57 protein-coding genes, 3 tRNA genes and 2 pseudogenes (2 of these 62 cut by a window edge) are annotated in these 55076 nt (G+C 58.2%); 24 read left to right on the top strand and 38 right to left on the bottom strand.

The genetic code is table 11. The annotated features are described in order from the left end of the window. On the bottom strand, positions 1-1116 hold the 5' portion of the coding sequence (gene ftsW / locus AC1DFB_RS03220) for a putative lipid II flippase FtsW (protein ID WP_480922108.1). It extends 48 nt beyond the left edge of the window; the window shows 1116 of its 1164 coding nt (coding positions 1-1116); it begins with the start codon at positions 1114-1116; its stop codon lies beyond the left edge, outside the window. Between the two features lie 252 nt (positions 1117-1368). Continuing rightward, a complete protein-coding gene (locus AC1DFB_RS03215; protein ID WP_170392042.1) occupies positions 1369-1704 on the bottom strand; it encodes a cupin domain-containing protein in 336 nt (111 codons plus the stop codon). Positions 1705-1898: 194 nt separating this feature from the next. On the opposite strand from AC1DFB_RS03215, the gene AC1DFB_RS03210 reads away from it, so the two are divergent. Beyond that, positions 1899-3077 (top strand): BaiN/RdsA family NAD(P)/FAD-dependent oxidoreductase, encoded by a 1179-nt coding sequence (locus AC1DFB_RS03210; RefSeq protein WP_480922107.1) that lies wholly within the window; start codon positions 1899-1901, stop codon positions 3075-3077. Here the strand turns inward: AC1DFB_RS03210 and AC1DFB_RS03205 are convergent. From AC1DFB_RS03205 to mraZ, 10 genes and pseudogenes are all read right to left on the bottom strand, one after another. Further along, the gene (locus AC1DFB_RS03205; protein WP_255611713.1) at positions 3074-3448 is read right to left on the bottom strand and encodes a glycine zipper family protein; all 375 of its coding nucleotides are present in this window, start codon (positions 3446-3448) and stop codon (positions 3074-3076) included. The two genes, AC1DFB_RS03210 and AC1DFB_RS03205, sit on opposite strands and share 4 nt — an antisense overlap. A gap of 112 nt (positions 3449-3560) precedes the next feature. Next, positions 3561-4955: a UDP-N-acetylmuramoyl-L-alanine--D-glutamate ligase gene (murD, locus tag AC1DFB_RS03200; RefSeq protein ID WP_480706981.1), complete on the bottom strand. Its 1395-nt coding sequence runs from the start codon at positions 4953-4955 to the stop codon at positions 3561-3563. Positions 4956-4968: 13 nt separating this feature from the next. Then, positions 4969-5499: an AAA family ATPase gene (locus AC1DFB_RS03195; protein ID WP_170512270.1), complete on the bottom strand. Its 531-nt coding sequence runs from the start codon at positions 5497-5499 to the stop codon at positions 4969-4971. Further along, positions 5496-6578: a phospho-N-acetylmuramoyl-pentapeptide-transferase gene (gene mraY, locus AC1DFB_RS03190; protein WP_170392049.1), complete on the bottom strand. Its 1083-nt coding sequence runs from the start codon at positions 6576-6578 to the stop codon at positions 5496-5498. The genes AC1DFB_RS03195 and mraY overlap by 4 nt, the downstream gene beginning before the upstream one ends. Then, positions 6578-7996, bottom strand: coding sequence for a UDP-N-acetylmuramoyl-tripeptide--D-alanyl-D-alanine ligase (locus AC1DFB_RS03185; protein WP_480922106.1), 1419 nt, complete (start codon positions 7994-7996; stop codon positions 6578-6580). Before AC1DFB_RS03185 ends, mraY begins: the two co-directional genes overlap by 1 nt. Then, positions 7993-9474, bottom strand: a complete 1482-nt coding sequence (locus tag AC1DFB_RS03180) for a UDP-N-acetylmuramoyl-L-alanyl-D-glutamate--2,6-diaminopimelate ligase (protein WP_480922105.1) — start codon at positions 9472-9474, stop codon at positions 7993-7995. Before AC1DFB_RS03180 ends, AC1DFB_RS03185 begins: the two co-directional genes overlap by 4 nt. 22 nt (positions 9475-9496) lie before the next feature. Then, positions 9497-11284 (bottom strand): peptidoglycan D,D-transpeptidase FtsI family protein, encoded by a 1788-nt coding sequence (locus tag AC1DFB_RS03175; RefSeq protein ID WP_170401397.1) that lies wholly within the window; start codon positions 11282-11284, stop codon positions 9497-9499. Next, positions 11281-11649, bottom strand: coding sequence for a cell division protein FtsL (gene ftsL, locus AC1DFB_RS03170; protein ID WP_170392057.1), 369 nt, complete (start codon positions 11647-11649; stop codon positions 11281-11283). The genes AC1DFB_RS03175 and ftsL overlap by 4 nt, the downstream gene beginning before the upstream one ends. Continuing rightward, positions 11646-12637: pseudogene (gene rsmH / locus AC1DFB_RS03165) on the bottom strand (16S rRNA (cytosine(1402)-N(4))-methyltransferase RsmH). The gene ftsL and the pseudogene rsmH overlap by 4 nt, the downstream one beginning before the upstream one ends. 4 nt (positions 12638-12641) lie before the next feature. Further along, entirely contained in the window at positions 12642-13145 is a 504-nt protein-coding gene (gene mraZ, locus AC1DFB_RS03160; protein WP_170401403.1) for a division/cell wall cluster transcriptional repressor MraZ, read from the bottom strand. An 899-nt stretch (positions 13146-14044) separates the two neighbouring features. Between mraZ and AC1DFB_RS03155 the strand changes: the two genes are divergently transcribed. After that, on the top strand, positions 14045-14269 hold the full coding sequence (locus AC1DFB_RS03155) for a DUF1127 domain-containing protein (protein WP_170392061.1): 225 nt from the start codon (positions 14045-14047) through the stop codon (positions 14267-14269). 374 nt (positions 14270-14643) lie between these two features. After that, positions 14644-14850, top strand: a pseudogene (locus AC1DFB_RS03150) (DUF1330 domain-containing protein); the annotation flags it as partial. An 88-nt stretch (positions 14851-14938) separates the two neighbouring features. On the opposite strand, the gene AC1DFB_RS03145 reads toward AC1DFB_RS03150, so the two are convergent. Continuing rightward, positions 14939-17335: a UvrD-helicase domain-containing protein gene (locus AC1DFB_RS03145; RefSeq protein ID WP_170609398.1), complete on the bottom strand. Its 2397-nt coding sequence runs from the start codon at positions 17333-17335 to the stop codon at positions 14939-14941. Between the two features lie 293 nt (positions 17336-17628). Between AC1DFB_RS03145 and AC1DFB_RS03140 the strand changes: the two genes are divergently transcribed. Together AC1DFB_RS03140 and AC1DFB_RS03135 are read left to right on the top strand one after the other, a co-directional pair. Continuing rightward, positions 17629-21066 (top strand): pyruvate carboxylase, encoded by a 3438-nt coding sequence (locus AC1DFB_RS03140; RefSeq protein ID WP_480922104.1) that lies wholly within the window; start codon positions 17629-17631, stop codon positions 21064-21066. Positions 21067-21137: 71 nt separating this feature from the next. Beyond that, positions 21138-21521: an MAPEG family protein gene (locus AC1DFB_RS03135; RefSeq protein WP_170563796.1), complete on the top strand. Its 384-nt coding sequence runs from the start codon at positions 21138-21140 to the stop codon at positions 21519-21521. Positions 21522-21527: 6 nt separating this feature from the next. Here AC1DFB_RS03135 and AC1DFB_RS03130 read toward each other — a convergent pair whose 3' ends face one another. Continuing rightward, a complete protein-coding gene (locus AC1DFB_RS03130) occupies positions 21528-21680 on the bottom strand; it encodes a hypothetical protein (protein WP_170609401.1) in 153 nt (50 codons plus the stop codon). 149 nt (positions 21681-21829) lie between these two features. On the opposite strand from AC1DFB_RS03130, the gene AC1DFB_RS03125 reads away from it, so the two are divergent. The 3 genes from AC1DFB_RS03125 to AC1DFB_RS03115 all read left to right on the top strand — a co-directional run bounded on the left by AC1DFB_RS03125 (position 21830) and on the right by AC1DFB_RS03115 (position 22964). Beyond that, positions 21830-21904: transfer RNA gene (locus AC1DFB_RS03125), tRNA-Gly, on the top strand. 33 nt (positions 21905-21937) lie between these two features. Beyond that, positions 21938-22012 (top strand) — tRNA-Gly (locus AC1DFB_RS03120). 85 nt (positions 22013-22097) lie between these two features. After that, positions 22098-22964 (top strand): GNAT family N-acetyltransferase, encoded by an 867-nt coding sequence (locus AC1DFB_RS03115; RefSeq protein WP_170801896.1) that lies wholly within the window; start codon positions 22098-22100, stop codon positions 22962-22964. Here the strand turns inward: AC1DFB_RS03115 and AC1DFB_RS03110 are convergent. After that, positions 22961-23200 (bottom strand): Lrp/AsnC ligand binding domain-containing protein, encoded by a 240-nt coding sequence (locus tag AC1DFB_RS03110; protein ID WP_170801897.1) that lies wholly within the window; start codon positions 23198-23200, stop codon positions 22961-22963. The genes AC1DFB_RS03115 and AC1DFB_RS03110 overlap by 4 nt on opposite strands. A 154-nt stretch (positions 23201-23354) precedes the next feature. Here AC1DFB_RS03110 and hisB point away from each other — a divergent pair, with 154 nt between their 5' ends. Beyond that, positions 23355-23942, top strand: coding sequence for an imidazoleglycerol-phosphate dehydratase HisB (gene hisB / locus AC1DFB_RS03105; protein WP_170801898.1), 588 nt, complete (start codon positions 23355-23357; stop codon positions 23940-23942). Next, complete coding sequence (hisH, locus tag AC1DFB_RS03100) at positions 23943-24581, top strand: imidazole glycerol phosphate synthase subunit HisH (protein WP_170401427.1); 639 nt, start codon at positions 23943-23945, stop codon at positions 24579-24581. Positions 24582-24584: 3 nt separating this feature from the next. Here hisH and AC1DFB_RS03095 read toward each other — a convergent pair whose 3' ends face one another. Then, entirely contained in the window at positions 24585-24986 is a 402-nt protein-coding gene (locus tag AC1DFB_RS03095) for a DUF2147 domain-containing protein (RefSeq protein WP_170392077.1), read from the bottom strand. 134 nt (positions 24987-25120) lie between these two features. Between AC1DFB_RS03095 and hisA the strand changes: the two genes are divergently transcribed. Continuing rightward, on the top strand, positions 25121-25840 hold the full coding sequence (gene hisA, locus AC1DFB_RS03090) for a 1-(5-phosphoribosyl)-5-[(5-phosphoribosylamino)methylideneamino]imidazole-4-carboxamide isomerase (protein ID WP_480922103.1): 720 nt from the start codon (positions 25121-25123) through the stop codon (positions 25838-25840). A gap of 1 nt (position 25841) precedes the next feature. Here the strand turns inward: hisA and AC1DFB_RS03085 are convergent, their stop codons facing one another. Next, positions 25842-26288, bottom strand: coding sequence for a DUF302 domain-containing protein (locus AC1DFB_RS03085; protein ID WP_480439179.1), 447 nt, complete (start codon positions 26286-26288; stop codon positions 25842-25844). Between the two features lie 120 nt (positions 26289-26408). Here AC1DFB_RS03085 and hisF point away from each other — a divergent pair, with 120 nt between their 5' ends. From hisF to AC1DFB_RS03070, 3 genes are all read left to right on the top strand, one after another. Next, on the top strand, positions 26409-27170 hold the full coding sequence (gene hisF, locus AC1DFB_RS03080) for an imidazole glycerol phosphate synthase subunit HisF (RefSeq protein WP_170563816.1): 762 nt from the start codon (positions 26409-26411) through the stop codon (positions 27168-27170). Beyond that, entirely contained in the window at positions 27167-27484 is a 318-nt protein-coding gene (locus AC1DFB_RS03075) for a phosphoribosyl-ATP diphosphatase (protein ID WP_170392083.1), read from the top strand. The genes hisF and AC1DFB_RS03075 overlap by 4 nt, the downstream gene beginning before the upstream one ends. Before the next feature lie 69 nt (positions 27485-27553). After that, a complete protein-coding gene (locus AC1DFB_RS03070) occupies positions 27554-28102 on the top strand; it encodes a hypothetical protein (protein WP_170661969.1) in 549 nt (182 codons plus the stop codon). A gap of 53 nt (positions 28103-28155) precedes the next feature. On the opposite strand, the gene AC1DFB_RS03065 is transcribed toward AC1DFB_RS03070, so the two are convergent. The 5 genes from AC1DFB_RS03065 to rlmB form a co-directional block, all read right to left on the bottom strand. Continuing rightward, on the bottom strand, positions 28156-28572 hold the full coding sequence (locus AC1DFB_RS03065) for a VOC family protein (RefSeq protein ID WP_170392087.1): 417 nt from the start codon (positions 28570-28572) through the stop codon (positions 28156-28158). A 120-nt stretch (positions 28573-28692) separates the two neighbouring features. After that, on the bottom strand, positions 28693-29163 hold the full coding sequence (locus tag AC1DFB_RS03060) for a CoA-binding protein (protein ID WP_170392089.1): 471 nt from the start codon (positions 29161-29163) through the stop codon (positions 28693-28695). 290 nt (positions 29164-29453) lie between these two features. After that, positions 29454-29825 carry a YHS domain-containing (seleno)protein gene (locus AC1DFB_RS03055; RefSeq protein ID WP_170735482.1) on the bottom strand — a complete coding sequence of 124 codons (372 nt, stop codon included), beginning with the start codon at positions 29823-29825 and terminating at the stop codon, positions 29454-29456. A 175-nt stretch (positions 29826-30000) separates the two neighbouring features. Beyond that, positions 30001-30276 (bottom strand): hypothetical protein, encoded by a 276-nt coding sequence (locus tag AC1DFB_RS03050; protein ID WP_255612144.1) that lies wholly within the window; start codon positions 30274-30276, stop codon positions 30001-30003. Positions 30277-30288: 12 nt separating this feature from the next. Further along, entirely contained in the window at positions 30289-31062 is a 774-nt protein-coding gene (rlmB, locus tag AC1DFB_RS03045; RefSeq protein ID WP_170392093.1) for a 23S rRNA (guanosine(2251)-2'-O)-methyltransferase RlmB, read from the bottom strand. Between the two features lie 116 nt (positions 31063-31178). Here rlmB and AC1DFB_RS03040 point away from each other — a divergent pair. Then, positions 31179-31262 (top strand) — tRNA-Tyr (locus tag AC1DFB_RS03040). Between the two features lie 86 nt (positions 31263-31348). Here AC1DFB_RS03040 and AC1DFB_RS03035 read toward each other — a convergent pair. The 6 genes from AC1DFB_RS03035 to AC1DFB_RS03010 form a co-directional block, all read right to left on the bottom strand. Then, positions 31349-32821, bottom strand: a complete 1473-nt coding sequence (locus tag AC1DFB_RS03035) for a glycosyltransferase family 39 protein (RefSeq protein ID WP_170732931.1) — start codon at positions 32819-32821, stop codon at positions 31349-31351. Between the two features lie 158 nt (positions 32822-32979). Next, on the bottom strand, positions 32980-33516 hold the full coding sequence (locus AC1DFB_RS03030; protein ID WP_170732932.1) for a DUF2478 domain-containing protein: 537 nt from the start codon (positions 33514-33516) through the stop codon (positions 32980-32982). A gap of 71 nt (positions 33517-33587) precedes the next feature. After that, complete coding sequence (locus tag AC1DFB_RS03025; protein WP_480922102.1) at positions 33588-34253, bottom strand: NnrU family protein; 666 nt, start codon at positions 34251-34253, stop codon at positions 33588-33590. Positions 34254-34358: 105 nt separating this feature from the next. Further along, complete coding sequence (locus AC1DFB_RS03020; RefSeq protein ID WP_480922101.1) at positions 34359-36422, bottom strand: ABC transporter permease; 2064 nt, start codon at positions 36420-36422, stop codon at positions 34359-34361. Further along, on the bottom strand, positions 36419-37468 hold the full coding sequence (locus AC1DFB_RS03015) for a betaine/proline/choline family ABC transporter ATP-binding protein (protein ID WP_170392104.1): 1050 nt from the start codon (positions 37466-37468) through the stop codon (positions 36419-36421). The genes AC1DFB_RS03020 and AC1DFB_RS03015 overlap by 4 nt, the downstream gene beginning before the upstream one ends. 10 nt (positions 37469-37478) lie before the next feature. Then, the gene (locus tag AC1DFB_RS03010; protein WP_170392106.1) at positions 37479-38429 is read right to left on the bottom strand and encodes an ABC transporter substrate-binding protein; all 951 of its coding nucleotides are present in this window, start codon (positions 38427-38429) and stop codon (positions 37479-37481) included. A gap of 334 nt (positions 38430-38763) precedes the next feature. Between AC1DFB_RS03010 and AC1DFB_RS03005 the strand changes: the two genes are divergently transcribed. Both AC1DFB_RS03005 and AC1DFB_RS03000 read left to right on the top strand, forming a co-directional pair. Then, positions 38764-39426 carry a DNA-3-methyladenine glycosylase I gene (locus tag AC1DFB_RS03005; protein WP_480922100.1) on the top strand — a complete coding sequence of 221 codons (663 nt, stop codon included), beginning with the start codon at positions 38764-38766 and terminating at the stop codon, positions 39424-39426. A gap of 42 nt (positions 39427-39468) precedes the next feature. Further along, positions 39469-40155, top strand: coding sequence for a hypothetical protein (locus AC1DFB_RS03000; protein ID WP_480922099.1), 687 nt, complete (start codon positions 39469-39471; stop codon positions 40153-40155). Between the two features lie 5 nt (positions 40156-40160). Here the strand turns inward: AC1DFB_RS03000 and AC1DFB_RS02995 are convergent, their stop codons facing one another. Then, positions 40161-40568: a c-type cytochrome gene (locus tag AC1DFB_RS02995; protein ID WP_480922098.1), complete on the bottom strand. Its 408-nt coding sequence runs from the start codon at positions 40566-40568 to the stop codon at positions 40161-40163. Positions 40569-40665: 97 nt separating this feature from the next. Between AC1DFB_RS02995 and AC1DFB_RS02990 the strand changes: the two genes are divergently transcribed. Then, complete coding sequence (locus AC1DFB_RS02990; protein WP_170401478.1) at positions 40666-41103, top strand: DMT family transporter; 438 nt, start codon at positions 40666-40668, stop codon at positions 41101-41103. Here AC1DFB_RS02990 and AC1DFB_RS02985 read toward each other — a convergent pair. Together AC1DFB_RS02985 and AC1DFB_RS02980 are read right to left on the bottom strand one after the other, a co-directional pair. Continuing rightward, a complete protein-coding gene (locus tag AC1DFB_RS02985) occupies positions 41087-41773 on the bottom strand; it encodes an ABC transporter ATP-binding protein (protein ID WP_170594719.1) in 687 nt (228 codons plus the stop codon). The two genes, AC1DFB_RS02990 and AC1DFB_RS02985, sit on opposite strands and share 17 nt — an antisense overlap. Further along, positions 41766-43052 (bottom strand): lipoprotein-releasing ABC transporter permease subunit, encoded by a 1287-nt coding sequence (locus tag AC1DFB_RS02980; protein ID WP_170401484.1) that lies wholly within the window; start codon positions 43050-43052, stop codon positions 41766-41768. The genes AC1DFB_RS02985 and AC1DFB_RS02980 overlap by 8 nt, the downstream gene beginning before the upstream one ends. 392 nt (positions 43053-43444) lie before the next feature. Here AC1DFB_RS02980 and AC1DFB_RS02975 point away from each other — a divergent pair, with 392 nt between their 5' ends. Further along, the gene (locus AC1DFB_RS02975; RefSeq protein WP_170401488.1) at positions 43445-43801 is read left to right on the top strand and encodes a hypothetical protein; all 357 of its coding nucleotides are present in this window, start codon (positions 43445-43447) and stop codon (positions 43799-43801) included. A 30-nt stretch (positions 43802-43831) separates the two neighbouring features. Here the strand turns inward: AC1DFB_RS02975 and proS are convergent, their stop codons facing one another. After that, positions 43832-45172, bottom strand: coding sequence for a proline--tRNA ligase (gene proS, locus AC1DFB_RS02970; protein ID WP_480922097.1), 1341 nt, complete (start codon positions 45170-45172; stop codon positions 43832-43834). 165 nt (positions 45173-45337) lie between these two features. On the opposite strand from proS, the gene AC1DFB_RS02965 reads away from it, so the two are divergent. The 5 genes from AC1DFB_RS02965 to AC1DFB_RS02945 all read left to right on the top strand — a co-directional run bounded on the left by AC1DFB_RS02965 (position 45338) and on the right by AC1DFB_RS02945 (position 51125). After that, the gene (locus AC1DFB_RS02965; protein ID WP_480922583.1) at positions 45338-46702 is read left to right on the top strand and encodes an FAD-dependent oxidoreductase; all 1365 of its coding nucleotides are present in this window, start codon (positions 45338-45340) and stop codon (positions 46700-46702) included. Continuing rightward, positions 46702-47676, top strand: a complete 975-nt coding sequence (locus AC1DFB_RS02960) for an isopenicillin N synthase family dioxygenase (RefSeq protein WP_480922096.1) — start codon at positions 46702-46704, stop codon at positions 47674-47676. Before AC1DFB_RS02965 ends, AC1DFB_RS02960 begins: the two co-directional genes overlap by 1 nt. A gap of 90 nt (positions 47677-47766) precedes the next feature. Beyond that, positions 47767-48840 carry an AI-2E family transporter gene (locus AC1DFB_RS02955; RefSeq protein WP_170392915.1) on the top strand — a complete coding sequence of 358 codons (1074 nt, stop codon included), beginning with the start codon at positions 47767-47769 and terminating at the stop codon, positions 48838-48840. After that, positions 48841-49530 (top strand): HdaA/DnaA family protein, encoded by a 690-nt coding sequence (locus AC1DFB_RS02950; RefSeq protein ID WP_170392125.1) that lies wholly within the window; start codon positions 48841-48843, stop codon positions 49528-49530. Positions 49531-49580: 50 nt separating this feature from the next. Further along, entirely contained in the window at positions 49581-51125 is a 1545-nt protein-coding gene (locus AC1DFB_RS02945; protein WP_170401504.1) for a Ppx/GppA family phosphatase, read from the top strand. Here the strand turns inward: AC1DFB_RS02945 and AC1DFB_RS02940 are convergent, their stop codons facing one another. The 6 genes from AC1DFB_RS02940 to scpA form a co-directional block, all read right to left on the bottom strand. After that, positions 51126-51485, bottom strand: a complete 360-nt coding sequence (locus tag AC1DFB_RS02940) for a hypothetical protein (protein WP_480436234.1) — start codon at positions 51483-51485, stop codon at positions 51126-51128. It abuts the gene before it with no gap. Positions 51486-51534: 49 nt separating this feature from the next. Further along, positions 51535-52527 (bottom strand): endonuclease/exonuclease/phosphatase family protein, encoded by a 993-nt coding sequence (locus AC1DFB_RS02935; RefSeq protein WP_480922095.1) that lies wholly within the window; start codon positions 52525-52527, stop codon positions 51535-51537. Positions 52528-52530: 3 nt separating this feature from the next. Next, positions 52531-53211, bottom strand: coding sequence for a molecular chaperone DjiA (locus AC1DFB_RS02930; RefSeq protein WP_170392133.1), 681 nt, complete (start codon positions 53209-53211; stop codon positions 52531-52533). Positions 53212-53220: 9 nt separating this feature from the next. Next, complete coding sequence (locus AC1DFB_RS02925; protein WP_480867076.1) at positions 53221-53745, bottom strand: N-acetyltransferase family protein; 525 nt, start codon at positions 53743-53745, stop codon at positions 53221-53223. After that, positions 53742-54344, bottom strand: coding sequence for a VOC family protein (locus tag AC1DFB_RS02920; protein WP_170401518.1), 603 nt, complete (start codon positions 54342-54344; stop codon positions 53742-53744). Before AC1DFB_RS02920 ends, AC1DFB_RS02925 begins: the two co-directional genes overlap by 4 nt. A 109-nt stretch (positions 54345-54453) precedes the next feature. Then, positions 54454-55076, bottom strand: partial view of a methylmalonyl-CoA mutase gene (gene scpA, locus AC1DFB_RS02915; RefSeq protein WP_170401522.1) — the end only. Its footprint extends 1504 nt past the window's final position; 623 of the gene's 2127 nt are visible here — the last part of the coding sequence; its start codon lies beyond the right edge, outside the window; it ends in the stop codon at positions 54454-54456.

The following is a 55076-nucleotide window of genomic DNA, read 5'->3' as shown; positions in this document are numbered from 1 at the left end:
TCGGGTGAAGGCCAGCAACATGCCAACCGCGATGCCGCCTGCAATCAGGGACGATCCGCCATAACTGACAAAGGGCAACGTCATGCCCTTGGCGGGCAGAAGCCTCACGGCGACGCCCATGTTGATCATAGCCTGCACACCAAACATGCAGGCCAGACCAGTGCCAGCCAGACGGATGAACATGTCGCGTTCGCGCATCAGCCGCAGCAGCGAACGCACAACGATCAGCGAGTACAGCACGATGATAATCAGCACCAGAATCAGCCCGTATTCTTCGGCCGCGACCGCGATGATGAAATCCGTATGCGCATCAGGCAGAGACCACTTGACCTGCCCCTCACCCACGCCGACGCCGAACAGACCGCCTTCGCGGATAGCATTGGTGGCATACCCAAGCTGGGTGGTCGGATCGAGTTCCTGATTAAGGAAACCATCGATACGACGGGCAAAGTGCTCGGAATTGGAATAGGCAAACATGCCGCCCAGAACGACCGCCCCGGCCATGCCGACCAGCAATAGCATCGGAGCTCCGGCGACAAAATACATCACACCCCAACCAAAAAGGATAAGGCAGGCCTGCCCGAAATCGGGCTGCATCACCAGCATTGCCACGATGGACATACACAGTGCAAAGGACCACAACCGCCCCGGCGGGCCGTTGATTTCCTGTGATGCGGCCAACAGCCATGCGGCCACCACGACAAAACCGGGCTTGAGGAACTCGGATGGCTGCAACGAGGCAAAACCCAGCGAATACCAGCGCACCGCGCCTTTGCCAAAGTCTGTACCGAAGACCGGCAGGAAGGCCAGCGCCACGAACGAGGCCAGAAAGCCCAGAATCGCCAGCCGCCGCACCAGTGTCGGCGACATCATTGAGGTCAGCAGCATCGCGACCAGCGCCAGCCCGCCAAAGATCGCCTGACGTTCTACATAGTGGAAAGGATCGAACCCGTTACGCCCCGCTAGTGGCGGCGACGAGGCTAACCCCAGCAAAAGCCCGATGACAAACAGGATCAGGACGCAGGACATCGTCCAGCGATCAATCGTTCGCCACCACTTCGGAAGAATCGGTTCTCCGCGCTGGTCCTGGACCGCGCCATACACCATCTCAGTCATGAGATACCGCCACTATCTGCCTCGTTAACGTCCCGTTTTCGGGATCTGATTGAGAGTCTACAGGGATTTTTACATTTGGGCTAGCAGAATGACAGGCAGAACTGGAATTCCGGAACAATGAGCCGACGTTGACAAACGCGCATGCATTCAAGCAGCGCAAGTTGTCTGTTCTGATCGACGGCCAGTTGAGACACGGCTTAAGTTCATCAGAATATCAACCGCGCCCAACGTCATTGTTCAAAAAGTAAATCGTCAGTCTTTGATGGGGTATCTGTCAGGCTCTTCAAACACATCGATCACTCGGGACCCCGCCTTGATGCGCCCGCCATGCTCCACTCCGGCTGGTATCGAATAACTGTCGCCGGGTAGATAAACTTTCGTCTCTCCGCCAATGGTGAGTTCAATTTCTCCTTCCACCACCGTACCCCATTGGGCACCATGTGAATGTAGTGGGAGTTCCATTTCTTTAAGAAAAGTAAAAAAGGCGACCAAACCAGCATCAGATCGAATGACTGCCGTCTGCACGACGTCTTCGGGAAATGGCACGTCTAGTCTTGGAAAGTCTGTAATGAAGTTTGGAAAGCGCATATTTCTATCCCTTTAAATAGATCTAACCGGCAAGCATTAGCACAGAGCCTAGCATGTCAGTATGCACTACGACTAAAAATCCACATACCATATGGCACAAACCCAAGTGCCGCTGAGAAATTCTGTGGGCCAAACCCACACCGTTTTTGGTCTGCGCTCTTGCCATCGCTCACAATCCACGCCATGCGCAGCATATGGATTTCGAGACGATCATCCTCGGTGCTGGCGCGGCCGGCATGATGTGCGCAGCCCATTGCGGTGGCCAGGCGCTGGTGATCGACCATGCAACAGCTCCCGGAGAAAAGATCCGCATCTCGGGTGGTGGACGATGCAATTTCACCAATATGTATGCGGGACCGGGCAATTTCCTGTCTCAGAATCCGCATTTCAGCAAATCAGCGCTGGCGCGATATACACAGTGGGACTTCATCGAACTGGTCGATCGCCATGGCATTGCATGGCATGAAAAAACGCTTGGGCAATTGTTCTGCGACGGGTCTTCGAAACAGATCGTCCAGATGCTGCTGAATGAAATGGTCAAGGCCGAGGCCGAGCTCTGGGTGCAGACGTCGCTGCGCAACTTGCGCAAAACCGAAAGCGGTTTCGCTTTGGATGTCGAACGCGATGGCAAGCACATCCCTCTGACCTGTCGTAATCTGGTTCTGGCCACGGGTGGCAAATCGATCCCCAAAATGGGCGCGACGGGGTTGGCCTATGACATCGCGCAGCAATTCGGGCTGCAGATAACCGAGACACGAGCGGCGCTGGTGCCGTTCACCTTCTCGGACGGTCGGTTCAAGGATTTGTCCGGCGTCTCCCTGCCCGCTCGACTATCAAACGAGCGCACCAGTTTCGACGAGGCTTTGTTGTTCACCCATCGCGGGTTGAGCGGTCCTTCGGTGCTGCAATTGTCTTCGTACTGGCGCGAGGGTGAGGCAATATGGGTCAACCTGATCCCCGATTTGCCTTTATACGATCTGCTTCGCGATCAGCGGCAGGCTGTTGGGCGCAAGGCGCTGACCACCGAATTGGCACGCCACCTGCCCACGCGTCTGGTGGAATACCTCGCACACCATATCCCGATGAAGGGCAATCTTGCGGATCAGTCCGACACGGCGCTGTCGGAACTGATCGCCGCATTGTCCAACTGGCGGCTTACGCCGTCGGGCACCGAGGGCTATCGCACCGCCGAGGTCACTCTGGGCGGGATCGACACTGACGGGCTGTCGTCTAAAACGATGGAGGCCAGGGATGTCCCCGGCCTCTATGTCATTGGTGAAGCGGTGGATGTCACCGGCTGGCTTGGCGGTTACAACTTCCAATGGGCGTGGTCCTCGGGCCACGCCGCCGGAAGTGCCATCGCAAGCCGTTAGCCTACGACGTTGTAACCCCGTCCGCGCATACAGTTGCGCACAATGACTTCCTTGTTCTGGTTCTTGTTGATCACGTCAGCACCTGCACCAACCAACGCACCGGCAACGGCGGCGCGACCCAGGTTGTCGCTGCTGTCCTGAACGATGCCGGTGACGGCTGCAGCACCTGCAGCGCCGATTGCGGCATTACCTGCGGTCGATCCGTCAACGCTGGCCTGCGAGGCTGCAAGTTGCTGGCACTGATACAGGTCCGAGTTGTAGTTCGGGCCTACAGGGCCATCGATCACGGGCTGATAGTTGGCCCCGGTATTGGTGCAAGCCGCAGCAGCCAGCAGCGCTGGAACGACCAGAAGAAGTTTACGGTTTGGCATATTCATGACCTCGTGTTGAATTTCCTGAAGGCAAAAACCAATGCAGGCAGTGCGTCAAGCAGATAGGCCCACAGCTTCGCCGAACCGGCGATCTATTGCAAACGCATTGCTTTCAGAGGCGTTTTTTAACCTGATCCACGAAGTCATCGCCACGTTGTTCGAAGTTGTCATACTGGTCGAAACTGGCCGCAGCAGGTGCCAATAGAACGGTTTCACCGGGCTGCGCATCGGCCATGGCCTGCATAACCGCCGCTTCCATAGTGGTGCAGACTTGCGCATCGGCCTGCAACTGCATTGCAAAGCTCGCCGCCTCACGCCCGATGACGTAGGCCTTGATTACGTGGTCCCCTGCCCCGTTCAGCGCCTCAAGCCCGCCTTCTTTCTCAAGCCCGCCACAGATCCAACGTATCTTCTTGAACGCGCTCAAGGCTTTGAGGGCGCTATCTACGTTGGTGGCTTTCGAGTCATTCACATAGGTCACGCCGTCCGCCTCGGCGATGATCTGACTGCGGTGCGGCAGACCCGGGAAGCTGTGCAGCGCGTCTTCGATCACGCGCGGAGCAAGGCCCAGCGAACGGCAGGCGGCATAGGCGGCGCAGGCGTTCTGGTGATTATGCGCACCGGGCAGGCCCTTGATCTCACGCAGGTCGATCGATCCGGCCTGACGGCCCTTGCGGTATTCCGACAGGAAACCCTTGCGGGCAAAGACCTGCCAACCCGACCCGGTCAGCTTGCGCGCCACCGAGACGCGGATCACCCGGTCATCCGACGGCCCCTCGGCCAGTTGCCCGGCTAGAAACGCGCCCTCGGCCTCATCTATCCCGATCACGGCGCGGTCTGGACCTCCTTCGGCGAACAGGCGACGTTTGGCGGCAAAGTAACCACCCATTCCACCATGTCGATCCAAGTGATCAGGTGAAAGATTGGTGAAAACCGCCACATCCGGCGTCAGTGCGCGGGCCAGTTCGGTCTGGTAGCTCGATAGCTCCAGTACCACGACCGATCCATCGCCACCTGGGTCGATGTCCAGCACGCCGCGCCCAATGTTACCCGCCAGTTGCGAGTCGCGCCCGGCCTCGGTCAGGATATGTTGGATCAACGCAGCGGTGGTTGATTTGCCATTCGATCCCGTCACCGCGATGACGCGCGGTGGGATGTCGTAGTTGTTCCATTCAGGGCCTGCGAAAGAGCGAAAGAACAGACCTATATCATTGTCGACCGGAACTCCGGCTTCCAACGCAGCGGCCACAACCGGGTTCGGCGCGGGGTAGAGATGAGGGATGCCGGGCGAGACAATTAGTGCGGCAATATCGTCAAACGCCCCGTGGCGGCGCAGATCGACACACGAGAATCCCTCGACCTCTGCCGCTTCACGCGCGGCGGGGTTGTCATCCCAGCAGATCGGCTCAGCCCTGCCAGCGCGCAGCGCTCGTGCGGTGGTCAGACCCGACCGACCTAGCCCCAGAACCGCTACTTTCTGCCCTGAAAACCCTTTGACCGGGATCATTGCCATACACCTTCTATCCGAGCCGCTCTTCCAGCCAGTCCGCCCGCCAAGAGACCGGCCCTTTTGGAACGTTTTCTATTACGAACCCATAGTCTGGTAACCGGTCGCACAAAGCATCGTATTCCGCAATAGCTGCGGCCAAGTTGTGCCGCCGGTCATCATCCTGTTCAAATATCTCAGGCCAAGGAGGAAAGAGAAACACGCATGGGTCGTAGCCCAAGTGCAGTATCTGTTCACGCACTTTGGTCTCCAACGGTGTAACGGTTCGATCAAACCAAATCAGCGCGTCCAATGCCGAACGATCAAATAGCACAAGATCATCTTTGGCATTGTTGAAGTCTGATATCGCAAGTTCAATGATCCGGCGGCAGAATACCTCGGAGTTGACCCAAGGCAGAGCGCGACCACCACCTTGTCTTTCCTCGGCAATGACACGACGACCCGGCTCGGAAACTGTTGAATATCCGCGTCGGGCCATCTCCTCCAGCAGTGTTGATTTGCCACCACCGGAGCATCCAGAAAGCACGACGCAACGCGGGCTCATCTGACTTTCAGCGTCGCCAGCCCGATCATCGCTAAGATCAGTGAAATGATCCAGAACCGGATCACGATGGTGGGTTCAGCCCAGCCCTTTTTCTCATAATGGTGATGGATCGGCGCCATCAGGAACACCCGCTTTCCGGTCCGTTTGAAATAAAGAACCTGGATGATCACACTTAAAGCTTCAACCACGAACAGCCCGCCCACGACTGCCAATACCAACTCGTGTTTGGTAGCCACGGCAATCGCGCCCAGCGCACCACCCAGAGCCAGTGATCCGGTATCACCCATGAAAACCGCCGCCGGAGGGGCGTTGTACCACAGGAATCCCAGCCCCGCGCCAAACAGCGCTGAAGTGAAGATGAAGATTTCACCGGTCCCAGGTACATAGTGAACATCAAGATACTCGGTAAAGTCGACCCGCCCAACCGCATAGGCAATTACACCAAGGGTCGAGGCCGCGATCATCGCGGGCATGATCGCCAGCCCGTCCAGACCATCTGTCAGGTTCACCGCGTTGGCCGCACCCACAATTACGATCACCGCAAAGGGGATATAGAAAAGGCCAAGATTGATCAGCGTATCCTTGAACACCGGCAGAGCCAGCTGGTTTTGCAAATCGCTGGGATGGTGCAGCGTCGCCCAGAGTGACGCCAGCACGGCGATGATGATCCCCAGCGCCAACCGCATCTTACCGGAAACGCCCTTGGTGTTCTGCTTTGAGACCTTGGCATAATCGTCCGCAAAGCCGATGGCCGCATAGGCCAGCGTCACGAACAGTACCATCCAGACATATGGATTGTCCCAGCGCGCCCAGATCAGGGTCGACGTGACCAGAGCGCCCACGATCAGCAGACCGCCCATGGTAGGGGTTCCAGCCTTGGACAGATGCGCCTCGGGGCCGTCATCGCGGATCGGTTGACCTTTGCCTTGCCGTTTGCGCAATACGTTGATCAAGGGTTTTCCGAACAAAAACCCAAAGATCAGCGCAGTCAGAAAGGCGCCCCCCGCCCGGAAGGTGATATAGCGGAAGAGGTTCCAGAAATCCCCTCCATCCGACAGGGCGGTTAACCAATAGAGCATTACAAAACCTTTCTCACAATACGGCGGCTCTCTGGCGCGCTGCCATGCCCCATTTGCCGCAGACCGTCAACGATCTGCGCCAGAGCCATGCTGAGAGAGCCCTTGGCCATCACTACATCGCCGCTACGGATCAATTCCGGCAGATGGGCGGCCATCTCATCGCTGGTTTCCGTCCACAACCCGCGCTTGCCCTCGGGCAGAGCCTGATGCAGCGCTTGCATCAAAGGGCCGATGCAATGAACCTGATCGACATGCGCCATCGCAGGCACCTCGGCCATGGCGGCGTGCATCGCCTGCTCTTGCGCACCAAGCTCTTTCATGTCGCCCAGAAACGCGATCTTGCGTTTGCCCGCCGACGTAGACAGCACGTCGAGAGCGGCCTCCATCGAGGTTGGATTGGCGTTGTAGCTGTCATCGAGCAGTTCAATCTGCCCGCCATCTGGCAGCGCGATCACCTCGCGCACACCGCGCCCTTTGACCGGAGACCAGCCGCGCAGACCGGCAATCGCCTGATCCAGATCGACCCCCAGCGCGACACAGGCCGCCAGAGCGCCCAGCGCATTCATAGCAAAGTGAGTTCCCGCGGATTGTACATCGAATGTGATGTCTGCTCCGCCGACAATACCGTGTCCCCGCACCGAGTCAGGGCCTTGGAGCACGTTGGTAAGGGCATAGTCCCGCGCCTTGTGGCCAAATTCGACGATCCTCGCACCATGCGCAGCGGCGCAGTCGCGCAAGATGCCCGCGTGTTCGATATCGGCGTTGACGATAGCGGTGCCGCCCTCGGCCACCCCGTCGAAGATCGCAGCTTTTTCAAATGCAATACCCGCAACCGAGTCGAAGGCTTCGAGGTGGACGGCGGCTACTGTGGTCACCAGCCCCACATGCGGTTGCGCCTGACGCGCCAGCGGAGCGATTTCGCCCGGATGATTCATGCCGATCTCGATCACCGCGAACTCGGTGTCGCGCGGCATTCGCGCCAGCGTCAAAGGCACGCCCCAATGGTTATTGTAGCTGGCGACGCTGGCATGAGTTTTGCCTTGCGTCTCCAGAATGCTGGCCAGCATTTCCTTGGTCGAGGTCTTACCCACGCTGCCAGTCACCCCCACCACGCGCGCACCTGTCCGGGCGCGAGCCGCCTGCCCCAACGCCTCTAGACCCGTCTGCACATCGTCGACGATCAACAGCGGTGCATCTTCGGGCACGCCTTCGGGAATATGCGACACAAGCGCTGCGCCTGCGCCTTTTTCAAGCGCTTGGGCGACGAAATCATGGCCGTCGCGGGCAGCCTTCAACGCAACGAACAGGTCACCCGGCTGCAGGGTGCGCGTGTCGATGGAGACGCCGTTCACCTGCCAATCGGTGGCGGCGCGCCCGTTGGTGGCCTCTGCGGCCTCGGCTGCGGTCCAGAGCGTCATGCGACCCTCCCGTCCAGCGCGGCAACGCTGATACTGGCCTGTTCCACATCGTCAAAGGGCAGGACCTGATCTCCGACGATCTGGCCGGTTTCGTGTCCCTTGCCCGCAATCAGCAGAGCGTCGCCCGGTTGCAGCGCGTCGATGCCGCGCAGGATGGCCTCGGCCCGGTCGCCGACTTCCGTGGCTTCGGGTGCGCCCAACATGACAGCACCGCGGATGGTGGCCGGGTCTTCGCTGCGTGGGTTGTCATCGGTAACAAAGACCACATCGGCGTATTCAGCAGCGGCCCGCCCCATCAATGGGCGTTTAGTGGCGTCTCGGTCACCGCCTGCACCAACAATGGCGATCAGACGTCCCATGACATGCGGGCGCATCGCCTTCAGTGCAGTGGCCACGGCATCCGGCGTATGCGCGTAATCGACAAACACCGCCGCGCCGTTGTCGCGGGTGGCAGCCAGCTGCATCCGTCCGCGCACGGTGATCAGGTGCGGCAAGGTTTCGAACACGCGGTCGGGGTCCTCGCCCGCCGCGATGACCAATCCGCAAGCCAGCAAAACGTTCTCGGCCTGAAAGCCGCCGATCAGATTCAGGCGGGCTTGATAGGCCTTGCCTTTCCATGAAAAGCGCAAATCCTGCCCGGTCGCGTCAAAGCGTTGATTCAGAAGACAAAGATCAGAACCCTCAGGGCCTACGGTGATGATATTCTGGCCGCGTGCCTCGGCGATCTTGCGCATCTCAGCACCCTTGGGATCACCAAGGTTGACCACAGCGACCCCGTCTTCGGGCAGCACACGATCAAACAGACCCGCCTTGGCTGCGAAATAGGCCTCGAACGTGTCGTGATAGTCCAGATGATCCTGCGTGAAATTCGAGAACCCGGCAGCGGTCAGATGCACCCCGTCCAAGCGACGCTGTTCAAGCCCGTGCGAGGAGGCCTCCATCGCCGCATGGGTCACGCCATTTTCGGCAGCCTCGGCAAGACAGCGGTGCAGAGTGATCGGCTCGGGTGTGGTATGGGCCAGCGGCGCAGTCCATGCGCCCTCGACCCCAGTGGTGCCCAGGTTGACGGCGGCAAGTCCAAGCTCGGTCCAGATCTGGCGGACGAAACTGGCGACCGAGGTTTTTCCATTGGTGCCGGTGACCGCCACGATAGTCTGCGGTTGCGCGCCAAACCATAGGGCGGCGGCCCCTGCCAGTGCCTGACGGGGGTCTTCCGTGACGATCAGCGCAGCATCGGATGCGGCCAGTTCGTCGGTGGCGATCTCGGCCCCTTTCGCGTCCGTCAGGATCGCGGCGGCCCCCATGCGCAAGGCGTATTGGATGAAGTCTCCACCATGGACTCGGGTGCCGGGAAGGGCTGCAAAGAGGAAACCGTCTTTGACCTCGCGGCTGTCGACAGCCAGACCGGTGATTTCGGGATTGGCCCCTCCCCGTGCGGTCAGGGCCAGTTCGCTGAGTTTCTTTGACCGATTGCCCATGACCCACCTTTCGCTGGACAGCCTAATTTGAGGTCAGCGTTATAGCAGCGCGCGCCTCAGGCTCAAGCCGGGGTCTGAGACCCAATAGCGGCGCCACCCGTCCAATCAGTTCGGCAGCAACGGGAACGGCAGTCCAACCCGCCGTGCGGCGCTTTTCGCCATAGGCTACGATGGACGGTTCATCCAGCGTGACGATTAGCACATATTTCGGATCATAAGCCGGGAAGATGGTGGCGAAGGTGGCAATCACCTTGTCCTCATAGTACCCGCCACGCGGCTTGGGTTTATCGGCAGTACCGGTTTTTCCCGCCACGTCGTACCCTTTGACATCACCAAAGCTGGCGGTGCCATCCGTGACCACTTTGCGTAGCATATTTTGCGCCTGCTTGGCGGTGTTTTCGGACATCACGCGAGGGCCGTATTGCGGGCCATTGCGGCGCAAGATCGTGGGGCTGACATAGTACCCGCCATTGGCAATCGCTGCGTAACCAGCGGCCAGATGCATGGGGCTGGTCGAAAGGCCGTGGCCATATGAAATCGTCACGGTGCTCAACTCACCCCATTTCTTGGGCTTGAGCGGTTGCCCGCCCTTGGCCTCGACAATCTCGAATGGGGTTGGGTCGAACATGCCTAACGCGTTCAGAAAATCCTGTTGCCGGTCGGCCCCGATTTGCAAGGCCAGCCGCCCGGTGCCTCGGTTCGAGCTGTACTTGATTACATCCGAGACACTGATCTCACCATAATTCTTGCCGTTAAACTCGCCAATCGGGAAGCGCCCGATTTTCATTGGGCCGGAAGTGTCAATGATGGTGTTGGAGTTCACCAGACCTAGCTGCACCGCCTGCGCGGCGGTGAAGATTTTGAACACCGAACCCAGCTCATAGACACCCTGTACGTAGCGATTGAACAGCGGGCTGTCCGAGGGATCGAAGCCCGAGGTCGGCGGGCGCGGACGGTCATTGGGGTCAAAAGACGGCAACGACGCGGCCGAGACGACCTCGCCCGTATGGGCGTTCATCAGAACCGCCGAGGCTCCTTTGGCGTTCATGATCTTCATGCCGCCATATAGCACCTGTTCTACCGCCGCTTGAACGGTCAGATCCAGCGACAGTTGCAGCGGCTTGTTGCCGTTGGCCGGGTCGCGCAGATAGCCGTCGAACTGTTTTTCGACGCCAGCTACGCCGATCACCTCAGCTGCGCTGACACCTTCGCGGCCAAAGCCCGAGCCGCCCAGAATATGCGCCGCAAGTCTGCCATTGGGATATAGCCGCATTTCGCGCGGGCCGAACAGGATGCCGGGATCTCCGATGTCATGCACCGCCTGCTTCTGCTCGGGCGAGATGCGCTTCTTGATCCACAGGAATTTTCGCTTACCGGTGAAGTCTTTGACCAAACGCTCTTTTTCCAGATCAGGGAAAATAGCGACCAGTTGCTCGGCTGCGGCGATCGGGTCAATCATCAGCGGTGGCTGCGCATAGACAGAATAGGTGTCCAGATTGGTCGCCAGAATACGGCCTTCGCGATCCACGATATTGGCGCGTTGCATGGCGATGGAGGCCCCCGGCGCACTTGCCAATGGTTCTTGCGCCTCGGATGTCGCCAGAACGCCCATACGAAAGCCTACGACCGAAAAGGCGCAAAAGAAGAAAATACCCAACACCAACAGGCGGCCCTCGGCGCGTGCGCGGGCGCGGTCTTTCATGTCTTCGTGGCGTTTGCGGATGTTCTCTCGTTCAATCGCCTTGGGGTTTTCACCCTTTGCACGGGCGTCGAGGATACGGGCCAGAGGGCGAAGTGGTGTACGGGTCATGGAACCTGCACCTCGATCAGTGCCTGAATGTCAGTGACGTCCTGTATTTCAAGCGGGTCGACGATGGGCAGATCCGGGTCCTCGCCATAGGAAATCTGATCGGCGCGACCAAACTGCTCAGCCCGCAGAGGCAGCAAGCTGAGACGTTCGAAATTCAAGTCCGCCAGTTCACGCAAACGATCAGGCCGGTTTAGATAGGCCCATTCGGCATTCAGCACGGCGAGTCGCGCCTGCGCCATACCGATCTGGCCTTGCAGCGACTGCGTTTCCTTCAGCACCTGCTGCGTGCGGTAGTTCTCTTGATAAGCCCAAAGCGCCAACCCGAACACGGACAGTGCAGTCAACACATACAGAATACTCTTCATCTTGCCCTTCCCCCCAATTGCGGCATGCCGATGGCCCGGGCCTCAATTTCCCCTGCCGGGGCATCCGTTCTTATCGCGACACGCAATTTTGCCGAGCGTGCACGTGGGTTTTCTTCAAGTTCCTGCTCATCCGGCCCAACGGCCTTGCGGGTCTTGAGTGTGAATTGCGGCTTCTCCTGCTCCATCTCAGGCGCATAACGGTTGGCGCGTCCGGTTTTGCCCGCGCGCGATTGGAAGAACCGCTTCACCATCCGGTCTTCTATGGAATGGAAAGTCACAACGGCCAGTTGCCCCCCGGCTTCAAAGCGCGCTCGGCGGCCATAAGCCCCTGAAACAGTTCTTGGTATTCTGCGTTCACCGCGATCCGTAGCCCCTGAAAGCTGCGCGTCGCCGGGTGCGATTGGCCCGGTTTGGGGCGCGGCAGGCAGGATTCGATAATCTCGACCAGCCGCAGAGTTGTTGTGATCGGTTCTTCGGCCCGCGCCTTGACGACGGCCTTTGCTATACGACGACTGGCGCGTTCCTCACCGAAATGGAACAGGATGTCGGCCAATTGCGTCTCGGTTGCCGTATTCACCAGATCAGCTGCGCTTTCACCGTCCTGGCTCATCCGCATGTCGAGCGGGCCATCTTTCATGAAGGAAAAACCGCGTTCAGCCCGATCCAACTGCATGGATGAGACACCAAGATCCAGCACCACGCCGTCCAGATCCTGTGCATATTCATCCATGCGAGAGAACACGCCCTGCTGCATCACCAGCCGGTCACCGTATTCCCCAGCCCAGTCAGCGGCCATTTCAAATGCCAGTGGGTCGCGATCGACGCCAATGACCTTCTCGGCCCCGGCCTCCAGCAACGCACGAGTATAGCCGCCTGCGCCGAATGTGCCGTCCAGCCAGGCACCGGATACCGGCGCCACGGCGGCCAACAACGGGCGCAGAAGAACGGGGATATGAGGTTTGTCCGATGAGGTCTGAGCGCCGGCCATGCCGTCACCCATCCCCGATGCCATCGAGATACTGCATCGGATCGAAATCATCCGGCAGATCGTCAAGCCATTCCTCGGTCGTGGCCAGTTCCTCGGCCTCGTATGTCTCGGGCTTCCAGATCTGGAAGGTATCACCGGCAGCGATAAAGAACGCCTCGTTCTCAAGGTCGATCTTGTTGCGCAGCTTTGCGGGCAGCACCAAACGACCCGTTTCGTCCACATTGGTCGGGAAGGACTGACCATGGAACATCCGCTGAAGCATCCGACGCTGCATCGAGCCACGTGGCAGCGCATCGATCTTGGCATCCACCTCGTCGATCGCTTCCATGGTGTAACATTCAAGGTATTTGCGGCGGTGGTCGCCATAGACAATCACGAGTTCAGGATTGTCACCGGGTTGCCAGCTGGGGTCCGAGGCCTCAAGCACACGACGAAACGAGGCCGGGATCGAGACCCTGCCCTTCGTATCCACCTTATGCTGGCTTTCGCCTCTAAACCTGCGCGCCAAGACGACTGTCCCTTTCGCTTGCGCCCCACCTCAAAATTCACGTTCCCCCCGGAAGTAAAACGGCGGGTTGATCTGCTGCCACTGATCAACCCGCCGCATTGACCCGCTTTGCGGGATGTCCAGCTGCGCGCGCCACCTGGGGGGATGTCTGCTCGCCCGCGCGCCGGATCTGTTAAGTGATGAAAGCGAGATGCCTGTATGAAACCTGTTTTTGTATTTTTGGTTCGGGGTCGTTTGGCGCCCCTTAACTGTCCTCGCCCTCATCGGGTACATAAGGGATGCCATGGGAATTCATGGAAATCAATAGGAAATTTGCATAGAGAGGCGTGATGCAGGCTTCAGATCAAGACTAATACAATCGAAACTTGGATCAAATATGCCACAAATTGTGCCCCTGATGCTCAACAACACTAAATATGTAAGAATTGACGCCTAAATTATTCCTCCCATGAATTCCCAATAATTTTCAGAATTATGGATCATTTGGCGCAGACACTCATGAATGACAGCCGAAGAGGACGAATCACGGTCCCCTTACAGGCCATTCCCATAGGCGACCCATGCTTTCCCATAGCACCATCACCCCAGGCGCCGGACCTGCGGTGAGAAGATTTGCCCCTCTTGAGTTGACACAACATGCCCAAACAAACACCAATTCCGCTCAATAGATAAGCGGTCACCATCACAGGGTCTGGACACACGAAACGTCAACCACACGTGAAAACCAGTATTTTAAAGGCAATTATTGGGGCGTACCGGATTATCCTGCCAATCCATGCATTTGCTGCATAGCAGCATTGACGACACGAACTATTGTGCAATCGCAGCATTTGCCTATCTTCAGTCTCAAGCAAACGCCGGACGATGCCGGCAACAGTAAGAATGAACGGATCATGAAGATGGCAGTCGCAAGCACACAAACGGCTCTGAAAGGCACACCGGCAAATGGAATCTCAACGCTGGTTGAGACCGTGAAAACCCGGGTTGCTCGTTATCGCCTGTACCGTCAGACAGTCAACGAATTGTCGGGACTGTCAGATCGGGAATTGGCTGATCTTGGCTTGCACCGCTCGATGATCCGCCGGCTGGCCCAACAGGCCACCGAAGAGCAGATCGCGCGGTAAGCGCAACATGAACACCGAGATCAGGTCCGTCTTCCTCCCTTTCGGACCTGTATTTCAGCGGCAGCGTCTCTCCTCCTCCCTGACGTTGCCGCACCTAATACCGGCCCTGACCGCCGGAACCTGATACATCGGGGCTCTCCTCCTCCCTGCCTCGATGTTGAAAGCGCGCGGCGACGTCTTCCTCCTCCCTGACGTCGCCGCGTCTTCCTCATACCGGGATCAAACCCGGGTTCGGATACATCGGGGCTTCCTCCTCCCTGCCCTGATGTAGAAAAGAACGGCGGTTCCCCTCCTCCTCCCTGGGAACCGCCGTTTTTCGTTTTTTGCGCACAAGATGTAGGCTGGGGTCGTGAACGCTTTGTCAGGAGTCTCCCATGGCCGCTTATTTCATCGCCCAGATTTCCATTCATGACCCGGTTGGGTACCAGAAATACCTCGAAGGATTCATGCCGATCTTTGACCGGCATGGCGGAAGGCTTCTGACCGTATCCTCAAAACCCGTTGAAGTGATCGAAGGCAGTTGGGAAGAAGATGGGATCGTCCTGATGGAGTTTCCGGATATGGCTGCCGCAAACGCGTGGAAGGACGATCCAGACTATGTCGAATTGGCCAAGATCAGGCAAAAAACGGCGACGGCGAGATCTTGTGCTGGTCGAAGGGTTGTAAGCTTCAGAACGGCACGTCATCCTTGTTGGTCAGAAAGCGCGAGACCACTTTCTTCACCCCTGCCTTGTCGAAATCGACCTCGACTTTATCACCTTCGATGCCGATCACTGCGCCATAGCCGAATTTCTGGTGAAACACTCGCTCGCCCAGCGTAAAGCTGGCCACGGCGGTCGCATCAATCACAGTATTCCGGCTTTCTTTTGGCTGAGACATGCCATATTGCCCCTGCCGCGCCTGCATCCGCTTCCAGCCCGGAGAGTTATAGACATTCGCCTCGGCTGCGCGGGTTTCGATCCCGGCTGCCTGCTGACCACCCCCATAGAGCCCCGGAGGTGTCAGCACTTCCACATGATCTTCGGGCAACTCATCAATGAACCGGGACGGCATCGAATTCTGCCATTGTCCGAACACCCGTCGGTTGGCTGCAAAGGAAATCGTACAGACTTCTTCTGCACGGGTAATACCGACATAGGCCAGCCTTCGTTCTTCTTCGAGGCCTTTGAGACCGGATTCGTCCATCGAACGCTGAGAGGGGAACAATCCATCCTCCCACCCCGGAAGGAAAACCGCGGGAAACTCCAGCCCCTTGGCCGCGTGCAGCGTCATGATCGAGACTTTGGCTCCGTCGCTGTCCTGCTCGTTATCCATCACCAGACTGACATGCTCCAGAAACCCTTGCAGGTTTTCGAAATTGTCCAGCTGATTGACCAGTTCTTTTAGGTTTTCCAGCCGCCCCGGCGCCTCGGGCGTCTTTTCGTTCTGCCAATGCGCGGTATAGCCGGATTCGTCCAAGACGATCTGCGCCAGCTCGATATGCGAATGCTCTGGCGCGCCGTATCGGATCGGTGAAACACCGTCATCAATCACCGTATCATCGTCCACCTCAATCCGAGGCCCGCGTGTCATTGCATTCCACCGCGCCAGACCGTCGATCAATTCACGCAGCGCCTTGCCGCCCTTGCCCTTGATCAGGCCGTTATCGACCGCAATCCGCGCGCCTTCGACCAGAGACACGCCATTCTCGCGCGCCACCACCTGAATCGTCTGCTGCGCCTTGTCGCCGAGGCCGCGTTTGGGTGTGTTCACGATCCGCTCGAAGGCCAGATCATCCTCGGGGCTGACCACCAGCCGGAAATAGGCCATGGCATCACGGATCTCCATCCGCTCGTAGAATCGCGGCCCTCCGATCACTTTGTAGGGCAGACCAATGGTCAGAAACCGATCCTCAAACGCCCGCATCTGGTGCGAAGCGCGTACGAGGATCGCGATCTCATCAAGGTTCATCGGCCGCACACCGCGCGTGCCACCTTGCATCGCGTCGATCTCTTCCCCGATCCAACGCGCTTCTTCCTCGCCATCCCAATGGCCGATCAGACGGACCTTTTCACCCTCTTCGCGGTCGGTCCAAAGCTCTTTGCCCAAGCGGCTTTCATTGCCACGAATGACGTTGGACGCAGCGGCCAGAATATGCGGGGTCGAGCGGTAGTTCTGTTCCAGCCGGACCACGAAGGCGCCGGGGAAGTCCTTTTCGAACCGCAGGATGTTGCCCACCTCGGCCCCGCGCCAGCCATAGATCGACTGATCGTCATCGCCGACGCAACAGATGTTCTTGTGGCCCCCGGCAAGCAGACGAAGCCAGAGATATTGGGCGACGTTGGTATCCTGATACTCGTCCACAAGGATGTAACGGAACCAGCGCTGGTATTGCTCCAGCACGTCCGGGTGGGTTTGGAAAATCGTGACCATGTGCAGCAACAGGTCGCCGAAATCCACCGCGTTCAGCTCGCGTAGGCGGGTCTGGTATTGGGCATAAAGCTCGATGCCCTTGTGATTATAGGCCCCCGCATCCGCAGCAGGCACCTTGTCGGGCGTCAGCGCTCGGTTTTTCCAGTCATCGATGATCCCGGCCAGCATCCGAGCGGGCCAGCGCTTGTCGTCAATGTTGGCGGCTTGAGTCAGCTGTTTCAGCAGCCGTTTCTGATCGTCAGTGTCCAAAATTGTGAAGTTCGATTTCAGATCGACCAGTTCCGCATGGCGACGCAGCAGCTTGACGCAAATTGCGTGGAAGGTGCCAAGCCACGGCATCCCCTCAGCGGGTCGGCCCAGCATCCGCCCTACCCGCTCTTTCATCTCTCGCGCGGCCTTATTGGTGAAGGTCACCGCCAGAATCTCATTCTCACGCACCCTATGTGTCCTGAGCAGATGGGTGATCCGAGCGGTCAGAGCTTTTGTTTTGCCCGTGCCCGCACCAGCCAACATCAGCACCGGACCATCCAGCCGCTCAACCGCTTCGCGCTGCGCCGGATTGAGATCGTTGAGGTACTCAGCCGAGGTCGCAGGCATCGCCCGCGCCGACAACGATGCGCCTTCGAAGGCGTCCATTTCGTCAAAACTGCTCATGCCGGTAAACTACGCCGGATGGGCGCGGAGGGAAAGGGTTTGTTCACGGCTTGTTCGCTCAAATCAAATAGAATCATCCCTCCAAAGGGCGCAGCGAAGATATTCGGGGAAACGGGCATAATCTGCTCTTTTCTACGAGGGATTGATGCCGCAATGCAGCATGTGCAATAAGTTTGCGCAAAAGGGCGGCGTTTGCGAGCGTTAACATGCCGGTTCTACCCAGAACTACATATGTACGTGGCCGTATTGTCCGCCTATGCACAAGGCCACAGCCATTAAGACCGGGACCTGAAATGACAGACTTCAAGAAAATCCTGATTGCCAATCGCGGCGAGATTGCCATCCGTGTGATGCGGGCAGCCAACGAGATGGGCAAGCGCACCGTCGCGGTCTTCGCCGAGGAGGACAAGTTGGGCCTGCACCGGTTCAAGGCGGATGAGGCCTATCGCATTGGCGCAGATCTGGGACCGGTTGCAGCGTATCTGTCGATTGACGAGATCATCCGGGTGGCCAAAGAAAGCGGCGCAGATGCGATCCACCCCGGTTACGGTTTGCTGTCCGAAAACCCGGATTTCGTGGATGCCTGCGTTCAGAACGGCATCACCTTCATCGGACCCAAGGCCGAGACCATGCGCGCGCTTGGCGACAAGGCCAGCGCTCGGAAAGTGGCGATTGCCGCCGACGTTCCGGTTATCCCGGCGACCGAGGTGTTGGGCGACGACATGGCAGCCATCAAGGCCGAGGCAGCCGAGATCGGCTATCCGCTCATGCTGAAAGCGTCTTGGGGCGGTGGCGGACGCGGGATGCGCCCGATCCTGTCCGAGGATGAGCTGGAAGAGAAAGTGCTGGAAGGCCGCCGCGAAGCCGAGGCCGCCTTTGGCAACGGTGAGGGCTATCTGGAAAAGATGATCACCCGTGCCCGCCATGTTGAGGTACAGATTCTCGGCGATAAGCACGGTGAGATATACCACCTCTATGAACGCGATTGTTCGGTCCAGCGCCGCAACCAGAAGGTCGTGGAACGCGCGCCTGCCCCGTACCTGACCGAAGAACAGCGCGCCGAAATCTGCGAGCTGGGCCGCCGTATCTGCGCCCATGTGAACTATGAATGCGCGGGCACCGTCGAGTTCCTGATGGATATGAACACCAGCAAGTTCTACTTCATCGAAGTGAACCCGCGCGTGCAGGTGGAACACACCGTCACCGAGGAAGTCACCGGCATCGACATCGTGCAGGCTCAGATCCTGATCGCCGAAGGCAAGACCCTGACCGAGGCCACCGGCAAGGCCACGCAGTCCGACATTCGCCTGAACGGCCACGCGCTGCAGACCCGCGTGACCACCGAGGACCCACTAAACAACTTCATCCCCGACTATGGCCGCATCACCGCCTATCGCTCGGCCACCGGCATGGGCATTCGCCTGGATGGCGGCACCGCTTATGCAGGCGGGGTGATCACGCGGTATTATGACTCTCTGCTGACCAAGGTGACCGCTTGGGCCCCAACGCCAGAAAAGGCGATTGCGCGGATGGACCGTGCGCTGCGGGAATTCCGTGTGCGCGGTGTTTCCACCAACATCGCATTTGTCGAAAACCTGCTAAAGCACCCGACTTTCCTGTCGAATGAATACACCACCAAGTTCATCGATGAGACACCGGACCTGTTCCAGTTCAAGAAGCGCCGCGACCGGGGCACCAAGGTTCTGAACTATATCGCCGACATCACTGTGAACGGGCATCCCGAAACCAAGGATCGCCCGATGCCGCGCCCCGACCTGAAAGAGGCCAGGCCCCCCGCGCCCAAAGCCGAACCGCAGATGGGCACCCGCAACCTGCTGGAGCAAAAAGGCCCACAGGCGGTTGCTGACTGGATGAAGGCGCAGCGTCAGCTGCTGATCACCGACACCACCATGCGCGACGGGCACCAGTCGCTGCTGGCAACCCGGATGCGCTCGATCGATATGATCAAAGTAGCACCCAGCTATGCTGCGAACTTGCCGCAGCTATTCAGCGTCGAATGCTGGGGCGGTGCAACCTTCGATGTCGCCTATCGCTTCCTGCAGGAATGCCCTTGGCAGCGCCTGCGTGATCTGCGTGAGGCGATGCCGAACCTGATGACCCAGATGCTGCTGCGCGGGGCGAACGGGGTTGGCTATACCAACTATCCCGATAACGTGGTGCAGGAGTTCGTGCGTCAGGCGGCCAAGGGTGTCGACGTGTTCCGCGTGTTCGACTCGCTGAACTGGGTCGAGAACATGCGCGTCGCCATGGATGCGGTGATCGAGAACAACAAGATCTGTGAAGGCACCGTTTGCTATACCGGCGATATTCTGGACCCGGACCGTGCTAAGTATGACCTCAAATACTATGTCGGAATGGCCAAGGAACTGCGTGACGCTGGCGCACATGTGCTGGGCCTGAAGGATATGGCTGGACTGCTGAAACCGGCCTCCGCCAAGATCCTGATCCGGGCGCTGAAGGAAGAGGTCGGGCTGCCGATCCACTTCCACACCCATGACACCGCAGGCATTGCAAGCGCCACCATTCTGGCCGCCTCCGAGGCCGGCGTGGACGCGGTGGATTGCGCGATGGACAGTTTCAGCGGCAACACCTCTCAGGCAACGCTCGGCACCGTGGTCGAGGCGTTGCGCCATACCGAGCGTGACACCGGACTAGACATCAAAGCCATCCGTGAAATCAGCGATTACTTCGAGGCAGTGCGCGGCCAGTACGCGGCCTTCGAGTCCAGCCTGCAGGCCCCGGCCTCCGAGGTGTATCTGCACGAAATGCCTGGTGGTCAGTTTACCAACCTCAAGGCACAGGCGCGTTCGCTTGGGCTGGAAGAGCGCTGGCATGAGGTTGCTCAGATGTATGCGGACGTGAACCAGATGTTCGGCGATATCGTCAAGGTGACGCCGTCGTCCAAGGTGGTCGGTGACATGGCGCTGATGATGGTCAGCCAGAACATGACCCGTGCGCAGGTCGAAGACCCGAACACTGATGTCGCCTTCCCCGACTCGGTGGTGGACATGATGCGCGGCAATCTGGGCCAGCCTCCGGGCGGGTTCCCCGATACCATCATCCAGAAGGTCCTGAAGGACGAGGCCCCCAACACCGAACGCCCCGGCAAGCATGTCGAAGCGGTCGATCTCGAGGCCGCCCGCGCCGATTTGTCCAAACAGCTTGAGGGTAAAGAGATCGATGACGAGGACCTGAACGGATATCTGATGTATCCCAAGGTGTTCCTCGACTATATGGGCCGTCACCGCACCTATGGCCCGGTCCGTACCCTCCCCACGCGCACCTTCTTTTACGGCATGGAGCCGGGCGAGGAGATCACCGCCGAGATCGATCCAGGCAAGACGCTGGAGATTCGCTGTCAGGCCATCGGCGAGACGGACGAGAATGGCGAAGTTCGCGTGTTCTTCGAACTCAACGGTCAGCCCCGCGTGATCCGCGTGCCGAACCGTTTGGTGAAAGCATCGACCGCTCAGCGGCCAAAGGCCGAAGTTGGTAACCCCAACCATATCGGCGCGCCAATGCCGGGTGTCGTTGCAACTGTTGCCGCTGTCACAGGTCAAGAAGTCAAAGAAGGCGATCTGCTGCTGACCATCGAAGCGATGAAGATGGAAACAGGTATCCACGCCGAGCGCGACGCGGTGGTCAAGGCCGTTCACGTCCAGCCCGGAGGTCAAATCGACGCCAAGGATCTGCTGGTCGAACTGGAATAACCGGTTTAGCCTTCTAAGCTAATAAGGGCCGTTCGGGGAACCGGGCGGCCCTTTCAACATCAGGAGGCCGCATGCTGACCATCACCCCGATCTACGCCGCGTTGATCGCATTTCTGTACGTCGCACTCAGCGTGAATGTCATTCGGCAACGCCGGACGGGCAAAATATCGGTCGGGGATCATGGCGACAAGGCCATGATCAAGGCAATGCGAACGCATGCGAACTGCGCCGAATACGCTCCCTTTGCTTTGCTGCTTATCGCCATGGTCGAACTGCAAGATGCTGGCGGCTGGCTTGTGAACCTGTTGGGGATGTTACTTTTGGCGGGCAGGCTTCTGCACGCTTATGGTTTTGGCAAGACCCCACAGATCATCATCCTGCGCCAGATCGGAATGGGTCTGACCTTTACGGCCATATTGCTGGCGGCCATGGCGAATCTTGTTCTGGCTGTATGAGAACGTTTAGCCCGTCAAAACCTGCGTCTCGATCAAAGGAGCATGCGGGAGGCTAGGCTGCGCCTCTGCCAGTGTTTCATCGCTCTGACTGTAGATCACGGTGGTAAGAACAATCAGCGCCGCCAATGCCGCCATTTTAATGTCTGCAATATCTTTCATTTCCTCTGCCCAATCCCTTATTTCGTTCACTGCTATATCTCTTGAACACCGCAGCCCCGAGTTTCCGTCGAAAGATTTTTTGCTGTTTTTTGTGTTTTTCCGCTTGCAGCCTCGTGTGGGAATTTATACATCCCTCCTCACTCAACGGCGCGGGCGTAGCTCAGGGGTAGAGCATAACCTTGCCAAGGTTAGGGTCGGGCGTTCGAATCGCCTCGCCCGCTCCATTGAGAGGTCTACGGACCATATAAGTATCTGATGCGGGCGTAGCTCAGGGGTAGAGCATAACCTTGCCAAGGTTAGGGTCGGGCGTTCGAATCGCCTCGCCCGCTCCAGATACCAAACTCTCCGAACATGCTGGCCCTTTCGCGATTGCTGCGGCATCTTTGATGTACATGAAATTCCGACGGAGATGCGGATATGCCCGATTACGTCATTCGCGCCTTAACAGCAGACGAGCTTCAAACCGCCGTTGACTGGGCGGGTCAGGAAGGCTGGAACCCCGGGCTGCACGACGCGGTCTGTTTTCGCAGTTCGGACCCCGAAGGGTTCAAGGGCGGTTTCCTGGACGGCCAGATGATCGCGTCCGCATCCGCCGTGAACTACGATGATGCCTACGCATTTCTTGGCTTCTACATCGTGCGCCCCGAGTTTCGCGGCTCGGGATACGGATTGCAGGTCGCCGAAGCGGTCAAGGCACATTGCCAGGATCGTAACATGGGCATGGATGGTGTGGTCGAACAGCAGGACAACTATCGGAAATTCGGTTTTGAACTGGCGTATGACAATTATCGATTCGCGGGCACCGTCGGCGGCATCCTGGATGCCCTGGGTCGCGTGGAGGACACTCGGGTTCGTCCAATCAACGCACTAACCGATGATCTAAAGTCGTATGACCGAGGCCTGTTCCCCGCCGCGCGCGACACGTTCTTGCGCGGCTGGTTGGAGGCACCCAGCCACGTTTCGCGGGTGTTTGAAGAAAATGGGCGGATCAAAGGCTATGCAACGTTGCGGCGCTGCCTGAGCGGGTACAAGGTCGGGCCTCTGTTTGCCGACAATCCACAAATCGCGCAGGCACTTTTGATTTCCCTTCTGACGACGCTCCGCGCTGATCAGGCAGAGGCCGAAGTGTTCATCGACAAGCCTAATCCCAACGCACAAGCCATGGAATTGGCCCAACAGTTAGGGCTGAGCAAGGTATTTGAAACGGGGCGCATGTATTCCAGTCACGCGCCGGACATCGACCTTGACCGGATATATGGCATCACGACATTTGAACTGGGCTAGAACGCCTTGAACGTCATCGTGGTCAGCGAGCGTTCGATATTGGGAATCACCAGCAGGTTTTCGTTGATGAAATGGCCCACATCCTCGGTATCGGGGATGTAGAGCTTCAGCAGCAGGTCGTATTCGCCGCTTGTGGAATACAATTCGGAATGGATTTCACGCAGTGCGATCTCTTCGGCGACTTTGTAAGTGGTGCCGGGTTTACAACGGATCTGGATGAAAACGCAGGTGGACATGGGCCGGGCCTTGTTGGTTCGTGTTGTCCGCAGGCTGGCACGGGCCGCGTCCGGGTGCAATCCCCTGCAACAGTTTGCGACGAAGGCTTAAAGCGGTCTGGATAGGCCGTTCATCCGCGTCTATAAGCGCCCCTGTAGCAAAAGGAATTCGCCCATGCGTAGCGCTAAGATCAGCCGTCAGACCGCCGAGACCGAGATAACGGTCGAGGTCAATCTGGACGGCGCCGGCCAGTATGACAACCAGACCGGTGTCGGGTTCTTTGATCACATGCTGGATCAATTGGCGCGCCATTCGCTGATCGACATGACGATCCGGGCCAAGGGCGATTATCACATCGACGACCACCACACGGTCGAGGATACCGGAATCGCGCTGGGTCAGGCGCTGACGCAGGCGCTAGGGGACAAGAAGGGTATTCGCCGCTATGGCGAGTGCCATCTGCCCATGGATGACGCACAAGTACGCTGTGCGCTGGACTTGTCGGCTCGTCCGTTCCTGATCTGGAATGTGGACCTGCCGACGCAAAAGATCGGCACGTTCGACACCGAGCTGGTGCGCGAGTTCTTTCAGGCGCTCAGCACCCATGGCGGGATCACCCTGCATATCGATCAGTTGCATGGTTTGAACAGTCACCACATTGCCGAGGCCGCCTTCAAGGCCGTTGCCCGTGCTTTGCGCGATGCGGTCGAAACCGACCCACGCAAGGCGGATGCGATTCCCTCGACTAAGGGCGCGCTGTAGATGCTGACAGCCATCATTGACTACGAGAGCGGTAACCTGCACTCGGCGGAGAAGGCGTTTCAACGGATGGCCCGCGAACTGGATGCGGGCGAGGTCGTCGTGACATCGGATGCAGATGTTGTCGCGCGGGCTGATCGATTGGTTCTGCCCGGTGATGGCGCTTTCCCGGCATGCGCCGCTGAGTTGCGCGGCCACAAAGGCATCTATGACGCTATGGTAGAAGCCGTCGAGCAGAAAGGCCGCCCGTTTCTGGGCATCTGCGTCGGAATGCAGCTGATGGCGACCAAGGGCCATGAATATGCTGAGACCGACGGTCTGGGCTGGGTCGCAGGTGATGTTGTGAAGATCGAGCCCTCGGACAGCGCGCTCAAGGTGCCTCATATGGGCTGGAACGATCTGATTCTGGAAAGCGACCATCCGGTCTTTGACGGGATAAAATCAGGCGATCACGCCTATTTTGTGCACTCCTACCACTTCCGGGTGATGGATCCGGCGCAACGGCTGGCCTATGTGGACTACGGGCAAGAGGTCACGGCCGTGATTGGCCGCGACACGATGGTTGGGATGCAGTTCCACCCTGAGAAAAGCCAGGACGTCGGCCTGCGTATGATCGGCAATTTCCTGACCTGGAAGCCCTGAGGTTTACTGCACCCGCGTCCAGACCTGCCCCCGGCAGACCAGACCACCCACGGCACACCCCTTGACGGTCAGCTTGTTCTGGCTGTCCAGTGTCATTTTCGAACTATAGGTTTTGTCGCGATCCGGGGCCCAGATTTTGCCGTCGTCATAGCTGCCGTCACCCTCGGGGATCATGTCCCAGATGATTTGCTTGCCAAGGTTTTCGTACTCCAGCTGTTGGTTGCCTTGGGCATCAAATGCGCTGTCGATAGTTCCGCAGATGGCGCTGCCACATTCCGAAATCGACACATGCAAATAGCCGCCCGTATCGCCCGGAGCGGTCTTCCACAGCCCGTCTACCGGATCGGCAGCAAAGGCGGTGGTGGCCATCGCAGCGAAGACCGCTGCAAGAGAATATGTCTTCATGGTTATCTCCCTGTCTTTCCGGTCAGTCTGACCTGCCATCACGCACCGGGCAAGAATGACTTAGCGTCGCGTTGCGCCCCTGCCCTGCCTGTGCGATATCCCGCGCGTGTAACAGTGATATAGGGCCGCCCGACATGATCCTCTACCCCGCCATCGATCTGAAAGACGGCAACGCCGTGCGCCTGCTGCGTGGTGAAATGGATAAGGCGACGGTCTTTAACGAAGACCCTGCTGCGCAGGCCCGCGCCTTTGTCGAGGCTGGTTGCGAGTGGCTGCATCTGGTTGATCTGAACGGTGCTTTTGCCGGGGAGCCTGTTAATGCGGCACCCGTTGAGGCAATTCTGAAAGCCTGTGACGTGCCCGCTCAGCTGGGTGGTGGTATCCGGGACATGGCCACAATCGAGACCTGGATCGAAAAAGGTCTGGCGCGGGTGATTCTGGGCACCGTTGCAGTCGAAAACCCAGATCTGGTGCGCGAAGCTGCCAAAGCCTTCCCGGGCAAGGTAGCCGTCGGTATAGATGCCCGAAACGGCATGGTTGCCACCAAGGGCTGGGCCGAAGAGACCGACGTACAGGTCACCGATCTGGCGCACAGTTTCGAGGACGCGGGCGTGGCAGCGATCATCTATACAGACATCAACCGCGACGGTGCGATGCAGGGTCCGAATATCGCAGCCACGGCGGCGCTCGCGCAGGCGGTTTCGATTCCGGTAATTGCCTCGGGCGGCGTCAGCTCACTGGACGACCTGATCGCCCTGCGTGATTGTGGCGTCGAGTTGAACGGCGCGATCTCTGGCCGCGCGCTATATGATGGCGCGATTGACCTAAAAGAGGCCATTCGCGCCCTGAACTGAGTTATTGAGCAGCTGCGGCGGTCAGTTTCGCCAAAGCGCCGCGCATCTTTTCGATGACGGGGGATTTCTCTACTTCGTCGAGCTCGTCCATCGTCTCTTTCGGATCTTCATAAGCCAGCCAGACCTGTCCATTTGCGTCTTCGTAGGCCTGCACCTTCAGCGGCAAGAACAGCCCCGCGCGCGGGTCGATCTGCATGGCGGGAGTGCCCAGAGCCGGGTTACCGAAAATCAGCACCTGATTGGCCGGGATCGGCGTTCCGACCTTTTCCGCCCCCGCCGCGTGATCCACGCGGGCAAACACGGTAGCGCCCGCATTGCCCACGGCGGCTTCCAGCGCGTCCAGCGCCTCGGCCACGGATTTGTTGGTTTCCACTTTGATGATGTCGTCAGCCATGGCGGACAGGGCGCCTCCGAATGTGAGAATTGAAGCCAAGAGAAGTTGTCGCATCTGGATAATCCTTTTCATAAATTTCACCCCTAATTTCCATGGCTTCGCGACAGATCACAATCACAAGTCTGGCATCGGCGGGGCTTTGCCGGTACAGGTGCCCCGAGCAAAGGAAAGCCCATGCTGAAAACCCGCATCATTCCCTGTTTGGATGTCGCCGATGGCCGTGTGGTCAAAGGTGTGAATTTCGTTGGCCTGCGCGATGCCGGTGACCCCGTGGAATCGGCCAAGGCATACGACGCCGCCGGAGCGGATGAGATCTGCTTTCTGGACATTCATGCGACGCATGAGAACCGCGGCACGATGTTCGATGTGGTCCAACGCACGGCAGAGCAGTGTTTTGTGCCTCTGACTGTAGGTGGTGGCGTGCGCACCAAAGATGACGTGCGGGCCCTGTTGCTGGCGGGGGCTGATAAGGTCAGCTTTAACTCGGCCGCCGTCGCGAATCCGGACGTCATCGCCGAAGCAGCGGATCAGTTCGGCAGCCAATGCATTGTCTGTGCCATTGACGCCAAGACCGTCAGCCCCGGCAAGTGGGAGATTTTCACCCATGGCGGACGCAAACCAACAGGCATCGACGCCGTTGAATTTGCCAAAACCGTCGTCGCCAAGGGCGCGGGGGAAATCCTGCTGACCTCGATGGATCGCGATGGCACCAAGGCCGGGTTCAACCTGCCCCTGACCCGAGCGATCAGTGACGCGGTGGAAGTGCCGGTCATCGCCAGCGGGGGCGTGGGCAATCTGGACCATCTTGTCGAAGGTGTGACCAAAGGTGGGGCCAGCGCGGTGCTTGCCGCCTCGATCTTCCATTTCGGCGAATACAGCATCCACGAGGCCAAAGAGCATATGGCCGCCGCTGGCATTCCGATGAGGCTGACATGAGTATTTTGCACGATCTGGCAGCTACGATTGAGGCCCGTAAAGGGGCAGATCCAGACAGCAGCTGGACCGCCAAGCTGTTGGCCAAAGGTCCCGAGAAATGTGCCGAGAAATTCGGCGAAGAAGCCATTGAAGCAATCATCGAAGCCGCCAAAGGGGACAGGGGAAAACTGACCTCCGAGGCGGCTGATGTGCTTTATCACCTGCTAGTGATGCTGGCTGCGCGCGATGTTGCGCTGGATGATGTGCTGGGCGAACTGGCCCGTCGACAGGGCACCAGCGGCATCACGGAAAAGGCATCCCGACCAAAAGACTAAGCGGGTTTCGTGCGATGACCCGGCCCGCTATACTGCGGCTTCGGGTGCATTGAGGCAAAGGACGCGCAGATGATCAGAGCTTTGGTGTTCGCGGCAGCGCTTGCCACCCTCGCCGCCTGTGCCACCCCTCCCCCGTCTTCCGGAGATGAGGTCCAGCGGCTGGCGGCTGAAATCCAAAGCCTCGGCCCCGATATCGACCCGGAAGAGGCCACCCGCGCCGCCCGCATCGCCTATGCCTATACTGCGCAACTGGCGCAGGAATACGAGATCACCGACCCTCCGCTTATCCATAACGCCAAGGTCAACAAGGGTCTGCGTCCGCGTGGTCTGTGCTGGCACTGGGCTGAAGATATTGAGCGGCGACTGGATCAGGAGCAGTTCCGCACTCTGGAAATGCACCGCGCCATCGCCAACGCGGATAACCCGTTCCGCATCGACCACAGTACCGCCATCATCAGCCGCAAGGGAGAGAGCATGTACGAAGGCGTCGTCTTGGATCCCTGGCGCTATGGCGGAGTGCTATTCTGGTCGCCCCTGGTTGAGGACACCCGTTACGAGTGGGTTCCACGCGAAGTGGTTCTGGAAAAGCGGCGACAGGAACAAGCATCCAGCCTGTGAGACTGAGCTTCTGCGGGCAGCGATCGAAGCGCCACAGCGACCCGACGAAAGCGTTACCCGTCGCGCCCAGGCTCGTTTGGATTGCTGGAAAACAGCGCGATTTTGTTGCCCTGAGGATCGCGCAGATAGCCGACATAGAAATTCGGACCATACGAGGCGCGAAAGCCCGGCTGGCCTTCGTCAGACCCGCCTGCGGCAAGCGCAGCGGCGTGAAGGTCGCGAACCTGCTGTTGGGTGCGCGCCTCAAACGCCACCATGGACCCGTTGCCAGCCGAAGCCGCGCCTCCATCAAAGGGTGATTTTACATAGAACTCGGGCTGAACCGGGGATTGCCCCGGCGGCACTGGCAGCGCATAGCTCAAGTCTCCGTGATACCGCTCCAACGCATAACCAAGGGCGGGCAGGAACGCCGAATAAAACCGCTCGGCACGCGTGATATCGTCAACACCAACAGTCACATAAGCAATCATTCCGCATGGTCCTGTCTTATTGGTTTGCTGAATGGGTATAGGTCAATTGGACCTCCCCCTCAACAAATGCACCATTTCTGTTCAATTCAGGCCGGGACGTAGACACAAACGTCAGGGCCGTCACAGCTTGGACGAAATCACTCCAGTCGCAAACCCACCCATACGCAGTTCGCCAAACAAGCGCTGATATTCGATCTTGGGGCAGCGGTTCATGACTACGTCGATATCGCGGGCCTGCGCTTTAGCAGCGGCCTCGGCATGTTCAACTCCGATCTGCATCCAGATGGTGCGCAAGTCGGGAAACGCATCCAGCGCCTCGTCGACAATGGGTGGCACGGCCTCGGAGCGGCGAAAGATGTCAACCATATCGACGGGCTCGGGAATATCGGACAGCGAAGCCTGCACCGTCTGGCCAAACAGCATCTTGCCTGCATGGCCCGGATTGACCGGAATCACCCGATATCCCTTGAGCGACAGATACCGCGCCACGTAATAGCTGGGCCGCACCGGGTTCATTGAAACCCCAACCACCGCAACCACTTTGGTGCGCCTAAGGATTTGGGTCAGAACATCGTCGGAGTAGTCATTCATGAGCACACCATAAGCAAGCGCATGCAAAGAAAAAAGCGCCCAGGAAACTCCTGAGCGCCAGTTGTTGGAACGAGGGACAGTGAAATGACCCGCGGCAGTTCCATTCCGCGGTCACTGTGACATTTAAGCATGAGTTTTCTAAAAAAAGAGGTCGCGCGCATTTTTGTGATGACACTTCACAAAAGGCGGAATGCCGCCGAATGAAACCGTGCGCATTTCCTTCGGCGATCATGGTCAGAACGGCTCGTTACATAAGCCGCGCGCCGATCTTAAGCCAAGAGCAATAGGCTTTATTGGTAAAGAACCGCAGGCCAATGCCCCTCGGCCTCGCGGATGTAATTGGTGACATCGCGTTCCCAGATACGTTCGATCGCTTCCGAGTGGGTCAGATATAACCGCCCATCCACAATCTGCCATGCCTTGGGATCGGTACTGCTTAGCAGACCTTTCGCCATCGCATAGGCGCAGTAACCACCAAACTGCGGGGCATAGGCGCGCGGATTGCGTTCAAATCGATCGCGATTTTCCTCTGACGCAAACCGCCAAATCGCACCCTTCCACATCAGCGCTATGTCGGGCTGACCCAACTCTGGTGCTCCAGCCTTGAAATAAGAAACCGCATCATAGCCTGAGACCGCCATCCCATCGTCCACGTAGAACATGGGCATTTCCTGCGCACCGACGACAGAGGCAAACGGGGTACAAGAGAGACTGATCAAGAAGGAACGTCGAGACAACATAGGTGATTCACTGGATTGCGGTTAGAGGGCTTCAAGATGCATATTTCAAACCGTATCTGAAACCCCCATGACGCCGATGTGAACGGGCGTGCGGTTGTTAATCGAAAACGTCTTCGATCACGTCCCAGGCTTCGTCCAACACCTTTGAGAACAGACCCCGCTTTTTCTTCTTTTTGTATTTTTTGTGCTTCTGTGCCGGCTGGTAACTTTTGATCGGCCGATCTGCCAGTTTGGCTTTTGGCACCATCTTGAGATTATGCAGGGGTGCGCCGCAGCTTGCGCAACTCAGCTCGTGCTGTTGCTTTCCCCGAAGAACCAATGCGGCACGGGTACCGCAATAGCAGCAGGTGGCAATTTTATGTGGAGTGGATATGGGGGCCTCCTGTCATCTGGGTTTGGATGCATATAGTGCGATAGCCGCGGCATTTGAGACGTTTAGAGAACCAAATCCCCCCGCCGCGTCAATTTTTACCAATTGATCGACGGTTTCTTTGGTTTTCTGCCGCAACCCGGGCCCCTCGGCCCCAAGCACCAGCGCCACCGGGCGATCACGCTTGTCACCCAGCGTGGCTTCTATCGTCTGTTCGGCCTCACCATCCAGACCCAGGACTAAATACCCCATGTTCTGCAGCTCGATGATCGTATCGGCCAAATTGCGCACGCGTAGATAGGGTTGTCGTTCCAACGCGCCGCTGGCAGTTTTTGCCAAAGCGCCGGTCTCGGGCGCTGAATGGTGGCGGGTGCCAATGACGGCGCTGGCGCCCAGCACTTCTGCCGAGCGTAGAATCGCCCCGACGTTATGTGGGTCTGTCACCCGGTCCAGCAGCAGCACACGTGGGTTTTCCTGCCCGATACAATTTTCGGCAAGCCCACCCCATTCCAGCGGCTTGACCTCAAGTGCCGCGCCCTGATGAACCGATCCCGGATCAATCGGTGCGGTGAATTTACGCGGATCAACCATCTCGGGTACAATCTCCGCAAATTCAATAGCTTCCAGCAGTTTGTCGCGGGCATTGCGCGTCACAATCAGGCGCAGCTTCTGCCGTTTCGGGTTCATCAGCGCGTCGCGTACAGCGTGTAAACCGAACAGCCAGACGGTTTCTGCCGCAGCCGCTTTGCGCGCCTGTTCCTTCTCAACGACCCACTTTGGTTTCTTCATGATACGGGCCTCCGGGCCGGGAATTCGGTTTCCTGCGTCAAAGCGGTATTTTCCTGTTGACGCCCTTTAGACGCGCTAGTAATCACGCCTCCACGTCAGGTGCAACGCCTGACAGTGGGCGACAGGCCGCAAGGTGTGGCAGGGGACTGTAACTCCCTCGCGGAGACGCACGCCTGGTTCGATTCCAGGGTCGCCCACCACTTACTCACCGAAAAAATTGAGCCATTCGTTCGGGCCGATATCTGGGTGATAGCAACGTTCGATGTCAACTTCCATGGTCCCGGCGCTATTGCGATACAGGTCCAAATGACAGCGACATCTCTTCGTTGTTGTCAAAGCGGTATGGCGCAACCAAGGTTTTCACCTGTGCTGGGTCGACGTCCTTCGGGGCATTTCGAGCCGATTCCCAAACCCGAAGAGCAGCATTTGGCGCGCGCGGGTCCCGATCGCTGTAAACAGGATGATCGGGCGCAAAATAGGCCATGTTTCCGGAAATCCAATTGTCAGCAACAATTGCATTTTCGGGCGCTGTTTGCGCGATTATCTCAGAGGTCAAAGTAGCGAAAGGGGCCGCGCGTTTGGCATCCCCTGCCAGATTGTGATGCAGCATCGCCAGTCCAATAAACACCGCCAGAACGGCGCTGACCTGGGCAAATCGCCTTACGCCTTTACGACCTGCACTCGGTAACAACCACAAACACAGCACGGGGCCGGCATAAATCAATATCGGTTGCAGCCAGCGATCCTTTACGTTGGTGCTTCCGCTCACAAGCACTACAGCCGCCATAAGTAACAACGCCCAGACCAGAGTACGCGTCATCAATCGCCTCAGATCATCGCCTTTGGCGGCCACCCCTTGTCTGAGGTAGACCAACCAGAGAACACCCAGGACGATTAGCAAGAGCGATACAAACCCAGCCGACGCCAAGGCCAACTCAACCAAGCCTTGCAGCGCGATCAATGTGGTTGGGCCATCGCTGCTCATGTCCAACTTGCGCGCGCTTGCAAATGCGTGTTCGGGATTGTTCAGAACCCATAGCATCGGTGGTGTGACAAGCAATGCGGCGACACCCAACGAAAGCAGCAGTCGAGGCGACCAGAGAGGCTTGCGCGTCTCAGATGCACTGAAAGCCGCCAGCAACATGGCCAGCAGCGCGATCGCATAGTTGTATTTTGACAAACTTCCCATTGCCACGACTACGCCCAGCAAGACGAATCCCCAAGTCGTCGGTTTGCGAATTAGCCCCCAAATCACCGCGAAGGTCAGAACCGAGCAGAGATTGGCCAGAACGGTATGCGTCAGCGCGCGTTGCGCCTCCCAACTAAACTGATAGAGCATCAGAAGTGACAGGACCGACAGCCCTGCCCACAGTGGCGCATGACGGGTTCGTATGGTCAGGTACAGCGCGACAACCGTCGCCAGCAGCATCCCGTTCTTCAGCAGTGACAGCCCTAATATGCCGGGACCGGTTATCTGAAAGATGCCCCATTGCAGCCAGGCATAAAGTGGCAGTTGCGGGCCGTAGCCCCATTCCAGGCGGCGCGCATCAAGAAGTATCTCAGCCTCATCCAGACCAAGCGCGCCGCCGGTTGCAACTCGCAATACGACATGAAGCAGAAAGTAAGCCGTGACTATGCTTAACCAGAAGCAATCTGTCGACATCAACCCATCGAGACGGGATTGCTTCGCTGCCGGGTCATCGACCCCGCAAGCGGCTTCCAGAGATCGCTCATCTGAGACGCACTGATCTTCGATCATGGATAAGCCCATTTCGTCGGCACTCGCCCAGGATATCTGGCCGCCGGATTGCAACTTTGACCGAAGCTAGACCCGATGTGTGGGCTCAAGTCCACCATTTTTGCGGCAGTTGGGCGCGTGAAACAATGCGCGCAGCTCAGCAGATGGATGCCTGGGCTTCAGCCGCCAGATGCCGCGGCGGGTTGAACGTCAGTTTGGGATATTTTGTCAAACCACTCAGTCAGGCTGCTGACATCGGGGCCAAGCGCCTCGGCTATGCCGCCGGCGAATTCCTGAAACTTTTCAATGTTCAACTGATTGACGCCCACCAAGACGGGAATTTCACGTTCAAGAGCGTCGGCGATAATCGGGCGAAAGCCCCGCCCGTCCGCCTCGTGCTTTCCGAACTTGTTGATGATCAGCAATTGAGGGCCATCCTCAAGCGACCGCGTCACGAGGCCGACGGCCCGTTCCAATTCAGCCGGATCCAGACGGCAACCCCGAGCGTTCTTGCCAAGGGATTGTGAGATGCGAATGGTTTCCCCGGTCGGAATGACTTTCAGATCCATATCGCATTTATATCCGTCGGCACATTCGGTGTTGGTCTGCACAACCCCGGCAATCGGTGTTCCGGCCTGCACAAGACCATCCGCAAATTCGCTAAGCAGGCGATCGGTTGCGCCGCGATCGGTTGTCGTAACATAGGCCAGATGCATTTTTGGACCTCAAAGTTCAATTGGTGACGTTTCAGATAGCACGCGTCGGCTTGTCCGACCACCTTCATCCATCAAGGCAGTGGAGAAAGCCCGATCACCGATGCGTGCAGGTGGAGGAGAACCGCGTAAGAAGCCAAAGCAGTCAACCAGACCCAAAGGCTGGGCCAAGGGCGAGGCGCGCGGAGTGACAGGCGCGCGGTATTGCGGGAAAGGCGTACCCATTCCGTCCCCAAATTGCGCGCGGTGCGGTGATCAATGAGCGCCATGCCCATCACCGCAAAGCCAGCAAACAAGCCGAACAAGATGACATGAGACAGGCTTCCATTGGCCAACAGATGTGCCAAAGCCCATAGCATCAACGCCACAAGTATCGGATGACGCGTCGTGCGCAGGATTCCAGGGTTTTCGGGATCGAACGGACGGTGCCCCAGCCCTCCGAATGAGAACGGGTTCCGGATCGACAGGCCCGCAATGGCCAACCAGCAGACTATAGGCATGACCAGCAAAGGCACCCAGCGAAAGATTGGAAGCGGCGGGATCACTTCGACATAGGGTGCATTTGCGGCGGCGATGATCAACCAGGCCAAAACTGCTAGAGAAATCATTGAATAGCTGGCGAAATATGCGCGCTTTCCCATCGTACCGATCAGCCAGCCGCGCACTGCGGGGCGTGCTGGAATCATGTGGCTGAGAAGGAATGTGGCAAGTGCAGCAAGGAAAAGGCCCCAACCGGTCATCGTAATCTCCGAACGTGTTGCGCCCGGTTTAGGCCGTGACAGCGCGCTGGTCTTTGTCCGAAATCAAGTGAAGGCAAAGGGGCGGTTACCCGCCCCTGCCATGTCTTACAGGCCCAGTGCCTTTCGGCGTTCCTCGGCAAAACCCTGCACCATACGATCAGCGATCAGTGCCAAAATTGCCATGGCGGCACCGGCCGAGATGCCAAGCCCCACATCCGCCTGCCCCAGCGCCAGATAAATCGACTGGCCCAGACCGGTTGTCCCGATCAGTGCCGCTATCACCAGCATGGCGAAGGCATAGAGGATGGTCTGGTTCAGCCCCAGTAGGATGGTCGGTGCGGCATAGGGCGCGCGGACGTCGCGCATGATCTGCCACTCGGTCGCGCCGCTGGAGATTGCGGCTTCCATCATTTCCTCGGGTGTGTTGACCAGCCCGTGTCGCGTGTAGCGGATCATCGGGACGATGGCGTAGGCGCAGATCGCTAGGAAGGCCGAGAACTCACCGATCTGAAACACCATCAGAACTGGGATCAGGAACACAAACAGTGGGATCGTCTGCAGCATATCACAGATCGGGCGAACCACTTTCCAGACCGGCCCCCAAACTGCACTGGCAAGACCGATCATCCCTCCGACCACTGCGCAGGAAAACACTGCGGCACCGCTGAGGTAGAGCGACAGGAGTGCCCGCTCCCACAGGCCTGAAACGAGGATGGTACACAGCAGCCCAACCGACAGCGCCGCAAGACGCCAGCCACCCGCGACCCAACCCAGCGCAGCCGCGCCGGTCAGGACAAACGGCCAAGGCAGGTTTGATATGCCGGTTTCCAGCATGCCGATCAGGATAAGAACAATCAGACCGCCGGTCAGATGCCCGCGCCATGCCATCAGCAGAGCGATAGCCGCACCGGCGGCGAACAGACTCCAGCTCATGCTCGGGGTCCACTGGAACCCCCAGGTGAACGGTAGTACAGCCTGGTCCAGACCGATCCGCAAGGGCAACAACACATAGAACAGAGAGTTGTTCTTGAGTGCGTCCAGCCAAGGCCCGTTAGCCTGCGTAAATGAGGTCAGGCCGGTGTCAATCGCCTCGGCCATCGGGTCCAGAACTGTAAGGCCAGACGGGTTCGGCAACCGGGACCAGAAGGCAGCGGTAAATAGCACTGCAAAGCCCAGCATCGCCCAGACAACGCGGCTGTCATATCGCTTGCGCTCGGTCGCCAAAGTGCCGCTCATCCTGTCGATGATCACTGCGAAGACAACGATGACCAGACCGGCCATGAGGGATTCACCGAACTGCGCCTTGCGCATGGTCAAAAGGACTTCCCAGCCGATGTCGTTGAAGCCGCCGATGACCGCAGCGATGATCACCATCGACAGGGCGGCCATCAGGCATTGGTTCACACCAACCATGATCTGAGTCGTGGCAGCAGGAATTTCGACCTGAAATAGCTGCTGCCAGCGCGTCCCGCCGGACATGATCGCAGCTTCTTTGATTTCGGGCTCTACCCGTTCCAGCCCCAGCATAACGTTGCGAGCCATAGGTGGCGCGGCGTAGATGGCCGAGGCGATCAGGCCAACCACCGGACCAAAGCCAAACAGAAGCAGCAGCGGCGTCAGATAGGCAAAGGTCGGCACCGTTTGCATGATGTCCAGTACTGCCTGAACAAAGGCCTTCACACGTGGCACTTCATTGGCAAGAATACCGATGGCCCCGCCCATAATCAGCGCCACGGGGACAGACACGGCGACAAGGGCCAGCGTATTCATGCTCTCGGCCCAATAGCCTGAAGCCAGAACGAAGCTTAGGCCAAAGAGCCCCAGCGCCGCCATCGGCAGACCGCCCAGATACCAACCCAGCGCAGTGACGACCCCAATCAAGATCGGCCAGGGCGTGCTGCCAAGCACGTAGTTTGCAGCATTCATCGGATAAGTCATCAGGTCCGAAAACAACCGCATCGCCGGTTTAACGCCATTCAGAAACCAGTCGAGAAACGCACCAACCCATTGCGTTGCAGGCAGTTCCCATTCTTTGGGCCATGTGACCAGCCATGGGGCGACGCCTTCCAGCGCAAGGCAAACCGCGCCAACGACAAGGGTAATCAGCGCGGCCTGCGCCCCAGCCGTCAGGCGGGCCTGCCGCGCGGGGATATCCGTCAAAGCGGTCATGCTTCATCCACCTGCAAAGCTGCGGCGAGATCGGACGGATGAACCGTACCGACAATATTGCCGTCTGCATCGCGGACGGGCACGGGTTCATACAGCTCCATGCAATGTGCGAGCGCCGCGTCGAGCGTCATGGATGTGGTCAGGCCCGGATCATCCGGCCCACGCTCAGCATCATCACGCATGACCGAAGCAACCTTAGCATGCTGGCCTTTGGCCACGTCCTTAGAAAATTCGCGCACGTAGTCGTCTACCGGACGCAGCACGATATCCGTCGGCGTGCCGATCTGAACGATCTTGCCATCGCGCATGATGGCGATGCGGTCGGCCAGTTTCAGCGCCTCTTGAATGTCGTGAGTGATAAAGACGATGGATTTCTTCAACGTCGCCTGGATGCGTAGGAATTCATCCTGCAGCTGGCGGCGGATCAAAGGATCAAGAGCCGAGAACGGCTCGTCCAGAAACCAGATATCGGGATTCACCGCAAGGCTGCGCGCGATCCCTACGCGTTGGCGTTGACCACCCGAAAGCTGCCGGGGAAAGCTATCTTCGCGGCCTTCCAAGCCGACCAGCGAGATTACTTCCTGCGCACGCGCCAAACGTTCCTTTTTACCGACGCCTTGCACACGCAGCGGATAAGCCACGTTTTCGGCCACGGTCATATGAGGGAACAGGCCAAAATGCTGGAAAACCATGCCCAGCTTCTTGCGCCTTAGTTCAGTCAGGGTCTTCTTCGATGCACCGATGACATTCTCGCCATCCACACGGATCTCGCCGCCCGTACCGGGCAGAAGTTGCGAAATGCAACGAATCAGCGTCGATTTGCCCGAGCCGGACAGGCCCATGATGACAAAAAGCTCGCCTTCTTTGACCTCGAAATTGGCATCCTGAACAGCGGGGATAAACCCCTGTTCGCGCAAATCGGCGGCGGCTTTGTCAGCGTCACTCCCTGACCGAGACAGCGCGTCGGTCAGAGCTTTGTCGGCACCTTGGCCAAACACCTGCCAGAGATTCTGGCAGGCGATGGCTGGCGTATTCGCTTCAGTCACTTAAGCGGACTCACTGCGTTGCCGCGTCAACGACGGGGCGCCATTTGTCTTCATTCTCGGCCATCCATGCCGCGACGACTTCTTCGACCGCACCACCATCTACGTCGATCGCCCCCATCATTGGCTGCTGGTCTTCGACCGAAAGCTGATAGTTAGTCAGGATTTCATAGGCAGCGGGCCACTTGTCTGCCATGCCGCTCCAACCGGCCTTGAAGATACGTGACGGCGAGAAATCGCAATCATTCACTGCGTTGGGGTTCGGGCCCCAAGACGGATCGTTAAAGCACGCCTCTTCGCCTGCAGGCAGTTCGACAAACTGTACGTCATATGCCGACATCGCCCAATGTGGCTGCCAGAAGGTGATCAGCAACGGCGACTTGCGCTCGGTCGAGGCGCGCAATTCGGCGATCAAAGCGCCCTCGGAACCCGCGGGGACCGCTTTGAACGGCAATTCAAGACCGGTCATACGATCCGCGCCGGGCGTACCCCAATCCGCTGGGTAATCGACCAGACGGCCACCGGGCAGAGTTTCAGCCGTAGCAAAAACTTGCGCACACTCTTTCAGCGCTTCCCACGCAGGCAGGCCCGGGCAGAGCTCCGCCACATGTGCCGGGTAGGCAATGCCTTCCTTGGCATCAAGCCCCAGATCGCCGATTTCAACAACGGTGCCTTCGTCGATCTTCTTGGCATATTCGTCGGACACGTTGGACGACCAGATTTCCAATGTCGCGTCAATGTCCCCATCGGCCAACGCCTGGAACTGATTCATCATCCCGGCGGTCACGTATTCTACATTATAACCGGCGGCCTTCAGCATCTCACCTGCCACATGGGTGGTCACATGTTGACCGGTCCATTCGTTGATCGCCAGCTTGATCGGTTCATCGACCGCGCCCATATCTGCGGCATGGGCCGCCCCGGCCACTGCGATAGCCAAAAAGCTTACGCTTAGCTTTTTCATAACAACAACTCCCTGTTTTTTACGTTTGCCCCATGGCGATATCGAGCCCGCCCAGGATCATTTGTGGTCACAGCACATTTCGCAACATGCACAAGTTTAGCCGAAAAAGGAAAGGGAACAGTTGTTCCGGGTCCGACGCGCTTCATCTAGCGTTAAACCACGACCCGTCCCTGCTGCTCCACTCGGCAATACACACACTTAACACCGTCAGTTCGGAACCGTCAAAGATATTGATTGACTAGTCAATATAAAACACGCGCTTCATCTCAAGATCTGATTTGCCTTGTCAAATCTTCTTAATAAGGCAGCATCTGGATAAGGGAGGGTCTGGGAGATGCGTCACTTTGAAAAGATCTACCAGATATCGGCTGATCGCCACGGCGGCCCCGCCGAACTGGAAAGCAAGCTAATCAAGCCTAAACCGATCGCCGAATTGGTGGCGATGTCAGATGATCGCTGGTTATCGATTATTACGAAAACCGTGTTCCAGGCAGGGTTTAACTGGAAAGTGATCGAATCGAAGTGGGACGGATTCGAAACGGCATTTGACGGCTTCGACATTGGACGCTGCGCATTCATGGATGACGAGAAATTCGACGCACTGCTGCAGGACACCCGCATTGTCCGCAACGGAACTAAGATTGCCACAGTGCGCGACAATGCCGCGTTTCTGCTGGAACTCCGCGCGGAAGGTGGCGTCGGGCAAATTCTGGGCGGGTGGCCATCACAGGATTATGTCGGCTTGCTACAGATGCTCGCCAAGCGCGGATCGCGGCTTGGCGGTGCTTCGGCGCAGTATGCTATGCGATTTGCCGGTCGGGACAGCTTTATTCTGTCCCAAGATGTAACAGCTCGTCTGATCGCTGAGGGCGTTATCGACAAACCTGCAACCTCCAAAAAAGCAATGGCCGCGGTGCAGGCCGCGTTCAATACATGGATGGGACAATCCGGGCGATCGCTGACGGAAATCAGCCGGGTTCTGGCGATGAGCCTTTGAAAACGACTTGCAGCGCCGAGCTGCCGCATTAGGCTCAATGCCATGATCCGCCCCCTGTTGATTTCATTGCTGTTTCTATTTGTAGCCTGTGGTCGACCTCTAACCGATCACGAGCGCGCATTTGTCAGTAAAATCCACGGAGACACATTGAATCTGGATCGTGTGCGATTGGTAGAGGGTGCCCCCGTCGCAGCGGTTACATTTACCCGCAAAGCCCGCGCTCGGGTTGCCTGCCGTGAACGAATCTTACCACCTGTCAAAGAGGAAACCGTGACCGGCAAACCCGCGGGCGTTGCGCTGTTCAATCATATATTCTTCACGAAGGACTGGTATCTGGACGACTACATGAGCCAGTACCCCGATCAGGTGAACCTGATCGGGGCAATGTTGCTTGCGCATGAATTAACCCATGTCTGGCAGTGGCAAAATCGCAAGACAACTGGTTATCACCCGTTCCGCGCTGCGGCAGAGCATGGCCGGAAGGACGATCCTTACCTGTTCGACCTTGATACTTCGCCCGATTTTCTGGCCTATGGCTACGAACAGCAGGGCGCCATCGTCGAGGAATATGTTTGCTGCCGGGCGCTCGACCCCGACGCACCTCGAACCAAGCGTCTGCACGATATGCTAAGCGCCCAATTCGAAGTCTCGAAATTGCCCGGTAGCAGGCGCGAAAGCTCCGTCCTGATACCCTGGGCGGGCGCAGAGATTAATGGTATCTGTCGCTGAGCTTGTTAGTTTACTTGCAGGGTCTTCAGGTAAGCCACTAGATCCACGATTGGCTTGCTGGTCAGGATTGGCTGCCCTTCCGGCGTTTTGATCGCGGTGTCGTTACCTTCGAAATAGGGGCCATAAACCGGCATCGGGCTGCCATGGCTGACCAACGGTTCGCGCCCGTCAATCCGCGCTACGACGCGCGCTGTCGGAAATATACCATTTGCATCGGCCAGCGTTCTCAGGTTTGTCGGCTGGATCACCAGCACCCCGGCCATTGGCCCATGCCCCGTTGCATCCAGTCCATGACAGGTAGCGCAATAGTGCTGATACAGCTCGGCCCCGGTCTCCACGTCCTGAGCTGAAGAGGCCTGTGGTATCATGGTAAGTACAGTCAGCGCGCCCGCGCCAAGTATTGATCGGATCATCACTTTTCTCCCTCCTGCCTTGCAATTCGAGACTTGCCGGGAGGTCGCGCTGACGCAATGATCCAGATCAACGAAATAGGCGCAGGGACAAAAGGCAATGACACAATACGCAGCCATCATGCTGGCCGCCGGAATCGGCGTTCCCATCCTCGCCGCGCTGAACGCCGCATTAGGCAAGTTGATCGGCTCACCCAATGCGGCCGCCGTCATCCTGTTCGCGATCGCCTTTGTCGCTTCAGCGCTGGCGCTGTTGGTACTCGGTGGATCCGATGCCTTTGCCAAACTCACCCAAGCCCCCAAACATCTGCTGCTGGGCGGCGTATTAATCGCCTTCTATGTGCTATCAATCACCCATGTGGCCCCACATTTTGGCGTGGGCAATGCGGTGTTTTTCGTCTTACTCGGCCAGTTGATCAGCACAGCCGCAATTGACCATTTTGGCTTGTTCGGCGCGCAGGTTACGCCGCTGACATTAATGCGGGCCGGAGGCATTACGGTGATGGCAATCGGGGTCGCAATCACTCAGCTGGCCTGAGCACGCCGCCCTCCAGCCGCAACATCCGGTCCATCCGCGCCGCCAGATCAAGGTTATGCGTCGCGATCAGCGCCGAAAGCCCCTCATCCCGCACCAGCGCCATAAGGGCCGCGAACACCTGATCCGAGGTATCGGGGTCCAGATTGCCGGTCGGCTCATCCGCCAGCAGCACACGTGGCTGATTTGCCAGCGCCCGGCAGAAGGCCACGCGCTGTTGCTCTCCGCCCGACAAGGCTGCTGGCCGGTGATCTGCGCGCGGAGCGACGCCAACGCGATCAAGCAACTGCATCGCACGGGCTTGCGCTACTTTCTCGGAAGCACCGTTTGCCAGTTGCGGCAACACGATGTTCTCCAGCGCCGTAAACTCAGGCAACAGATGGTGGAACTGATAGACGAAGCCAACATCGCGCCGACGGATCGCTGTGCGCGTGCGATCCCCTTTGCCCGTCGCGCCCTGCCCCGCGACTTCGACTTCGCCTGTATCCGGGGTATCCAGCAGGCCCGCGATATGCAGTAGGGTCGACTTGCCCGCCCCGGATGGCGCAACCAGTGCCACAGCCTCACCCGCGCGCAGCTCCAGATCGGCACCGCGCAGAACCTGCACCTCTCCTGGGGTGCCTTGCAGATAGGTCTTGGTCAGACCGCTGAGCCTCAAAGTCACATCACTCATAGCGCAGCGCCTCAACCGGGTTCAGCCGCGCTGCGCGACGAGCCGGGAAATAGGTGACAAGGAAAGACAGGCCAAGTGACAGCCCTATCGCTTTCATGACGTCAGACAGGTGCAATTCGGCGGGCAATGCGTAGATGCCGCGAATGGACGGGTCCCAGACGCCGCCACCCATGACGTAGTTCACGAAGGAAAAAATCGGATCGATATAGATAGCGAAGAGGCAGCCCAGTACGACGCCCATCGCTGTTCCGATGATTCCCGTAAAGGCCCCGCAAATGAAGAACACCCGCAGCACTGATCCTTCGCTGAGCCCGATGGTGCGTAAGATACCGATGTCGCGCCCTTTGTTCTTCACCAGCATGATCAACCCCGAGACGATGTTCATTGCTGCAATCAGCACGAGGATCGACAGGATGATGAACATCACATTGTCTTCGACCTCCAGCGCCCGCAGGAATCCTCCAGAGGCATCCTGCCAAGTCCATATCTGGCTGCGCTCACCTGCGGCCTCAAGTATCGGAATCAGGATCGGGGTCAGCTCTTCGGGGCGCTCGACCATCACTTCGATCTCGTCCGCCACGCCTTCACGGTTGAAGAAGCTTTGCGCCTCGGCAAACGGCATGTAGACGCGCGTGCGGTCGATGTCATAGCGCCCGGCAGAAAAGACATAGACCACCTCATAAGCGTTCACGCGGGGAGATGTGCCAAATGCGGTTTTGACACCGTTGGGCGAGGTCAGTTTGACCCGATCCCCCACCGTCGCCCCGATGGCCCGCGCCACGCCCGAGCCGATGGCGATGCCGTCCGGGAACCGGGACAGGTCACCATAGGCCTCTTCGCTTTCTGCAATACCGGGCAACTCGGCCAGATCGTCGGGACGAATGCCAAAGACCTGCACGCCTGAACTGCGGTCCGCATTGGTGATCAGCACCTGCCCTTTGACAAGCGGTGCTGCCCGTTCGACCCCCGGCACCTGCGCGATCCGCTCGGCCATTTCATCGAATTCCGTGATGGTGCGGTCTAGCCGCCCCTGCGCATCGATTTCTCCGGCGGAATACACCGTGACATGTGCGTTGGCCCCAAGAATAGTGCCCACGAATTCTGACCGGAATCCGGACCGAACAGCCAGCGTCGCGATCAGAGCGAACACAGCGAGCGTAATCCCGATCAGCGAGATCCAGGTCATCACGCTAACGCCCCCTTCGGCCCTACGGGCACGGAGGTATCGCCAGGCGATTTTCCATTCGAAAGGGGCAAAGGGCGGGGGAGATTTGGCCATTTCTGCCTCGGGTTCAGATTTTTCGCGACCCTTTCGACATTTCGCCGGATGGTCAAGCCAGTTATCGTGCGGACACCGGTTCGGCGTTACTGCGCCCGATAAAGGGGCGAAAAGAACAGTTTGAAACGAATCATTTGCCCCAAGCGCCAAATCATCACCGGCAACGCGAGAAATCACTGGCCGCAAATTATACCAATGGTTGTGAACCCCTTCACAGACAAGGGCTTATTGTTTCAGTTATGAAGTCAATGTGAGATATCAGCACCCGACTGAGTCACAATCGCAACATTCAGGTGCGAAATATTGTTTCACAAATTGATTAGTGTGAGAAACTTTGTCACCCTACTTGTGTGGGGGACACATTTTAAGAGTTTAAGGGCGGAGGCACGCTCATGGGTATTCAAGAACATATGGAAGGCACGGGCCCGATTACTGCCCGTTCAGCAGCAACAGAACTGGATTGCGAAAGCGCCGCATTGTTGCGGGCAGCGATCAGGCCAGTTTTCACAAGCGCAGCAAGCTGGGCCGGTTTGGCCGACATACTGCGGGACAAAGGCTATCGCCTTGCTTTCCGGCAGGGGCGGCTGTGCATCACGGATCGCGCCACTGACGAACGCGTCTGTGGATTGCGGTTTCTGGGCTTCGAACTGGCGGAACTTGTACGCCGCTTTGGTCGCCCGATCGTGGTCGCACGCGGCAGCGAAGCGGACGGCGATTTCCTGACCGCACGTCCGACCTCAGCTTCCTGAGCTAAACCGCCGAAGGTTGCACCGCCTTGTTCAGGCGATGCCCTCATAGATTTCTGCGATCTTGGTGACGGCCGCTTCGGGGCTGAGTTCCTCACTTTCGCCGGTACGGCGGCTGGTGAGTTCGACCACACCGTTCTTCAGACCACGCGGGCCCACTGTGATGCGCCACGGCAGACCGATCAGGTCCATGGTGGCAAACTTGCCCCCTGCCCGTTCATTCCGATCATCATAAAGCGGCTCAAGCCCCAACGCAGTCAACGCGCTGTAGAGTTTATCGCACGCCGCGTCCGCCTCTTCATCACCTTGCTTCAAGTTCACAATGCCGCAATGGAATGGAGTCACGCCTTCGGGCCAAATGATGCCCTTATCGTCATGGCTGGCTTCGATGATCGCACCGATCAGGCGGCTAACGCCGATGCCGTGGCTGCCCATATGCACCGGAACCGGCTTGCCATCGGGGCCTTGCACAGTCGCTCCAAGAGCTTCGGAATACTGGGTGCCAAAATAAAAGATCTGCCCCACTTCGATACCACGCGCCACGCGGCGGCGGTTTTCGGGGATTTGGTCAAACAGGGCTTCGTCGTGGGTTTCGTCCGTGCGGGCGTATTTAGAAGTGAACTCTTCGAGGATCGCCTGACACTGTTCGCGGTTGTCATAGTCGATCTCACGATCGCCGAAAGTCAGATCGGTGACCGCGCTGTCATAAAAGACCTCGGATTCGCCAGTATCGGCCAGTACGAGGAACTCATGCGTGTAGTCACCGCCGATAGGTCCAGAATCAGCACGCATCGGGATGGCTTGCAGACCCATCCGCTCATAAGTACGCAGATAACTGACCAAGTGGCGGTTATAGGCGTGCAGCGCGTCTTCTTTGGTCAGATCGAAATTGTATCCGTCCTTCATGTAGAACTCGCGCCCCCGCATCACGCCGAAACGTGGGCGGATTTCATCGCGGAACTTCCACTGAATCTGATAGAGCGTCAGCGGCAGGTCTTTGTAGCTGCTCACGTGGCCGCGGAAGATGTCGGTCACCAGTTCCTCGGCGGTCGGCGTGTACAGCATATCGCGACCGTGGCGGTCCTGCATCCGCAGCATTTCCTGGCCATAATCGTCAAAACGACCGGATTCGCGCCACAGGTCGGCTGATTGCAGAATCGGCATCTGGATAGCGATGTGCCCAGCCCGCGCCTGCTCTTCATGCACAATGTTCTCCAGCTTGCGCAGAACTTTGAAGCCCAATGGCAACCAGGAATAAATCCCGGCGGCGGCCTGTTTGATCATCCCGGCACGCAGCATCAGCCGGTGGCTGACGATCTGAGCCTCCGAGGGGTTTTCCTTGAGAACGGGCAGAAAGTAACGGCTGAGGCGCATAACGTAACCTTACGGGTGAGAATTTCGCTGCAAGGTGATTATTCCAAAGCCTAGCCGGGGGCAATCGCACATCGGTGTTTTGCGACCCATGCGCAGTCGGTTTTTTGATTGACCGCAACGCCGGGGTTTTCAATGTTGGCGCAAACGTTCAACCGCGAGGCAGCAATGCAAACAATCACCGAACCCGCCCGCCAGATCCCCGTTGTTCACCAGACCGACGTATTGGTTGTCGGCTCGGGCCCCGCTGGATTGTCAGCAGCGCTGGCTGCCGCACGCGCCGGGGCTGAAGTTTCCTTGATGGACAGGTTCGGCTGTATGGGCGGCAATATCACGGCCGTTGGCGTTGAAGGCTTTGCCTGGTATCGCCACGAACAAACTGTCGAGGCCGGAGGCATCGGCATGGAATTCGAAACCCACGCCAAGGAGATGGGTGCCGCCGTACCCGAGAGCCAATCGCTCAGCTACGAACTCGACAGCGAGGGCTTCAAGCTGGTGGCCGACAAGCTGGTTGAAGAGGCTGGCGTCCATCCGATGTTGCACCGGCAATTCGTCGCCCCGATCATGGAGGGGGATCGCATCACTGGGGTGATTACCGAATCCAAAGCGGGGCGTGAGGCGATCTTGGCCAAGGTTGTCATCGACGCCACAGGGGATGCAGATGTAGCGCATCGCGCGGGCGCCCCGACGCACAAGACGCCGCGTGAGGACATGATGGCAGCCTCGGTCATGTTCCATCTGGCCGGTGTCGACAAACGGGCCTTTATTGAAGGTGTCAAAGCCGACCCGCAGACCTATAAAGACTGGGGTGGCGGTGGCGAATGGAATATCGAAACCTCGGGCAAAGAGGACGACATGTTCTCGCCCTTCGTCAAGAAACCCTTCCAGCAGGCGATTGATGAGGGCCTGATACCGGCTCATTTGAACACGATCGCGGGGACCTGGGGGGCGATGCACGATACCGGAGAACTGACCTATATGAACCTGATTCATATGGACCAGATCGATGGAACCGACCCCGACAGCCTGACCTTTGGTGAAATCGAAGGCCGCCGACAGGCAATGCTGGCCATTGATGCCCTTCGCCGTTTCATGCCGGGGTGCGAAAACGCACGTCTACGCAATTTCGGCATGACCATAGGCATTCGGGATACGCGCAAGATCGATGCTGTCTACAACATGACCGAAAATGACGCGCGTCATCAGGGCCGGTTCGAGGATTCCATCGGTATCTACCCTGAATTCATCGATGGCTACGGCATTCTGATCTTGCCGACCACGGGGCGATATATGCAGATTCCGTATCGCTCGATGCTGCCCAAAGGGATCAAGGGCCTGTTGGTTGCGGGCCGGTCCCATGGCGCGGATCGGGTCGCTCACGCCGCGACGCGCAACATGTCCTGCTGCGCGGTGATGGGTCAGGGCGCAGGGATCGCTGCGGCGTTATCCTTGAAAAGCAATCAAGATCTCGACAGCATGAACCTTGTTCCTGTGCATCAGGAACTGGAACGACAAGGCGTGAGAATTAACTGATGGAGCGTATTCCAACCATAGATATCAGCCCGCTGACTGATCCTTCTGGTCCGTTGTATCAGGCAACGGTCGCGCAGATCATGGATGCCTGCACCAGCATCGGGTTTCTATCGATCACAGGGACAGGCATCGCGCCTGAGCACATCGAGCAGGTGCGCGAGTGTGTCAGTGCGATCTTTGATATCGACGAGGCCCGAAAATGGGATCAGGCCATCACCCGGGATAACTATCGCGGATACATTCCGATGGGGTTCTTCACGCCCAATGACGGCTCGGGCGCGGCGGATAAGTACGAAGGGTACAAGCTGCATTTCGAAGCAGCCGAAGATGCGCCGATCCGGGTTGAATGCGCACTTTACGGCCCGAATATCTGGCCCCGAGAAGTGCCCCAGGCCCGCGCGGTAATACTGGATTACTGGCTACAGCTTGATGGCGTGACAGATCTTTTGCTGGGTGCATTGGAAGTGGGGTTAAAAATCCCGCCCAACACACTACGCGACGCCTTCCGCGACCCGATGACCAACATGACCCTGCTACACTATCCGCCACAATCCCCGGATGAGCTTGGCTATGGAATTCATCCGCATAAGGACACCGACGCGCTGACAATAATCGCTCCCGATCCGGTCGGAGGACTTGAGGTGCAGACCCGCACCGGCGGCTGGATCACACCGGACTGCCCGCCCGGCGGCTTCGTGGTCAATATCGGCGACATGCTGGAACTGTGGTCGGGCGGGCGGTTGAAATCGACCCCGCATCGCGTGGTTAATCGATCCGGGCGTGAACGCTATTCCTTCCCTTATTTCGCCGTTCCGCGCCACGATGTGGTGGTTGCGCCACTGCTGCCTGCCCTGCCCGGCTTTGATCGCCCGAAGGTACATTGCGGACACTGGTCGGCGGAAATCTGGCGCACCAACTGGCCTGATGAAATGGCCACAGGTGAGACACCGGAACTGGGTACTCTGACAGACTAGGGTATAAAAATCGCGCGCCATGAACCGCTTGCATCGCCGGGCGTCATGGGCCAAGAACACGGCAATGCTGTGCAAACGAGGGATTGCGCCATGGCCTTGCCGGTGAAGGATCAGCTTAGATACTGGGGCATTGCCGCCGCTGTTTTCGTGCTGCTTTTGTACCTGTTGGGCGATGTCTTGCTGCCCTTTGTGATCGGTGGTGCGATTGCATATTTCCTTGATCCCGTTGCGGACCGCCTAGAAACACTCGGCCTTTCGCGCATGGCTGCGACCGGGATCATTACCGTTGTCGGCGTGTTTGGTTTTGTTTTGATGATTCTTATGGTTGTGCCCGCGTTGATCACACAGCTACTGGATCTGATTGATGTTTTGCCAAGCCTTTTTAAAGAACTGCGCGCCTTTATTGAGAAACAATTCCCGGCTTTGCTCGATCGCGAATCAAATACCCACCAGATGCTGGTGTCATTTGGCGAGACGCTGAAATCAAAAACCGGCGATGTGCTGCAAACCGTTCTGGCCTCATTGGGTTCAGCGATAAATGTCGTCGTCCTGCTGGTTATCGTACCGGTTGTAGCGGTTTACCTGCTGATGGATTGGGATCGCATGATCACCCGGATCGGAGAGCTCTTGCCCCGTGATCACGCCCCCACGATCAAACGACTTGCTGGTGAAATCGACGCCGTTCTTGCGTCATTCGTGCGTGGAATGGGTACCGTCTGCCTGATCCTCGGCACCTACTATGCTGTCGCTTTGATGCTGGTCGGTCTGCAATTCGGCCTGATCGTCGGCTTCATTGCAGGGCTGGTAACCTTCATCCCCTATTTGGGCGCCCTGATCGGAGGCACCCTGGCCATAGGCCTGGCCCTGTTTCAGTTCTGGGGGGACTGGGCACATATCGGTTTGGTCGCCGGTATTTTTGCTATCGGACAGGTGACCGAGGGCAACTTCCTGACGCCCAAACTCGTCGGTAGTTCGGTGGGCCTGCACCCGGTCTGGCTGCTGCTGGCTTTGTCGGTATTCGGCGCGCTGTTCGGCTTTGTCGGAATGCTGATCGCAGTACCTGTAGCGGCTGCCTTGGGCGTGCTGGCACGGTTTGCGACCGAGCAGTATCTGCACAGCCGCCTATATACCGGGCTTGAAGGGCTCAATCAGGAAGACGAATAAATGGCCATGCAGCTCAGCTTTGATCTGCCGTCCAAGACTGCCTTGGGCCGCGAAGACTTTTTCGTCTCGCCTGCTAATGCGCTAGCTGTTGCGATGATCTCTGCCACCTCATGGCCTGGCAACAAACTGGTGCTGAGCGGCCCTGCAGGATCGGGCAAGACCCATCTGGCGCATGTCTGGGCCGGCGAGACCGGCGGTCGAATCGTACAAGCCGCCGCGCTTCGATATGACGACGTGCCGGACCTGGCGCGCGGTCCGGTGGCGGTCGAAGATGTGCCAGTAATCGCGGCGGACGTCGAGCAGCAGAAAACTCTGTTCCATTTGCACAATCTGGTTCTGGCCGAGGGCCACGCCTTGCTGATGACCGGGCGCACGACGCCGAAACTGTGGCATCTGCCGCTGGCCGATCTGCAAAGCCGGGCCGAAGGTGCGCATCATGTGTCGCTTGAAGGGCCGGACGATGCGCTGCTGGGCGCAGTGCTGGCGAAGCTATTCACCGACCGGCAGCTCAATCCGGGGCCGGATGTCATAGCATATCTGGTCAAGCACATGAATCGAAGCTTTGAAACCGCCGCCCGCGTGGTCGAGCAGCTTGACGAAATTGCGCTGACTGAAAAACGCGACATCACCCGTGCGCTGGCGGTGCGTCTATTGAACACAGAGGCCGAACAATCGGATGCCTGTAATTGACCGGACAAGGGTGATCTCGCATCCTGTCGCGCAAAAGACCTGGGGACACCATGACCAAGATTGCCGAGACTGATTTCCCGGATCACGGGCTGTTCGGAAGGCCGCTGTTCGAAGATCCGGGCGCCCGTGCACTTTCCCGGGTCGGGGTTGTCGATATCGGATCGAACTCGGTCCGGATGGTGATCTTTGACGGCGCGGCGCGCTCACCGGCCTATTTCTACAATGAAAAGGTGATGTGCGAACTGGGCGCCGGCCTGTCAGAGACCGGCCGATTGAACCCTGAAGGTCGCAAACGGGCGCTGGCTGCCTTGCACAGGTTTCAGCATCTTGCCAGAGACCTCGGCCTGCCCGCCCTGCACGCGGTCGCCACCGCTGCGGTGCGCGAGGCCAGCGATGGACCGGATTTCTGCGCGCAGGCAAAAGCCGAAACCGGCCTGATCATCAACGTTGTCGATGGCGAGGAAGAAGCACGGCTCTCAGCTCAGGGCGTGCTGCTGGGTTGGCCCGGAGCTTATGGGCTGATCTGCGACATCGGTGGCTCGTCCGTCGAACTCGCTGAGATCGGAGGCGGCAAGGTCGGACGTCGCATGACTTCGCCCCTGGGGCCGCTCAAACTGCGCGATATCAAAGGCGGTCGCCGGGCGCGTAAGGAGCATATCAAGAAGACGCTGGAAGAGATGCGCGACCGGATGGGCCCTCAACGTGATCGGCTGTTTCTGGTCGGCGGCAGCTGGCGCGCCTTCGCACGTCTGGACATGCTGCGCCGAGGCTATCCGCTGAACGTGCTGCACGAATACCGCATGACACAAAGTCAGGTACGCGAGACCATCAAGTTCATCGAACAGAATGATCCTGATGAATTGCGCGCATTGGCCGGTGTGTCGGGCTCGCGTATGGCATTGATCCCCTATGCAATGGATGTGCTTTCACGCCTGATCCGCACGTTCAAACCAAAGGACATCGCGATTTCAAGCTACGGCATCCGCGAAGGATTGCTGTATGAACAGATGCCGCAACGCCTGCGCGACCGGGATCCTTTGATCGAAGCCTGCCGGTTTGCCGAAGCGAAAGACGCGCGCTTGCCCGGTTTCGGCAAACACCTGTTCGATTTTGTCATGCCCTTGTTCCGTTCGGCGCCGGAACCGATGCTGCGCCTGATCAAGGCAGCTTGTCTGCTGCATGACGTCAGTTGGCGTGCGCATCCAGATTACCGGGCCGAGGCCTGTTTCGAATATGTCACCCGCGCCAACATGAGCGGGATCAAACACTCCGAGCGGATCTTTATCGGGCTCGCTTTGCAACACCGATATCGCAACAAACGCGAAGGGAGCCGCTTTACCGAGCTTTACGAACTGCTCGACGAACGCGGCCAGGAACAGGCCGAAATCCTGGGCAAAGCACTACGGTTCGGAGCGATGCTTTGGATGCAGCACGACGCAGCCATGGGCAAGATGCGTTACTATCCCAAAAAACAAAAGCTCGAACTGCGTCTGCCCAAATCGGCGGGCGCATTGTTCAACGAAGTCGCCGAGGCCCGTTTTAACTCGTTGGCCGGCGCGCTGAAATCAGAACCCAAAGTGATCATTCGCGGATAATCAGATATCGGTATAACCGTTAGAAGTCTCTTCTTCCGGCACAACTTCTTCGGGCTGATCTTTGGGCTTCTTGCGGATGATAATGTCGCCGTTTGGTAACATCTCGGGCGATTCATACGCGCTCCAATCCTGCACCTGAGCAGCCAACTCAGCCAGCGCCGGACCCATTTCCCGCATGAAAGACTGCAAAGCCGGACCAAATTGGTCCGCAAATCCACGCAGGTCTTCGATCGTGGGCTCCATCTCTTGCCGCAAGCCTTCCAGAAACAACTCGGCACCCCGCTCCATCAGCGACTTACCCGAATCGTCCTGTGCTTGGGCAGGCAGGGCCAAGGCAGTACAAATAGCGCTGATCAGCATGAGACGTAGCATAGCTTGAATATAAGCGAGCGTTCCGAGTGTTGAAAGGTCAGAGCGTAATATCCAACGTTACCGGGAAGTGGTCGGATGCGGTTAGCAAGGCATCCCTCAGCTCGGGGTTGCCCCAGCAGGCGGCATCTCGAAACGGATGCCAGATGCGCCAGTTCGGGTGGTGGGCGCGCAAATCCTCGCTAATCATGATGTAGTCCAACAACGCCTCAAGATACCGTCCCTCATTAGGCCGCGCAAATCGGGCAGTTGCCGGGACAGAACCGGGGCGCAGTTCCAATGCCCTTGCTGCATGAGGATCATAGAGCCCCGCCTGCAACAATATCTCGACCGACGATCGACCGAAGAGGTGTTCGAACTCATCCAGTCCGGGTCCGTCATTGAGATCGCCCAGCAAAATCACCGGCTCTCGCTCCGTCAAATGATGTCGGACCCGTCGACCCAGCCATACCGCCTGCGCCAACTGCTTACGGCGATTGGCAATCGAAATTCGTATCATCTCATCCCGCGACGCAGCGCCATGGGGCGCTTTGGACTTCAGATGCGCCCCGATCAGTCGAAACTCCTGCCCTGAGGTTGTTTGGATCGCCAATTCCATCGGAGGCTTTGAAAACCGAACAAGATCCTCGGTCGCATCCACATCCAGGTCGATCCGGAACTCGGCATCGAAACGCGGCGCGTTCTCAGCCTCCCTTGCGTCGTGTTTGGCTGTAAGAATTTCGGGATCATAAAGCAGGGCCAATTCCTGATGTGTATCATTGGGAAATCCCATGATTGCATGGCTTGTACGCAGACCGAACGCCTCGGCAAATCGCTGCAAGGCACGGACGGTATTCTGAGACTTGCCTGTGTTGGGGGCTTCGACGATCAGCATCGCATCGGCATCAATCGCCGTCAGCACCTTTGCGATCGCCTCAACCTGCCGGGCCTTGGTCACATCGTGACGCCCTGACCAGCTGTCATCGACAATCAGGCTGTCATTGCGATCAAACAGGTTGGCGAACCATTCGATATTGTAGGTCGCCAACCGCACGGATCAGACCCGAGCGCCATTGATTTCATCCCAGGCGCGGTTGATGTCGATCATCTTTTTCTCGGCCAGCCGCACCGCCTCTTCCGGAACGCCGCGTGCCAGCATCGCATCGGGGTGAGTTTCTCGCACCAGTTGCCGCCAAACCTTGCGAATTTCGGTCAGAGGAGCGTCGCGGGGAACGCCCAGAACCGTATAGGGGTCTTTCGGCGCATCCGGTACGAAACGCGCGCGCAGGGCCATGAACTGAGCGTCGGTCTGGCCGAAAATGCGGCTGACTTCTTCCAAAAACTCGTTTTCGTTCGGATGGTAGAACCCGTCCGCCATGGCAATGTGAAACAGCCCTTCCATCAAATCGCACAGGGTGGTGCTATCTTCGGCGAACATGCGGGCAATCCGGCGGGCGTAGTCCTGATATCCAGCAACGTCTGTCCGTGCCATGTCAAAGACCTTGGCCGCCCCGTCTTCATCTTCGGGCGCGATCTGGAACACTTCACGGAAAGCCGTCACCTCATCCCGCGTCACCTGACCGTCGGCCTTGGCCATCTTGGCGCCAAGCGCCACGACAGCAATCGCAAAGGCCACCGAACGTTCTGGCGGCGTGCGCAGTTTCTCAAACACCGCAGTCAGGCTTTCGCCCTGGGCAAGCGCGTTCAGCGCGTCGGCTATTCTGGACCAGATCGACATGGGCGCACCCTAGCGTGCCTTGTCACGACTGTCAGGTGCGACAGATGACTGCGGGCCGAGTATTTTCTGCATCAGGACAAGATCCAGCCGCTGCCCCCATTTGAACCCCACTTCAGGCATGCGTCCCACCTGCTTGAAGCCAATTGCCTTATGGAAGGCGATGGCTGCGGGGTTGGCCGATGAAATGCCCGCCACCAAGACATGCACGTTATCCTCCCGCGCGATGGCTTCAAGAGCCTCCATCAACGAACGGCCAACATTCTGGCCTCTGGCTTCGGGTGCCAACTGTATCGAATGTTCGCGGCACTGCGCATATCCCGGTCCCGAGCGGAAGGTGCCATAGGTCGCAAACCCCTCGACGGCACCACTGCGCTCGGCGACCAAGAAGGCGGGACCTCTGGTTTCGATCTCTGCCACCACGCTTTCAACGCTGCGTTCATCGGTGGTGAAAGTGACCAGCGTATCACGGATAATCACGTTTGCTATCGCCGCAATCGCAGGTGCATCTTGGGCTCTGGCCTGCCGGATGTTCATTCCAGCACGCGCAACCCGTGCGGTGTTTCGATTTCAGCGCGCAATGCAGCCGGGCCGCTGTCAAACGCGACATACTCCAACGCCCCCAGACCTTTGGCTAAGTCGATTGCATCCGGATGGCACACAATCAGGCGGCGTAACCGGCAGCCACTGTCCTGAAGCATTTGTGCCGGATGCAGATCACCCTTCCACTCGATAAGCGCCGGAAAGAGGTTGTCAAATGGCAGACGTCCATTTGGGGGGACTGCCATACGCCATCGCAGCGCGCCTCGGTTCAGATCGATAGGTTGTCCGACGCCGTCGGGGAAAACGGTCAGTGACGCTTCGATATCCGGAACCCGGCAAATCCAGTTGGTCAGGCGGGGTGATCCGGTGAACCGGTCCAGATCGAACCAGCGCGTCCTTTGCGGTTTGGAGGCTTCGGGGTCGATCGCAATCGCCTCCAGATAGAGCCCATCCCGCAAGCCCAGAAGTCGATTATACGTTCCGAATTTTTCGTGCTTGCCGCCGTCCTGAAGCCGCACGCCCAGCGCCTGTTCGATATGGTCAGAAGCTTCTTCAAGCGTTTCGCCCGCAACAGCCAGATGATCCAGTAACATGAAGACGCCTCCTGATGACAAACGACCAGACCATTTGGGTCTGGTCGCATGTTTTCCGCAAAGGGGCGAAATCACAAGATTTTTCGTACGAAAAATCTTGGCGCCGGCGTCAGGTTTTGGCTTCGCCGATCAAACGCAAGATGTCTTGTGCCGCTTCAGGGATGTTCGTTCCCGGACCAAAGATCGCCTTCACACCGTGATCGTAAAGGAACTGGTAATCCTGTTGCGGAATGACCCCACCGCAGATGACTATGATGTCCTCAGCCCCCGCCTTTTTCAGTTCCTCAACCAACTGAGGCGCCAATGTCTTATGCCCCGCAGCCTGCGAAGAGATCCCAATCACATGCACATCATTGTCCACCGCGTCCTGTGCGGCTTCTGCAGGCGTCTGGAACAGAGGGCCGACATCCACGTCAAACCCGATATCGGCAAAGGCGGTGGCAATCACCTTGGCGCCCCGGTCGTGGCCGTCCTGCCCCATCTTGACCACCAGCAGACGCGGGCGGCGGCCCTCGGCCTCGGCGAACTTTTCTATGGAATTCTGAATCGCGGCAAAACCTTCGTCACCCTCATAGGCCGCCCCATAAACACCGGCCAGGGTCTTCACTTCGGCGCGGTGACGACCGAACTCTTTCTCCATTGCCATGCTGATCTCTCCTACGGATGCGCGGGCTCGGGCGGCCTCGACGGCGGCGGCCAGCAGGTTGCCTCCCTCGCGGGCGGTTGTTGTCA

It is taken from the genome of Ruegeria sp. S84 (genome assembly GCF_056583445.1).
This window is presented reverse-complemented; position numbering and strand designations above follow the sequence as displayed.

Bases quoted from the DNA above. Each gene is read 5' to 3' on its own strand.
- AC1DFB_RS03185 (WP_480922106.1), bottom strand. From the start codon at position 7,996: ATGACGCTCTGGACCGCAGCCGAGGCCGCAGAGGCCACCAACGGGCGC.
- rlmB (WP_170392093.1), bottom strand. From the start codon at position 31,062: ATGAAGAAACCAAAGTGGGTCGTTGAGAAGGAACAGGCGCGCAAAGCG.
- AC1DFB_RS03000 (WP_480922099.1), top strand. From the start codon at position 39,469: ATGATCCGCCCCCTGTTGATTTCATTGCTGTTTCTATTTGTAGCCTGT.
- ftsL (WP_170392057.1), bottom strand. From the start codon at position 11,649: ATGAAGAGTATTCTGTATGTGTTGACTGCACTGTCCGTGTTCGGGTTG.
- AC1DFB_RS02925 (WP_480867076.1), bottom strand. From the start codon at position 53,745: ATGAACATCCGGCAGGCCAGAGCCCAAGATGCACCTGCGATTGCGGCG.
- AC1DFB_RS03115 (WP_170801896.1), top strand. From the start codon at position 22,098: ATGCCCGATTACGTCATTCGCGCCTTAACAGCAGACGAGCTTCAAACC.
- AC1DFB_RS03070 (WP_170661969.1), top strand. From the start codon at position 27,554: ATGATCAGAGCTTTGGTGTTCGCGGCAGCGCTTGCCACCCTCGCCGCC.
- mraY (WP_170392049.1), bottom strand. From the start codon at position 6,578: ATGCTCTATTGGTTAACCGCCCTGTCGGATGGAGGGGATTTCTGGAAC.
- AC1DFB_RS03095 (WP_170392077.1), bottom strand. From the start codon at position 24,986: ATGAAGACATATTCTCTTGCAGCGGTCTTCGCTGCGATGGCCACCACC.
- hisB (WP_170801898.1), top strand. From the start codon at position 23,355: ATGCGTAGCGCTAAGATCAGCCGTCAGACCGCCGAGACCGAGATAACG.
- AC1DFB_RS03005 (WP_480922100.1), top strand. From the start codon at position 38,764: ATGCGTCACTTTGAAAAGATCTACCAGATATCGGCTGATCGCCACGGC.
- hisA (WP_480922103.1), top strand. From the start codon at position 25,121: ATGATCCTCTACCCCGCCATCGATCTGAAAGACGGCAACGCCGTGCGC.
- AC1DFB_RS02965 (WP_480922583.1), top strand. From the start codon at position 45,338: ATGCAAACAATCACCGAACCCGCCCGCCAGATCCCCGTTGTTCACCAG.
- AC1DFB_RS03175 (WP_170401397.1), bottom strand. From the start codon at position 11,284: ATGACCCGTACACCACTTCGCCCTCTGGCCCGTATCCTCGACGCCCGT.
- AC1DFB_RS03060 (WP_170392089.1), bottom strand. From the start codon at position 29,163: ATGAATGACTACTCCGACGATGTTCTGACCCAAATCCTTAGGCGCACC.
- AC1DFB_RS03055 (WP_170735482.1), bottom strand. From the start codon at position 29,825: ATGTTCTACGTGGACGATGGGATGGCGGTCTCAGGCTATGATGCGGTT.
- AC1DFB_RS02940 (WP_480436234.1), bottom strand. From the start codon at position 51,485: ATGCTGATCAGCGCTATTTGTACTGCCTTGGCCCTGCCTGCCCAAGCA.
- AC1DFB_RS02980 (WP_170401484.1), bottom strand. From the start codon at position 43,052: ATGGCCAAATCTCCCCCGCCCTTTGCCCCTTTCGAATGGAAAATCGCC.
- hisH (WP_170401427.1), top strand. From the start codon at position 23,943: ATGCTGACAGCCATCATTGACTACGAGAGCGGTAACCTGCACTCGGCG.
- AC1DFB_RS02945 (WP_170401504.1), top strand. From the start codon at position 49,581: ATGACCAAGATTGCCGAGACTGATTTCCCGGATCACGGGCTGTTCGGA.
- AC1DFB_RS02995 (WP_480922098.1), bottom strand. From the start codon at position 40,568: ATGATCCGATCAATACTTGGCGCGGGCGCGCTGACTGTACTTACCATG.
- AC1DFB_RS03195 (WP_170512270.1), bottom strand. From the start codon at position 5,499: ATGAGCCCGCGTTGCGTCGTGCTTTCTGGATGCTCCGGTGGTGGCAAA.
- AC1DFB_RS02930 (WP_170392133.1), bottom strand. From the start codon at position 53,211: ATGTCGATCTGGTCCAGAATAGCCGACGCGCTGAACGCGCTTGCCCAG.
- AC1DFB_RS03155 (WP_170392061.1), top strand. From the start codon at position 14,045: ATGGCAGTCGCAAGCACACAAACGGCTCTGAAAGGCACACCGGCAAAT.
- AC1DFB_RS03180 (WP_480922105.1), bottom strand. From the start codon at position 9,474: ATGGGCAATCGGTCAAAGAAACTCAGCGAACTGGCCCTGACCGCACGG.
- AC1DFB_RS02960 (WP_480922096.1), top strand. From the start codon at position 46,702: ATGGAGCGTATTCCAACCATAGATATCAGCCCGCTGACTGATCCTTCT.
- murD (WP_480706981.1), bottom strand. From the start codon at position 4,955: ATGATCCCGGTCAAAGGGTTTTCAGGGCAGAAAGTAGCGGTTCTGGGG.
- AC1DFB_RS03075 (WP_170392083.1), top strand. From the start codon at position 27,167: ATGAGTATTTTGCACGATCTGGCAGCTACGATTGAGGCCCGTAAAGGG.
- AC1DFB_RS02955 (WP_170392915.1), top strand. From the start codon at position 47,767: ATGGCCTTGCCGGTGAAGGATCAGCTTAGATACTGGGGCATTGCCGCC.
- proS (WP_480922097.1), bottom strand. From the start codon at position 45,172: ATGCGCCTCAGCCGTTACTTTCTGCCCGTTCTCAAGGAAAACCCCTCG.
- AC1DFB_RS03135 (WP_170563796.1), top strand. From the start codon at position 21,138: ATGCTGACCATCACCCCGATCTACGCCGCGTTGATCGCATTTCTGTAC.
- AC1DFB_RS02985 (WP_170594719.1), bottom strand. From the start codon at position 41,773: ATGAGTGATGTGACTTTGAGGCTCAGCGGTCTGACCAAGACCTATCTG.
- AC1DFB_RS03205 (WP_255611713.1), bottom strand. From the start codon at position 3,448: ATGCCAAACCGTAAACTTCTTCTGGTCGTTCCAGCGCTGCTGGCTGCT.
- AC1DFB_RS03110 (WP_170801897.1), bottom strand. From the start codon at position 23,200: ATGTCCACCTGCGTTTTCATCCAGATCCGTTGTAAACCCGGCACCACT.
- AC1DFB_RS03030 (WP_170732932.1), bottom strand. From the start codon at position 33,516: ATGCATCTGGCCTATGTTACGACAACCGATCGCGGCGCAACCGATCGC.
- AC1DFB_RS02950 (WP_170392125.1), top strand. From the start codon at position 48,841: ATGGCCATGCAGCTCAGCTTTGATCTGCCGTCCAAGACTGCCTTGGGC.
- AC1DFB_RS03145 (WP_170609398.1), bottom strand. From the start codon at position 17,335: ATGAGCAGTTTTGACGAAATGGACGCCTTCGAAGGCGCATCGTTGTCG.
- AC1DFB_RS03215 (WP_170392042.1), bottom strand. From the start codon at position 1,704: ATGCGCTTTCCAAACTTCATTACAGACTTTCCAAGACTAGACGTGCCA.
- AC1DFB_RS02990 (WP_170401478.1), top strand. From the start codon at position 40,666: ATGACACAATACGCAGCCATCATGCTGGCCGCCGGAATCGGCGTTCCC.
- AC1DFB_RS03210 (WP_480922107.1), top strand. From the start codon at position 1,899: ATGGATTTCGAGACGATCATCCTCGGTGCTGGCGCGGCCGGCATGATG.
- AC1DFB_RS03085 (WP_480439179.1), bottom strand. From the start codon at position 26,288: ATGCGACAACTTCTCTTGGCTTCAATTCTCACATTCGGAGGCGCCCTG.
- hisF (WP_170563816.1), top strand. From the start codon at position 26,409: ATGCTGAAAACCCGCATCATTCCCTGTTTGGATGTCGCCGATGGCCGT.
- AC1DFB_RS03010 (WP_170392106.1), bottom strand. From the start codon at position 38,429: ATGAAAAAGCTAAGCGTAAGCTTTTTGGCTATCGCAGTGGCCGGGGCG.
- AC1DFB_RS02920 (WP_170401518.1), bottom strand. From the start codon at position 54,344: ATGTTACTGGATCATCTGGCTGTTGCGGGCGAAACGCTTGAAGAAGCT.
- AC1DFB_RS03140 (WP_480922104.1), top strand. From the start codon at position 17,629: ATGACAGACTTCAAGAAAATCCTGATTGCCAATCGCGGCGAGATTGCC.
- AC1DFB_RS03035 (WP_170732931.1), bottom strand. From the start codon at position 32,821: ATGATCGAAGATCAGTGCGTCTCAGATGAGCGATCTCTGGAAGCCGCT.
- AC1DFB_RS03065 (WP_170392087.1), bottom strand. From the start codon at position 28,572: ATGATTGCTTATGTGACTGTTGGTGTTGACGATATCACGCGTGCCGAG.
- AC1DFB_RS03130 (WP_170609401.1), bottom strand. From the start codon at position 21,680: ATGAAAGATATTGCAGACATTAAAATGGCGGCATTGGCGGCGCTGATT.
- AC1DFB_RS02975 (WP_170401488.1), top strand. From the start codon at position 43,445: ATGGGTATTCAAGAACATATGGAAGGCACGGGCCCGATTACTGCCCGT.
- AC1DFB_RS03025 (WP_480922102.1), bottom strand. From the start codon at position 34,253: ATGACCGGTTGGGGCCTTTTCCTTGCTGCACTTGCCACATTCCTTCTC.
- AC1DFB_RS03020 (WP_480922101.1), bottom strand. From the start codon at position 36,422: ATGACCGCTTTGACGGATATCCCCGCGCGGCAGGCCCGCCTGACGGCT.